Origin of the sequence: Citrobacter sp. Marseille-Q3906, assembly GCF_916618775.1 — a bacterium.
In the GTDB taxonomy this organism is placed as follows: Bacteria; Pseudomonadota; Gammaproteobacteria; order Enterobacterales; family Enterobacteriaceae; genus Citrobacter; species Citrobacter murliniae.
This window is the reverse complement of sequence record NZ_CAKAKA010000001.1, coordinates 57,672-115,342: the sequence shown is the minus strand read 5'-3', so window position 1 is coordinate 115,342 and position 57,671 is coordinate 57,672. Positions and strand designations below refer to the sequence as shown.

The 57,671-nt window shown below is 50.5% G+C and carries 48 protein-coding genes, 2 tRNA genes and 3 rRNA genes (2 of these 53 cut by a window edge); 17 read left to right on the top strand and 36 right to left on the bottom strand.

The window, feature by feature from the left end; translation table 11 throughout:
* The 4 genes from LG384_RS00555 to ompL all read left to right on the top strand — a co-directional run.
* Positions 1–1,407: the 3' portion of an alpha-glucosidase gene (locus LG384_RS00555; RefSeq protein ID WP_225760324.1), read on the top strand. It extends 630 nt beyond the left edge of the window; the window shows 1,407 of its 2,037 coding nt (coding positions 631–2,037); the start codon falls outside the window, past its left edge; its stop codon occupies positions 1,405–1,407.
* A 45-nt stretch (positions 1,408–1,452) separates the two neighbouring features.
* On the top strand, positions 1,453–2,835 hold the full coding sequence (locus tag LG384_RS00550; protein ID WP_225760323.1) for an MFS transporter: 1,383 nt from the start codon (positions 1,453–1,455) through the stop codon (positions 2,833–2,835).
* Positions 2,836–2,881: 46 nt separating this feature from the next.
* The gene (locus tag LG384_RS00545; protein ID WP_225760322.1) at positions 2,882–4,303 is read left to right on the top strand and encodes an MFS transporter; all 1,422 of its coding nucleotides are present in this window, start codon (positions 2,882–2,884) and stop codon (positions 4,301–4,303) included.
* Between the two features lie 66 nt (positions 4,304–4,369).
* Entirely contained in the window at positions 4,370–5,062 is a 693-nt protein-coding gene (gene ompL, locus LG384_RS00540) for a porin OmpL (RefSeq protein WP_225760321.1), read from the top strand.
* A gap of 71 nt (positions 5,063–5,133) precedes the next feature.
* Here ompL and LG384_RS00535 read toward each other — a convergent pair whose 3' ends face one another.
* The 4 genes from LG384_RS00535 to typA form a co-directional block, all read right to left on the bottom strand.
* Complete coding sequence (locus LG384_RS00535) at positions 5,134–6,399, bottom strand: MFS transporter (protein WP_225760320.1); 1,266 nt, start codon at positions 6,397–6,399, stop codon at positions 5,134–5,136.
* Positions 6,400–6,499: 100 nt separating this feature from the next.
* Positions 6,500–7,480, bottom strand: coding sequence for a sugar phosphate isomerase/epimerase (locus tag LG384_RS00530; protein ID WP_225760319.1), 981 nt, complete (start codon positions 7,478–7,480; stop codon positions 6,500–6,502).
* Positions 7,481–7,488: 8 nt separating this feature from the next.
* Complete coding sequence (locus tag LG384_RS00525; RefSeq protein ID WP_048223332.1) at positions 7,489–8,199, bottom strand: GntR family transcriptional regulator; 711 nt, start codon at positions 8,197–8,199, stop codon at positions 7,489–7,491.
* Positions 8,200–8,440: 241 nt separating this feature from the next.
* On the bottom strand, positions 8,441–10,264 hold the full coding sequence (gene typA, locus LG384_RS00520; RefSeq protein ID WP_045449198.1) for a ribosome-dependent GTPase TypA: 1,824 nt from the start codon (positions 10,262–10,264) through the stop codon (positions 8,441–8,443).
* Between the two features lie 380 nt (positions 10,265–10,644).
* Here typA and glnA point away from each other — a divergent pair, with 380 nt between their 5' ends.
* From glnA to LG384_RS00500, 4 genes are all read left to right on the top strand, one after another.
* Positions 10,645–12,054: a glutamate--ammonia ligase gene (glnA, locus tag LG384_RS00515; protein WP_045449196.1), complete on the top strand. Its 1,410-nt coding sequence runs from the start codon at positions 10,645–10,647 to the stop codon at positions 12,052–12,054.
* 273 nt (positions 12,055–12,327) lie between these two features.
* Entirely contained in the window at positions 12,328–13,377 is a 1,050-nt protein-coding gene (glnL, locus tag LG384_RS00510; protein ID WP_045449194.1) for a nitrogen regulation protein NR(II), read from the top strand.
* An 11-nt stretch (positions 13,378–13,388) separates the two neighbouring features.
* Positions 13,389–14,798: a nitrogen regulation protein NR(I) gene (gene glnG, locus LG384_RS00505; protein ID WP_045449862.1), complete on the top strand. Its 1,410-nt coding sequence runs from the start codon at positions 13,389–13,391 to the stop codon at positions 14,796–14,798.
* A gap of 112 nt (positions 14,799–14,910) precedes the next feature.
* Entirely contained in the window at positions 14,911–15,021 is a 111-nt protein-coding gene (locus tag LG384_RS00500; protein WP_096758886.1) for a YshB family small membrane protein, read from the top strand.
* Between the two features lie 90 nt (positions 15,022–15,111).
* Here the strand turns inward: LG384_RS00500 and hemN are convergent, their stop codons facing one another.
* From hemN to LG384_RS00485, 3 genes are all read right to left on the bottom strand, one after another.
* Positions 15,112–16,485, bottom strand: a complete 1,374-nt coding sequence (gene hemN / locus LG384_RS00495) for an oxygen-independent coproporphyrinogen III oxidase (RefSeq protein WP_200012953.1) — start codon at positions 16,483–16,485, stop codon at positions 15,112–15,114.
* Between the two features lie 188 nt (positions 16,486–16,673).
* Positions 16,674–17,183 (bottom strand): Der GTPase-activating protein YihI, encoded by a 510-nt coding sequence (gene yihI, locus LG384_RS00490; RefSeq protein WP_240703920.1) that lies wholly within the window; start codon positions 17,181–17,183, stop codon positions 16,674–16,676.
* A 112-nt stretch (positions 17,184–17,295) separates the two neighbouring features.
* Positions 17,296–17,538, bottom strand: coding sequence for a hypothetical protein (locus LG384_RS00485; protein WP_225760318.1), 243 nt, complete (start codon positions 17,536–17,538; stop codon positions 17,296–17,298).
* A 209-nt stretch (positions 17,539–17,747) separates the two neighbouring features.
* Between LG384_RS00485 and yihA the strand changes: the two genes are divergently transcribed.
* Complete coding sequence (yihA, locus tag LG384_RS00480; protein WP_045449859.1) at positions 17,748–18,380, top strand: ribosome biogenesis GTP-binding protein YihA/YsxC; 633 nt, start codon at positions 17,748–17,750, stop codon at positions 18,378–18,380.
* A 465-nt stretch (positions 18,381–18,845) separates the two neighbouring features.
* On the opposite strand, the gene polA is transcribed toward yihA, so the two are convergent.
* Positions 18,846–21,632: a DNA polymerase I gene (polA, locus tag LG384_RS00475; RefSeq protein WP_225760317.1), complete on the bottom strand. Its 2,787-nt coding sequence runs from the start codon at positions 21,630–21,632 to the stop codon at positions 18,846–18,848.
* Positions 21,633–21,874: 242 nt separating this feature from the next.
* A complete protein-coding gene (locus tag LG384_RS00470) occupies positions 21,875–22,183 on the bottom strand; it encodes a hypothetical protein (protein ID WP_223307034.1) in 309 nt (102 codons plus the stop codon).
* On the opposite strand from LG384_RS00470, the gene LG384_RS00465 reads away from it, so the two are divergent.
* The gene (locus LG384_RS00465; protein ID WP_223307033.1) at positions 22,068–22,931 is read left to right on the top strand and encodes an acyltransferase; all 864 of its coding nucleotides are present in this window, start codon (positions 22,068–22,070) and stop codon (positions 22,929–22,931) included. The two genes, LG384_RS00470 and LG384_RS00465, sit on opposite strands and share 116 nt — an antisense overlap.
* A 13-nt stretch (positions 22,932–22,944) precedes the next feature.
* Here the strand turns inward: LG384_RS00465 and dsbA are convergent, their stop codons facing one another.
* From dsbA to LG384_RS00450, 3 genes are all read right to left on the bottom strand, one after another.
* On the bottom strand, positions 22,945–23,568 hold the full coding sequence (gene dsbA, locus LG384_RS00460; protein WP_045449183.1) for a thiol:disulfide interchange protein DsbA: 624 nt from the start codon (positions 23,566–23,568) through the stop codon (positions 22,945–22,947).
* Positions 23,569–23,584: 16 nt separating this feature from the next.
* Entirely contained in the window at positions 23,585–24,571 is a 987-nt protein-coding gene (locus tag LG384_RS00455) for a serine/threonine protein kinase (RefSeq protein WP_225760316.1), read from the bottom strand.
* 76 nt (positions 24,572–24,647) lie between these two features.
* The gene (locus LG384_RS00450) at positions 24,648–24,917 is read right to left on the bottom strand and encodes a YihD family protein (RefSeq protein WP_042325406.1); all 270 of its coding nucleotides are present in this window, start codon (positions 24,915–24,917) and stop codon (positions 24,648–24,650) included.
* A gap of 69 nt (positions 24,918–24,986) precedes the next feature.
* Between LG384_RS00450 and mobA the strand changes: the two genes are divergently transcribed.
* The gene (gene mobA, locus LG384_RS00445; RefSeq protein ID WP_225760315.1) at positions 24,987–25,571 is read left to right on the top strand and encodes a molybdenum cofactor guanylyltransferase MobA; all 585 of its coding nucleotides are present in this window, start codon (positions 24,987–24,989) and stop codon (positions 25,569–25,571) included.
* Complete coding sequence (gene mobB / locus LG384_RS00440) at positions 25,568–26,071, top strand: molybdopterin-guanine dinucleotide biosynthesis protein MobB (RefSeq protein WP_045449857.1); 504 nt, start codon at positions 25,568–25,570, stop codon at positions 26,069–26,071. Before mobA ends, mobB begins: the two co-directional genes overlap by 4 nt.
* A 101-nt stretch (positions 26,072–26,172) precedes the next feature.
* Here mobB and rrf read toward each other — a convergent pair.
* The 9 genes from rrf to pepQ form a co-directional block, all read right to left on the bottom strand.
* Positions 26,173–26,288: ribosomal RNA gene (rrf, locus tag LG384_RS00435) — 5S ribosomal RNA — on the bottom strand.
* A 91-nt stretch (positions 26,289–26,379) separates the two neighbouring features.
* Positions 26,380–29,286, bottom strand: a 23S ribosomal RNA gene (locus LG384_RS00430).
* Positions 29,287–29,494: 208 nt separating this feature from the next.
* Positions 29,495–29,570, bottom strand: a tRNA-Ala gene (locus tag LG384_RS00425).
* A gap of 107 nt (positions 29,571–29,677) precedes the next feature.
* A tRNA-Ile gene (locus LG384_RS00420) sits at positions 29,678–29,754 on the bottom strand.
* A 70-nt stretch (positions 29,755–29,824) separates the two neighbouring features.
* Positions 29,825–31,366 (bottom strand): 16S ribosomal RNA (locus LG384_RS00415).
* Together the 16S, 23S and 5S rRNA genes with 2 tRNA genes alongside form the textbook arrangement of a ribosomal RNA operon.
* 374 nt (positions 31,367–31,740) lie before the next feature.
* On the bottom strand, positions 31,741–32,286 hold the full coding sequence (gene hemG / locus LG384_RS00410) for a menaquinone-dependent protoporphyrinogen IX dehydrogenase (protein WP_045449176.1): 546 nt from the start codon (positions 32,284–32,286) through the stop codon (positions 31,741–31,743).
* A gap of 11 nt (positions 32,287–32,297) precedes the next feature.
* Positions 32,298–33,749: a Trk system potassium transporter TrkH gene (gene trkH, locus LG384_RS00405; RefSeq protein WP_045449175.1), complete on the bottom strand. Its 1,452-nt coding sequence runs from the start codon at positions 33,747–33,749 to the stop codon at positions 32,298–32,300.
* A 38-nt stretch (positions 33,750–33,787) separates the two neighbouring features.
* Positions 33,788–34,402 carry an IMPACT family protein gene (locus tag LG384_RS00400; RefSeq protein WP_045449173.1) on the bottom strand — a complete coding sequence of 205 codons (615 nt, stop codon included), beginning with the start codon at positions 34,400–34,402 and terminating at the stop codon, positions 33,788–33,790.
* The gene (pepQ, locus tag LG384_RS00395; RefSeq protein ID WP_225760314.1) at positions 34,402–35,733 is read right to left on the bottom strand and encodes a Xaa-Pro dipeptidase; all 1,332 of its coding nucleotides are present in this window, start codon (positions 35,731–35,733) and stop codon (positions 34,402–34,404) included. Before pepQ ends, LG384_RS00400 begins: the two co-directional genes overlap by 1 nt.
* A gap of 189 nt (positions 35,734–35,922) precedes the next feature.
* Here pepQ and fadB point away from each other — a divergent pair, with 189 nt between their 5' ends.
* Both fadB and fadA read left to right on the top strand, forming a co-directional pair.
* Positions 35,923–38,112: a fatty acid oxidation complex subunit alpha FadB gene (gene fadB / locus LG384_RS00390; RefSeq protein ID WP_225760313.1), complete on the top strand. Its 2,190-nt coding sequence runs from the start codon at positions 35,923–35,925 to the stop codon at positions 38,110–38,112.
* 9 nt (positions 38,113–38,121) lie between these two features.
* A complete protein-coding gene (gene fadA, locus LG384_RS00385) occupies positions 38,122–39,285 on the top strand; it encodes an acetyl-CoA C-acyltransferase FadA (RefSeq protein ID WP_225760312.1) in 1,164 nt (387 codons plus the stop codon).
* 152 nt (positions 39,286–39,437) lie between these two features.
* Here the strand turns inward: fadA and LG384_RS00380 are convergent, their stop codons facing one another.
* The 4 genes from LG384_RS00380 to ubiD all read right to left on the bottom strand — a co-directional run bounded on the left by LG384_RS00380 (position 39,438) and on the right by ubiD (position 43,892).
* A complete protein-coding gene (locus LG384_RS00380; protein WP_225760311.1) occupies positions 39,438–40,418 on the bottom strand; it encodes a LacI family DNA-binding transcriptional regulator in 981 nt (326 codons plus the stop codon).
* Positions 40,419–40,425: 7 nt separating this feature from the next.
* On the bottom strand, positions 40,426–41,364 hold the full coding sequence (locus LG384_RS00375) for an ROK family protein (RefSeq protein ID WP_045449165.1): 939 nt from the start codon (positions 41,362–41,364) through the stop codon (positions 40,426–40,428).
* Positions 41,365–41,656: 292 nt separating this feature from the next.
* Positions 41,657–42,358 carry an NAD(P)H-flavin reductase gene (fre, locus tag LG384_RS00370; RefSeq protein WP_045449163.1) on the bottom strand — a complete coding sequence of 234 codons (702 nt, stop codon included), beginning with the start codon at positions 42,356–42,358 and terminating at the stop codon, positions 41,657–41,659.
* Positions 42,359–42,398: 40 nt separating this feature from the next.
* Positions 42,399–43,892: a 4-hydroxy-3-polyprenylbenzoate decarboxylase gene (gene ubiD / locus LG384_RS00365; protein WP_045449162.1), complete on the bottom strand. Its 1,494-nt coding sequence runs from the start codon at positions 43,890–43,892 to the stop codon at positions 42,399–42,401.
* Between the two features lie 204 nt (positions 43,893–44,096).
* On the opposite strand from ubiD, the gene rfaH reads away from it, so the two are divergent.
* The gene (gene rfaH / locus LG384_RS00360) at positions 44,097–44,585 is read left to right on the top strand and encodes a transcription/translation regulatory transformer protein RfaH (protein WP_045449160.1); all 489 of its coding nucleotides are present in this window, start codon (positions 44,097–44,099) and stop codon (positions 44,583–44,585) included.
* Positions 44,586–44,591: 6 nt separating this feature from the next.
* On the opposite strand, the gene tatD is transcribed toward rfaH, so the two are convergent.
* The 9 genes from tatD to udp form a co-directional block, all read right to left on the bottom strand.
* Positions 44,592–45,374, bottom strand: coding sequence for a 3'-5' ssDNA/RNA exonuclease TatD (gene tatD, locus LG384_RS00355; protein ID WP_225760310.1), 783 nt, complete (start codon positions 45,372–45,374; stop codon positions 44,592–44,594).
* 41 nt (positions 45,375–45,415) lie between these two features.
* Positions 45,416–46,207, bottom strand: a complete 792-nt coding sequence (tatC, locus tag LG384_RS00350; protein ID WP_045449155.1) for a Sec-independent protein translocase subunit TatC — start codon at positions 46,205–46,207, stop codon at positions 45,416–45,418.
* A gap of 2 nt (positions 46,208–46,209) precedes the next feature.
* Positions 46,210–46,758, bottom strand: a complete 549-nt coding sequence (gene tatB / locus LG384_RS00345; protein ID WP_045449154.1) for a Sec-independent protein translocase protein TatB — start codon at positions 46,756–46,758, stop codon at positions 46,210–46,212.
* Positions 46,759–46,761: 3 nt separating this feature from the next.
* A complete protein-coding gene (gene tatA / locus LG384_RS00340) occupies positions 46,762–47,016 on the bottom strand; it encodes a Sec-independent protein translocase subunit TatA (RefSeq protein WP_045449152.1) in 255 nt (84 codons plus the stop codon).
* 78 nt (positions 47,017–47,094) lie between these two features.
* Positions 47,095–48,735: a ubiquinone biosynthesis regulatory protein kinase UbiB gene (gene ubiB / locus LG384_RS00335; protein WP_045449149.1), complete on the bottom strand. Its 1,641-nt coding sequence runs from the start codon at positions 48,733–48,735 to the stop codon at positions 47,095–47,097.
* Complete coding sequence (gene ubiJ, locus LG384_RS00330; protein ID WP_225760309.1) at positions 48,732–49,337, bottom strand: ubiquinone biosynthesis protein UbiJ; 606 nt, start codon at positions 49,335–49,337, stop codon at positions 48,732–48,734. The genes ubiB and ubiJ overlap by 4 nt, the downstream gene beginning before the upstream one ends.
* A gap of 13 nt (positions 49,338–49,350) precedes the next feature.
* Positions 49,351–50,106, bottom strand: coding sequence for a bifunctional demethylmenaquinone methyltransferase/2-methoxy-6-polyprenyl-1,4-benzoquinol methylase UbiE (ubiE, locus tag LG384_RS00325; RefSeq protein ID WP_045449144.1), 756 nt, complete (start codon positions 50,104–50,106; stop codon positions 49,351–49,353).
* Between the two features lie 94 nt (positions 50,107–50,200).
* Positions 50,201–51,631: a DNA recombination protein RmuC gene (rmuC, locus tag LG384_RS00320; protein ID WP_225760308.1), complete on the bottom strand. Its 1,431-nt coding sequence runs from the start codon at positions 51,629–51,631 to the stop codon at positions 50,201–50,203.
* A 140-nt stretch (positions 51,632–51,771) separates the two neighbouring features.
* Positions 51,772–52,533 carry a uridine phosphorylase gene (gene udp, locus LG384_RS00315; protein WP_006686084.1) on the bottom strand — a complete coding sequence of 254 codons (762 nt, stop codon included), beginning with the start codon at positions 52,531–52,533 and terminating at the stop codon, positions 51,772–51,774.
* Positions 52,534–52,799: 266 nt separating this feature from the next.
* On the opposite strand from udp, the gene LG384_RS00310 reads away from it, so the two are divergent.
* A complete protein-coding gene (locus LG384_RS00310; RefSeq protein ID WP_045449142.1) occupies positions 52,800–53,609 on the top strand; it encodes a dienelactone hydrolase family protein in 810 nt (269 codons plus the stop codon).
* Between the two features lie 84 nt (positions 53,610–53,693).
* Here LG384_RS00310 and metE read toward each other — a convergent pair whose 3' ends face one another.
* Positions 53,694–55,955: a 5-methyltetrahydropteroyltriglutamate--homocysteine S-methyltransferase gene (metE, locus tag LG384_RS00305; RefSeq protein WP_045449140.1), complete on the bottom strand. Its 2,262-nt coding sequence runs from the start codon at positions 55,953–55,955 to the stop codon at positions 53,694–53,696.
* 235 nt (positions 55,956–56,190) lie between these two features.
* Here metE and metR point away from each other — a divergent pair, with 235 nt between their 5' ends.
* The gene (gene metR, locus LG384_RS00300) at positions 56,191–57,144 is read left to right on the top strand and encodes an HTH-type transcriptional regulator MetR (RefSeq protein WP_200042395.1); all 954 of its coding nucleotides are present in this window, start codon (positions 56,191–56,193) and stop codon (positions 57,142–57,144) included.
* Here metR and LG384_RS00295 read toward each other — a convergent pair.
* Positions 57,032–57,671, bottom strand: the 3' portion of a protein-coding gene (locus LG384_RS00295) for a carboxylate/amino acid/amine transporter (RefSeq protein ID WP_225760307.1). Its footprint extends 260 nt past the window's final position; 640 of the gene's 900 nt are visible here — the last part of the coding sequence; the start codon falls outside the window, past its right edge; it ends in the stop codon at positions 57,032–57,034. The two genes, metR and LG384_RS00295, sit on opposite strands and share 113 nt — an antisense overlap.

Below are 57,671 nucleotides of genomic sequence, written 5' to 3'. Positions count from 1 at the left end.
GAATACCACGAACTGGCATTGTGGGAAGACAAAACCACTCTGCGCTTTGAATGCGCTGACACCTACATCTCCTTGTTGGAAAAACTGACCGCATTGTTAGGCCGTCAGCCGGAACTGCCGGACTGGATTTACGACGGCGTCACGCTGGGTATTCAAGGCGGGACCGAAGTTTGCCAGAACAAACTGGACACCATGCGTAACGCAGGCGTGAAGGTAAACGGCATCTGGGCACAGGACTGGTCCGGGATCCGCATGACCTCGTTTGGCAAACGCGTGATGTGGAACTGGAAGTGGAACAGCGACAACTACCCGCAGTTGGATAATCGGATTAAGCAGTGGAAAGACGAAGGCGTGCAGTTCCTCTCTTATATCAACCCTTACGTCGCCAGCGATAAAGAGCTCTGCGCCGAGGCCGCGGCACGTGGATATCTGGCAAAAGATGCTTCTGGTGATGACTACCTGGTTGAGTTTGGCGAGTTTTACGGTGGCGTGGTCGATCTGACCAACCCCGAAGCCTACGACTGGTTCAAAGAAGTGATCAAAAAGAACATGATTGAACTCGGCTGTGGCGGCTGGATGGCGGATTTTGGCGAATATCTGCCAACTGATACGTATCTGCACAATGGCGTCAGCGCTGAGATCATGCATAACGCCTGGCCCGCACTGTGGGCGAAGTGTAACTACGAAGCACTACAGGAAACGGGTAAGCTCGGCGAGATCTTGTTCTTTATGCGTGCGGGTTATACCGGCAGCCAGAAATACTCCACCATGATGTGGGCAGGTGACCAGAACGTTGACTGGAGCCTCGACGATGGTCTGGCCTCGGTCGTACCTGCCGCCCTGTCTCTGGCGATGACCGGCCACGGTCTGCACCATAGCGATATCGGCGGTTATACCACGCTGTTTGATATGAAACGCACGAAAGAGCTGCTGCTGCGCTGGTGTGACTTCAGCGCTTTCACCCCAATGATGCGCACCCACGAAGGCAACCGCCCTGGCGATAACTGGCAATTTGATGGTGACGCAGAGACTATCGCCCACTTTGCCCGCATGACGACGGTTTTCACCACTCTGAAACCGTATCTCAAGCAGGCCGTTGCGCAGAACGCCGCCACCGGTCTGCCTGTGATGCGCCCACTCTTTCTGCATTACGAAGACGATGCAACAACCTACACCCTGAAATACCAGTACTTGTTGGGGCAGGATCTGCTGGTGGCACCGGTTCACGAACAGGGTCGGAACGACTGGACGCTGTATCTACCAGAGGATAGCTGGGTCAACGTCTGGACAGGGGAAACTCACAATGGCGGCGAATTAACCGTTGATGCGCCAATTGGCAAGCCTCCGGTCTTTTATCGCGCGAAGAGTGAGTGGGCGTCACTGTTTGCAACTTTACGCAACATCTAATCAGGCTCGCCCGTGGGGAAACTCGCGGGCAAATGAGGGATAATCATGAGTCAGAATACAGCCAATCCGGCAACCCTACGTTTACCTTTTAAAGAAAAACTCGCCTATGGGATGGGTGATTTAGGTTCGAATATCCTACTGGACATTGGTACGCTCTATTTACTCAAATTTTATACCGATGTTCTTGGTTTACCTGGTACTTACGGCGGGATCATTTTCCTTATAGCCAAGTTTTTTACCGCGTTTACCGACATGGGTACCGGAATCATGCTCGATTCACGGCGAAAAATTGGTCCGAAAGGTAAATTCCGTCCATTCGTGCTCTATGCCGCTTTCCCGGTCACGCTTTTAGCCATTGCTAACTTTGTCGGCACACCGTTTGAAGTAACCGGTAAAACGGTGATGGCGACGGTACTGTTTATGCTGTACGGACTGTTCTTCAGTATGATGAACTGCTCTTACGGCGCGATGGTTCCCGCGATTACTAAAAACCCGGATGAACGCGCTTCGCTTGCCGCCTGGCGTCAGGGTGGAGCCACGCTTGGCTTGCTGCTGTGTACAGTCGGTTTTGTCCCGGTGATGAACCTCATCGAAGGTAACTCGCAGCTGGGCTACATCTTCGCCGCCACGCTGTTCTCCTTGTTCGGGCTGCTATTTATGTGGCTCTGCTATGCAGGGGTTAAAGAACGCTATGTGGAAGTTAAACCAGCAGACAGTGCGCAAAAACCGGGATTATTGCAATCTTTTCGCGCCATCGCCGGTAATCGCCCGCTGTTTATTCTGTGCATTGCCAACCTCTGCACGCTTGGCGCGTTCAACGTCAAACTGGCGATCCAGGTCTATTACACTCAGTACGTATTAAACGACCCGATCCTGCTCTCCTGGATGGGCTTTTTCAGCATGGGCTGTATCTTCATTGGCGTGTTTTTGATGCCAGGGATGGTCAGGCGCTTTGGTAAGAAAAAGGTCTACATTGGTGGCCTGCTGATTTGGGTAGTGGGTGATCTGCTCAACTATTTCTTTGGCGGCGGCTCGGTCAGTTTTGTTGCGTTCTCCTGCCTGGCCTTCTTTGGTTCGGCGTTTGTAAACAGCCTGAACTGGGCACTGGTCTCCGATACGGTGGAATACGGTGAATGGCGTACCGGCGTGCGTTCTGAAGGAACGGTATACACTGGTTTCACCTTTTTCCGTAAAGTCTCGCAGGCGCTGGCCGGCTTCTTCCCCGGTTGGATGCTGACACAGATCGGCTACGTACCCAACGTAGTGCAATCGGCGGGTACCGTTGAGGGTTTGCGTCAGCTGATCTTTATTTATCCGTGTGCTCTGGCAGTCATCACCATCGTGGCAATGGGCTGCTTCTACAACCTTAACGAGAAGATGTATGTCCGCATCGTTGAAGAGATTGAAGCACGTAAACAACCCGTTTGATAATAATAATGAATAGCGCCCTACGGGGCGTTATTAAGGAGCGATTATGTCTGACCATGATCCGCTAACGCTAAAACTGAGCCTGCGTGAAAAATTCGCCTACGGAGTGGGTGACTTCGGCTCAAATTTGATGCTGTGTATCGGTACGCTGTATCTGCTTAAATTTTATACCGATGAACTTGGGATGCCTGCATATTACGGTGGAATCATCTTTCTGGTGGCAAAGTTCTTCACCGCTTTCACCGATATGCTGACCGGCGTGTTGCTGGACTCGCGCCGCAGTATTGGCGCAAAAGGAAAATTCAGGCCCTTTATTTTATATGCGTCGTTTCCTGTCGCATTGGTTGCTAGCGCGCAGTTTTTAGCAACCGATTTTACGCTGACGGTGAAAACAGGGCTGGCAACGGTACTATTTATGCTGTTTGGCCTGTTCTATAGTCTGATGAACTGCTCTTACGGAGCAATGGTTCCCGCTATCACTAAAAATCCACATGAGCGCGCGCAGCTTGCTGCCTGGCGTCAGGGCGGCGCAACTGTCGGCTTGCTACTGTGTACCGTTGGTTTCATGCCTATTCAGGCGCTTTTTACCAGCTCTCCTTCGCTGGGGTATCTGATTGCCGCGCTGATCTTCTCTGTCTGCGGTTTGTTCAGTATGTGGTGGTGCTTTAGCGGCGTGAAAGAGCGCTATATCGAGATCGTGCCAGACCAGCATAAGCCCAGCATTCTCAAATCGTTTCGCGCGATTTTCCGTAACCCTCCCCTGTTGGTATTGTGCATCGCCAATTTATGTACTCTGGCAGCATTCAATATCAAACTGGCGATTCAGGTCTATTACACCCAGTACGTGCTCAACGATATCCATCTGCTGTCATGGATGGGTTTTTTCAGTATGGGCTGTATTCTGGTCGGTGTGCTGTTGGTTCCCACAACAGTGAAGCGCTTCGGCAAAAAGCAGGTTTACCTCGGAGGGCTAGCGCTATGGGCTATCGGCGATATCCTGAACTTTATCTGGGGCAGTACATCGTTTTTATTTGTCACTTTCTCGTGCATGGCATTCTTTGGTACCGCCTTTGTTAACAGCCTGAACTGGGCACTGGTCCCGGATACGGTTGATTATGGTGAATGGAAAACGGGGATTCGTGCCGAGGGATCGGTCTATACGGGTTACACCTTTTCGCGAAAAGTTTCCGCTGCGCTTGCCGGATTCCTGCCAGGCATTATGCTGACGCAAATCGGCTATGTCCCCAACATAGTCCAGAGTGACACCACCTTGCTCGGTTTGCGTCAGCTTATTTTTCTCTGGCCCTGCGGACTTGCCATTATTGCCGCTCTCACTATGGGCTTCTTTTATAAGCTCAACGAAACACGCTTCGCTTTCATTATTGAGGAAATTAACCAGCGGAAGAAAAATATCATTCAGCCAAAGTCTGTTAGCAACGAAAAAAACGCCTCTATTGTAAACGTATAAAAATAATAGCCGCTTATTCCATCTCAATGGATGGCGGCCTCCCTACGCTTAAAAAATGGATTTACTATGAAAAAATTACACACAATAGTTCTGTTAACCTCTGTTTTCTCCACATCTGTTTTTGCAGGAGCCTATGTAGAGAACCGGGAAGCATATAATCTGGCATCCGATCAACAAGAAATTATGTTACGCGTCGGCTATAATTCAGATATGGGTGCTGGCATCATGCTGACCAACACTTATACCCTACAGCGTGATGATGAATTAAAACACGGCTATAATGAAATAGAGGGGTGGTATCCATTATTCAAACCAACGGATAAACTCACAATCCAACCTGGAGGACTGATAAATGATAAAAGTATTGGCTCTGGTGGGGCGGTATATCTGGATGTGAACTATAAGTTCACGCCATGGTTTAACCTTACTGTACGTAATAGGTATAACCATAATAACTACAGCTCAACCGATCTAAATGGTGATTTGGATAATAATGATAGCTATGAAATAGGTAACTACTGGAACTTCAGTATCACTGATAAATTCTCTTATACATTTGAGCCACACTACTTTTATAACGTAAATGATTTTAACAGTAGCAATGGAACGAAGCATCACTGGGAAATTACTAATACATTCAAGTATAGAATCAACGAACATTGGCTGCCCTATCTTGAATTACGCTGGTTAGATCGTAATGTGGAACCCTATCATCGGGAACAGAACCAGATTCGTATTGGGGCAAAGTATTTCTTCTGAGTACCTTCAATTGTGATAAAAAAGCCGCTGATAATCAGCGGCTTTTTCGTATTCTTCGATATCGAAGCCTGTTACGCCTCTGCAGTTTCCAGCATTTTCTTGCGCTGGCTAATCCGTTTAACCAGCATCACGGAGACAATCGCACCGCAGAAGGCAAAGCACGCCATAATGCCAAACACGATTTTGTAGCCGATAAGACCCGGGTTTAAATCCAAAATATATCCGTACAGACTGAAGCAGAACATCGCCGGGGCGTAACCGATAAAGCTGCCCAGCGCCATTGCAGCGCCCGTCTGGTTCTCGGCAATTTTAGCTTCACCAATCGGGGCAAAGAAAACAGCGCGCTGCGTAAAGACGATCGCACCGAAGCCCAGTGTACACACCATGCCTAAATAAACCGGCATACTTTCATGCGGCAGAATCATCAGCAACACCAGAGCTACCGTGCTAATCATGAACGTATAGCATAAGTATTTACTGGGTGATTTCAGGATCTTATCCGAGATCATCCCGCCAATCGGGCCACCGACCATTTTCAGACAGTACTGGTTAATAATCCCATAAGCCCCCACCAGCGCGACCGGCAGCATATAGATGTTTTTCAGGAACGGGATGAAGAATGTTAATCCACAATAGACGGCATACACAAAGAAGACGTTGAAGGCGATTAGCCAAATGGTTTTATCCTTCAATACCGATGCCATGCTGGGATTTTTCGGCGCATCTTCTGCATCCTGCACTTTTGCCACAGGCGCATCTTCTTTATCATTCAGCACAAAGAAGATAATGATCCCCACGATAATCACGATGGCAGAGTAGAACCAGATACCGGCTTTGAATCCCAGCAACCCGCTACCGAACCAGGTAAAGACGGCCAGCGCGGAAAATGCGACAACCGTATCAACAATACCGCGGCCCGTTTCGAAGAAACCAAACAATCGACCCTGTTGTTCACTATTCCCCAGACGGCTAACAGATTTTAATAGCACTGGCCAGTTCATCATGTCACAGGTGACGCCAAACAGCGCCCAGACAAAGAGGATCCCCCAATAGCCAGGCATAGAGGTCAAATAGACCCCCAACAATCCCGTGGCAATAAGAGAAAAAGACATGGTGTATTTACGTGGCAATTTATCTGCAAAATAAATAGATAAGAAAAAGCCCACGGTAGTCACAAATGAGTTCACTGACATTGCATTACCAATTTGACCATTGGTCAAATGGAAGTATTCTTGCATCGGAATATAGAACGCATCTTTCAGTGAAGGTAATTTGTAGATTGTACCGCCGCACAGCGTTAACAGGCTAAAAAGTGCCCATTTCTTTTTTGTGAGCATAGCATCCCCTAAATGATTATTTAAATCATTTGTTTTGAAAATAACAATATGACCATTCCCCTGGAATGGTTTAAGCAACCTAAAAAGAAACGAAGATTTTTTAATTAGTTAGAATATCATGTGCCTCATTTTTAATTTGTTGTAGCACGCTACGCACAAATTTTAATTGTTGAATAGCATCGTTTTTTTCTTTAATTAGACGTTCTTCCAGAAGATCAGCTGCAGGCAACGGTGTTTCACTCATTTGGCGCCATGGGATCCATGGATTATCACCTTCATTTTCAAAACGAAACGCTGGAGCATAATAATCAACTTCCTCTTCCAGTCCGTAAGCCATTACCTGTGGCTTATCATCACCTAAACAGATCAGTTTGGTCAGTAGCGCCTTAAATGGCATATCTCCCTGGCCCGATGTACAGGCTTTGTGGCCCAGCCCCGCTTTTTCATTAATGATTAACGCATCTTTAATATGCACCTGAGTAATGTGCGGTGACATCGTTTCTAGCGCTGTTAACGGATGTTCATTCGCATTGATCATATTTGCGAAATCAAAGAGTAAAGAGAGTGACTCCATATCGCTGTTCTGAATTAATGACACTAATTCATGGCTCTTCAAGTCTTCATGCTGTTCTAACGTAAATGTCAGTCCGCTATCCTGATATCTTTCACGCAAATATTTGATATCTTGAGTTATTGTTGCAAGAACATCCTGAAGATTTCCTTCGTAGCGTGGATAAAATCTTACGGAAGAGGCACCTGCTTTTAAGGCAATAGAGACGGCCTGGTCAATGGCCTTTTTATCAGAGGAGCTGGTTTCAATATGAATATCCAGCTGCAACTTACGCGCTTTATCACCAAATGCTGACAGCTCATTGTCATTCATATTTTCCAGAGAATAACGCTCACCATCAAGAACGTGAATTTTCACGCCGCGCAGATTATTTTCATTAGCAATATCTAATAAATCATTCGGTAATATTCGCTCAAGACGCATATTTAAATGATAAGCATACGCGTGTAGATATAGGGGAAGGTTATCTACACGAGCCAGGATTTTATGTGCATTATCTTTAGTGACCATAAACGTACCTACAAGTTAATGAAGAGATCAACTGCTTCAAATCGCCAATACTCAATATCTATTTGCACGATGTTGCCATCGCTGTCGGCCCGATGTTTTTCAATAAGAATGGCAGGCATTCCAGCAGAGCCGCCAATAAATTTACTAATATCACCGGCCATTCTGACAGGTTTAAAAACCAGTTTTTTGATTACCGTTTCTTTTTTATATTCGTTTTCCCACACTGAAGAAAATGACTGACTTTCAAGCTGTTCAATAAAACCCGGAGCAACCTTGGGATTAATATACGTTTCGTGATAGAAAACCTTATGCCCTTCCAGTGCTCCCCAACCCGTTATCCGATACAGTTCATCAGACGGCGTAGCAGCTACCAGCGGAGCGGTAGCTTCAGGATAGTGAGATACCCGGCTTTTCTCGATAAATCCCCAGGAAGGCTCTCTGCCCTGCTCAAGCGCTGCGCGCTGAAAGCTTGCCGATAATTCCGGGCTGTAGTTAAAACGAGCCTGTGTGACAAACCATCCTTTGCGGTCTTTACGAAAGATTTTGGATTCAGACTCGAGGTTTAATAACGCCTGACGTAACGTCATACGCTTGATACCCAACAGCTCTCCCAGTTCTCTTTCTGAAGGGAGTTTTCCGCCCGGTGTGGTGATCCCATCTTTTAACCAACGATCTAACTTCTCTTTCGCATTTTCAACGGTCGACTGATTACTCGTCATTGTTTAATCCATTTGGTTTAAACCAGATGGTTTTATCATACGCTGCCGTCGAAAAAGAAAGCAAACACACGCATCGAGCTTTAGAAATAATTGTGACAAAGCTCTCTTATGGCAGGAATCTGAAGTGGAAGTGGTTAAGACGGCAGGCAGGGATTAAGCGTAACTCTCACCTGATTCCAGGAATAACAGGCAAAAAAAAACCCCACCAGTAGGCGGGGTCTTGTCACGAAAAGAGCGTTAATTACTCTTCTTTCGCGCCACGCATTGCACGGCGACGATCGTTTTCGGTCAGGTGACGTTTACGGATACGGATGGAAGTTGGAGTAACTTCTACCAGCTCGTCGTCATCGATGAATTCCAGAGCCTGCTCCAGAGTCATCTTAACCGGCGGAACCAGAACCGTTGCTTCGTCAGTACCAGACGCACGCATGTTGGTCAGTTTCTTACCGGTCAGGCAGTTTACAGTCAGGTCGTTAGAGCGGCTGTGAATACCGATGATCTGGCCTTCGTAAACTTCAGCACCGTGACCCAGGAACAGCTTACCGCGATCCTGCAGGCTGAACAGTGCGAACGCAACTGCTTTACCCTGACCGTTGGAGATCAGTACGCCGTTCTGACGCTGTCCAACATCACCCGCACGAACATCGTCGTAATGGCTGAAGGTGGAGTACAGCAGGCCAGTACCAGAGGTCATGGTCATGAATTCTGAACGGAAACCGATCAGACCACGGCTTGGGATCACGTAGTCAAGACGTACGCGGCCCTTACCATCTGGATTCATGTTTTTCAGGTCGCCTTTACGCTCACCCAGAGCCTGCATCACAGAACCCTGGTGCTGCTCTTCAACGTCCAGCGTGACGTTTTCGAACGGCTCTTGTTTACGGCCGTCGATTTCGCGGAAGATAACTTTCGGACGGGAAACCGCCATTTCGAAACCTTCACGACGCATGTTCTCGATCAGAACTGACAGGTGCAGCTCACCACGACCGGATACACGGAATGCATCCGCATCTTCGGTTTCTTCAACACGCAGTGCCACGTTGTGCACCAGCTCTTTGTTCAGGCGGTCAAGGATCTGACGAGAGGTAACATATTTACCTTCTTTGCCACAGAACGGAGAGGTGTTTACGCAGAAGAACATGGTTACGGTCGGCTCATCAACAGACAGTGCCGGCAGCGCTTCGACATTTTGCGGGTCGCAAATAGTGTCAGAGATGTTCAGCTCGCCCAGACCGGTGATCGCGATGATATCGCCCGCTTCAGCAATGTCACTCTCAATACGTTCCAGACCCAGATGGGTCAGGACCTTACCGACTTTACCGTTACGAGTTTTGCCTTCGCTATCAATGATAGTGATCTGCTGGTTCGGTTTAACTTTACCGCGTTTGATACGACCGATGCCGATAACACCAACATAGTTGTTGTAATCAAGCTGAGAGATCTGCATCTGCAGCGGGCCATCAAGGTCAACGTTCGGTGCTGGTACACGATCGATGATGGTCTGATACAGCGGAGTCATATCTTCAGCCATATCTTCGTGATCCAGACCCGCGATACCGTTCAGCGCAGAAGCGTAAACGATAGGGAAGTCCAGCTGTTCGTCGGTAGCATCAAGGTTAACGAACAGGTCAAATACCTGATCAACAACCCAGTCAGGACGCGCGCCCGGACGGTCAACTTTGTTGATAACAACGATTGGTTTCAGGCCATGGGCAAAGGCTTTTTTGGTCACGAAGCGCGTCTGCGGCATCGGACCATCCATTGCATCAACGACCAGCAGTACGGAGTCTACCATGGACATTACACGTTCAACTTCACCACCGAAGTCGGCGTGCCCAGGGGTATCAACGATGTTGATACGGTAGTCATTCCATTTGATAGCGGTGTTTTTAGCGAGGATGGTAATCCCACGCTCTTTCTCCAAATCGTTGGAGTCCATCACGCGCTCTTGGGTTTCAGCACGTGCATCGAACGTACCGGATTGTTGGAGCAGCTTGTCTACCAGGGTGGTTTTACCATGGTCTACGTGCGCGATGATGGCGATGTTACGCAAATTTTCGATCACAACTTTGCCTCAGGCATTTTAGAAATAGCGCGTTATTGTACACGGATTAATCGCAGTACAAAACAGGATCACAAACATCCTCCGCAAACAAGTATTGCAGAGTTTCTTTGTGATCACATTCACGGAGCGTTAAAAGGGGTATTTTGATGTCCATTGCACCAATATGGTGCTTAATGTTCACATTAAAGCACTATAATGGTGCAATACAACATTCATGGTGCAGCCCCTTTGCACGATGGTGCGCATGATAACGCCTTTTAGGGGCAATTTAAAAGTTGGCACAGATTTCGCTTTATATTTTTTACGGCGACACGGCCAATTTTTTGCAGAATTGTAGACTTCGTTACCACGACGACAATGACCAATCCGGGAGAGTAAGTATGTCCGCTGAACACGTTTTGACGATGCTGAATGAACACGAAGTGAAGTTTGTTGATTTACGCTTCACCGATACTAAAGGTAAAGAACAGCACGTCACTATTCCTGCTCATCAGGTAAATGCCGAATTCTTTGAAGAAGGCAAAATGTTTGACGGCTCCTCAATCGGTGGCTGGAAAGGCATTAACGAATCAGACATGGTTCTGATGCCAGATGCTTCTACTGCTCTCATTGACCCGTTCTTTGAAGAGTCTACTCTGATCATCCGTTGCGATATCCTGGAACCAGGTACGCTGCAAGGTTATGACCGCGACCCGCGTTCTATTGCTAAACGTGCTGAAGAATACCTGCGCGCTACCGGCATCGCAGACACCGTTCTGTTCGGGCCAGAGCCAGAATTCTTCCTGTTTGATGACATCCGTTTCGGCGCATCCATCTCCGGTTCCCACGTCGCTATCGATGACATCGAAGGTGCCTGGAACTCCTCCACCAAATATGAAGGTGGTAACAAAGGTCACCGTCCTGGCGTGAAAGGCGGTTATTTCCCGGTTCCTCCGGTTGATTCCTCCCAGGACATCCGTTCTACCATGTGTCTGATCATGGAAGAGATGGGCCTGGTTGTTGAAGCGCATCACCACGAAGTGGCGACTGCGGGTCAGAACGAAATTGCTACCCGCTTTAACACCATGACCAAAAAAGCGGACGAAATTCAGATCTACAAATATGTGGTTCACAACGTTGCACACCGTTTCGGTAAAACAGCGACCTTTATGCCAAAACCAATGTTTGGCGATAACGGTTCCGGTATGCACTGCCACATGTCCCTGTCCAAGAACGGCGTAAACCTGTTCTCTGGCGACAAATATGCTGGTCTGTCTGAGCAGGCGCTGTTCTACATCGGTGGTGTTATCAAACACGCGAAAGCAATTAACGCCCTGGCAAACCCGACCACCAACTCCTACAAGCGTCTGGTCCCGGGTTACGAAGCACCGGTAATGCTGGCTTACTCTGCCCGTAACCGTTCTGCATCTATCCGTATTCCGGTAGTCGCCTCTCCGAAAGCACGTCGTATCGAAGTGCGTTTCCCGGACCCAGCGGCTAACCCGTACCTGTGCTTCGCCGCGCTGCTGATGGCTGGCCTTGACGGTATCAAGAACAAAATCCATCCTGGCGAAGCCATGGATAAAAACCTGTATGACCTGCCGCCAGAAGAAGCGAAAGAGATCCCACAGGTTGCTGGCTCTCTGGAAGAAGCACTGAAAGAACTGGATCTTGACCGCGAGTTCCTGACTGCAGGTGGCGTATTCACCAATGAAGCGATTGACGCGTACATTGCACTGCGTCGCGAAGAAGATGACCGCGTACGCATGACGCCGCACCCGGTAGAGTTCGAGCTGTACTACAGCGTTTAACCGTATCTTAATAATCCGACGAATTTCACGTTGCGGCAAAGCGGCAACTGAGCAAATCCCCAGGAGCATAGATAGCTATGTGAGTGGGGTGAGCGAAGGTAGCTAACGCAGCAGCGACGTGGAAGGCGCCAGGAGTTTTTTAGTTGCCGTGGAACTTTTAGCCCATCACACGATGGGCTTTTTTCTCCACCAACAACCTGATCCTTCGCGCTTTTTCTAAGTAAAAAGCTATAATGCACTAAATTGGTGCAACCTTTTTCAGGAGACTGCTGAATGGCAACCGGCACGCTGCCCGATGCTGGGCAGATCCTCAATTCGTTAATCAACAGCATTTTACTTGTCGATGATGAGCTGGCGGTACATTACGCCAACCCCGCGGCACAGCAGCTGCTCGCCCAAAGTTCTCGTAAACTGTTTGGTACACCGCTTCCTGATCTGCTGAGCTATTTCTCTTTGAACATCGGACTGATGCGAGAGAGCCTGGAAGCTGGCCAGGGCTTTACAGACAACGAAGTGACGCTGGTAATAGACAGCCACTCACATATCCTCTCAGTAACCGCTCAGAGGCTTCCTGACGGCCTTATCCTACTGGAGATGGCCCCAATGGATAACCAGCGCCGTCTGAGTCAGGAGCAGCTCCAGCATGCTCAACAAATTGCGGCCCGCGATCTGGTACGCGGACTGGCGCACGAAATTAAAAACCCACTGGGCGGGCTACGTGGCGCTGCGCAACTTCTCAGTAAAGCACTCCCGGACCCGGCGCTGACAGAATATACCAAAGTCATTATTGAGCAGGCCGATCGCCTGCGTAATCTGGTTGACCGTTTGCTGGGTCCACAACAGCCAGGTATGCACGTTACGGAAAGTATTCACAAAGTGGCTGAACGCGTGGTAGCACTGGTCTCAATGGAACTACCGGAAAACGTCACGCTGATTCGTGATTACGACCCAAGTCTTCCAGAGCTGCTGCACGATCCAGATCAGATAGAGCAGGTTCTGTTGAATATCGTGCGCAATGCGCTACAGGCGTTAGGGCCAGAAGGTGGCGAGATTATTCTGCGAACCCGCACCGCTTTCCAGCTCACGCTACACGGTATGCGTTATCGCCTGGCTGCACGTATTGATGTTGAGGATAACGGTCCGGGTATTCCCCCTCACTTGCAGGATACGCTGTTCTACCCAATGGTCAGCGGTCGCGAGGGTGGTACCGGACTTGGATTATCCATCGCCCGTAATTTGATTGATCAACATTCCGGCAAAATTGAATTTACCAGTTGGCCGGGTCATACCGAGTTCTCGGTTTACCTGCCTATCAGGAAATAAAGGTGACGTTTATGCAACGAGGAATAGTCTGGGTAGTTGATGACGATAGTTCCATCCGTTGGGTGCTTGAACGTGCGCTCGCAGGGGCAGGACTTAGCTGCACGACATTTGAAAGTGGTAAAGAAGTGCTGGATGCGCTGGCCAGCAAAACGCCGGACGTGCTGTTATCGGATATCCGAATGCCGGGTATGGACGGCCTGACGCTGTTAAAACAGATCAAACAGCGCCATCCAATGCTTCCGGTCATCATAATGACGGCACATTCCGATCTGGATGCCGCCGTCAGCGCCTATCAGCAAGGGGCTTTCGATTATCTGCCTAAGCCTTTTGATATCGACGAGGCTGTTGCACTGGTCGAGCGCGCTATCAGCCATTATCAGGAACAGCAGCAACCGCGGAATATTCAGATCAACGGCCCGACGACCGATATCATCGGTGAAGCCCCCGCGATGCAGGATGTATTTCGCATTATTGGGCGGCTTTCCCGTTCTTCAATAAGCGTATTAATCAACGGTGAATCCGGGACAGGTAAAGAGCTGGTCGCCCACGCCCTGCACCGTCACAGTCCTCGCGTCAAAGCGCCTTTTATCGCACTTAATATGGCGGCTATCCCGAAGGATTTGATCGAATCTGAGCTGTTTGGCCATGAAAAAGGGGCGTTTACCGGTGCGAATACCATTCGTCAGGGGCGCTTCGAACAGGCCGACGGTGGCACACTTTTCCTCGACGAAATTGGTGATATGCCGCTGGATGTACAAACGCGGTTATTGCGCGTATTAGCCGACGGACAGTTTTACCGCGTTGGCGGCTATGCGCCAGTGAAGGTGGATGTACGTATCATCGCGGCGACACATCAGAATCTCGAACTGCGTGTGCAGGAAGGCAAGTTCCGTGAGGACTTATTCCATCGTCTGAACGTTATTCGCGTCCATTTGCCGCCGCTGCGTGAACGTCGGGAAGATATCCCCCGCCTGGCTCGTCATTTTCTACAGGACGCCGCCCGCGAACTGGGCGTCGAAGCCAAGCAATTACACCCCGAAACCGAAGCAGCGCTCACACGTCTTGCCTGGCCGGGGAACGTGCGCCAGCTTGAGAACACCTGCCGCTGGTTAACCGTAATGGCCGCCGGGCAGGAAGTGCTAATTCAGGACTTACCGGCTGAACTGTTTGAGGCCACAGTTCCAGATGCCCCTTCGCACTTGCAACCGGACAGCTGGGCAACCTTACTGGCACAGTGGGCTGACAGGGCATTACGTTCCGGTCATCAAAACTTACTGTCTGAGGCGCAACCTGAAATGGAACGTACGCTGTTAACCACTGCGCTACGCCATACCCAAGGGCACAAACAGGAAGCGGCACGCTTGTTAGGATGGGGGCGTAACACCTTGACGCGTAAATTAAAAGAGCTCGGAATGGAGTGACAATTTGTCACTGTGTAAAGATTGATAATTGAGCGCAAATTGCTGCTATTTTGTACTTTACTGTTCCGATGAGTTAAGTATGATCGTGCCCGGCAAACGGGGAGAAGTCATCATGCTGGAATCAATCATTAATCTTCTGTCGAGCGGTTCAGTAGAAAGCCATACGCCACAAACTGCGGTTGCCGCAGTGCTGTGTGCGGCGCTGGTTGGACTGTTTAGCTGAATGCGTGCCGGGTGGCGCTACCGCTTATCCAGCTTACAGGTTGTCACGACTTGTAGGCCCGGTAAGCGGTAGCGCCACCGGGCAACATCACTAAATCACCCGCGAGAACTGCTGTATCCGTGCTTTCTGACGCAAATAAGCATCAAAGCACATGCAGATATTACGGATCAGCAGGCGGCCTTTCGGCGTAACCTGAATCCCCTTCTGATTGACGTCCACCAGCCCATCTTCCGCCAGCGGTGCCAGCAGTTTCAGGTCTTCGGCAAAATATTCAATAAAGTTCAGCCCCCATTGCTGCTCCACGGCGGCGTAATCGAGGCGGAAGTTACAGATAAGCGCCTTAATAACGTCACGGCGAATGCAGTCATCACGGGTTAACGCGATCCCACGCCACAAAGCATCACCGCGCTCATCTACCTGCTGATAGTAAAGCTTCAGCTCTTTCTGGTTCTGTGCGTAACAGTCGCCAATCATACTGATGGCAGAAACACCCATCCCCAGCAGGTCAGTATCACCCTGGGTGGTGTAGCCCTGGAAATTACGATGCAGAACGCCTTCACGCTGCGCAACTGCCAGCTCATCATCCGGGCGGGCAAAGTGATCCATCCCAATGAACTGATAGCCAGTTTCGGTCAGTGAGGAGATGGTTTCCTGCAGAATATCCAGCTTCTGTTGCGCGCTGGGCAGATCAACATCTTTGATCTTGCGCTGGGCGGCAAAAAGCGTCGGCAGGTGCGCATAGTTAAAGACGCTCAGGCGGTCGGGATTCAGCTCTGCCACACGCTTCAGAGTGAAAGCAAAGCTCTCCGGCGTCTGTTTTGGCAGCCCGTAAATAAGGTCGATATTCGTCGAGGTAAAGCCAATATCACGCGCATGATTAAGCAGCGCAAAAATGAACTCCTCGTCCTGTTCGCGGTTCACCAGACGCTGAACTTCTTTGTTGAAGTCCTGCACACCCATGCTCAGGCGGTTAAACCCTTCTGCACGTAAATGATCAAGGACATCCAGCTCGATTTCACGTGGATCCACTTCGATCGAGATTTCGGCATCAGCGTTAAAGTGGAAGTTGTCACGTAACAACGTCATCAAACGGCTGATCTGTGCTTTATTCAAATAAGTGGGGGTGCCACCGCCCCAGTGCAGCTGGCTAACATGTCGTCCGGCAAACAACGGTGCACGATGAATAATTTCTTGTTCCAGCACATCCAGATATTGATCGGCTTTATGCTGCTGACGAGTCACAATTTTGTTGCAGCCACAGAAGTAGCACAGTTTGTGGCAAAACGGGATATGGACGTATAAAGAGAGTGGACGTTCAGGGTAACGTGCAACGGCCTGCGAAAACGCCTCTGCACCGTAGTCTTCAGAAAACTCCAGCGCGGTCGGGTACGAGGTATATCGTGGCCCGGAATAGTTATATTTCTGGATCAGGGCCAGATCCCAGTCTATTAGCTGTTCAGACATGCTCACTCCTTCCGATGGCGTTTCTGGCGAGTACGGCGTACCGGCTTAGTCCCATTGTGGGTGATAAGCCGGCTGCGCAGCCACTTTTGGCGCCGCGACAATCGCTGTAGTTTAACGAATAACCACACCAGATAACATATAACCGGAAGGGTTATAAGCAGGACAGGAAGGCCCACGGTACAAAACCGTTAGTTACCACCCTTCAGCAGGCGCATCATATCTTCCTGCTTTTCATCCTCTTCATCTTCCTCTTCGTCGTCATAGGAGAGGCCCAGCTTTTGCATCAGCTCATCAATGCGATCCAGTTTGGCATCAACCCATGCCTGATCTTCATCACTCAGGGTTTCTCCCGCTTCAAGACGTTCCAGCAGCGCATCCAGGCGCTCATCCGTTTCCAGTAAATCCAACTCAGCCTGTGGTGAAAGCATAGGTTTCTCACTCTTCGGTTTGTGCTGTTTGGTGACCTTTTCGGTCACACCCAATGCAATGGGGGTTTTACTGCCAATACGAGGATCTTTGTGCTTACTTTGGTTTCCGCCACCTGATGCGCCGTCACTACCGGTCGCACGGCTACCTGCCGCATGACCACGGTGTTTTTTCTGGCGTTTACGGTCACGGGCTTCCTGGTTAATCTCTTCGCGTGTTTTACGGCGCGCTTTTGCAGGACCTTTACCGCGTGGTGTAGAAGTTGGTTTCATCATGATTCGTCTTTGGCTGTTTTTATTCAGTATATAATTGCGCCGGAATCTAGCAGAAATAAAGAAAAAAGGCGACAGAGTAATCTGTCGCCTTTTTTCCTGACTCTCACCCTTAACAGGCTTTACAATCCATGTTGGCTATCAACACACCCTGTTTTTCCCTTAGCCTGAAACATTCCATGTTGTTTCCATTTCCTTTTACTAACGTCTCCGGACGTTTGTCTTCCTGACAATCCTGTGTCTTCGCCTCCTGGCGCTCCTGACCCTCATCCTGAGTCGTATATCCTGTAAGCTTCCTCGCTATGGACGCTACTTTACCCTTTTGGCTTAACCGTACAAGTAACCTGGGTAGCAATTTCAGCTTTTCAGAATATAACTAATGGTTAATTATCTGATTTATTTGAGTTATATCATTATTTGCTCTGTCATATCGCATAGATTCGATCGGCAATGTCTCACAAAGCGCGCGGTTTTTACTTACACAACACACTTGTCGAAAAGCCAGCCTTTTGCTGGTGTTCAGGTATAATCGCTGCAAAGCCTTGATTGATGGAGACGACCGCTTTGACTAATTTGAATTATCAACAGACGCACTTTGTGATGAGTGCGCCTGATATTCGCCATTTACCTTCCGATACGGGAATCGAAGTGGCTTTTGCTGGCCGTTCCAACGCAGGCAAATCCAGTGCGCTAAATACCCTGACAAATCAAAAGGGTCTGGCGCGTACCTCTAAAACACCTGGCCGTACACAGCTCATCAACCTTTTTGAAGTTGTTGACGGCAAGCGTCTGGTTGACTTGCCGGGATACGGTTATGCAGAAGTTCCGGAAGAGATGAAGCGCAAATGGCAACGCGCGCTGGCTGAATACCTGGAAAAACGTCAGAGCCTGCAAGGTTTGGTTGTCCTGATGGACATTCGCCATCCACTAAAAGATCTCGATCAGCAGATGATTCTGTGGGCAGTAGAGAGCAACGTTCAGGTTCTGGTATTACTGACCAAAGCGGACAAACTGGCCAGCGGTGCACGGAAAGCCCAATTGAATATGGTACGTGAAGCGGTGCTGGCATTTAATGGCGATGTACAGGTCGAAGCATTCTCATCGCTGAAGAAGCTGGGCGTGGACAAACTGCGTCAGAAGCTGGATGTCTGGTTTAGCGAACTGGCACCGATTGAAGAGATGCAGGACGGGGAATAATCCACTGATATGCCGGATAGTGACGTTACACGCCTTATCCGGCCTATAGATCTTTATTATTGCTTTAAATAATTCGAGTTGCGTAAAGGCGGCGATACCAGGAAAAATTCGTCGGAAACGACTTTGAACAGCTGAAGGCGCCTCCGGTGAGGGACTGGAGTGAGCAAGAAAGCCAACGCATATACAGCTTGAAGTATGACGAGCACAATAAAAAACGCCCCAGTCATTACTGACTGGGGCGGCTAAAATATTCAGCCAAATCCGATTACGTGAAGTAAAAGGTCTGAAAGATAGAACATCTTACCTCTGTACCCTACGCGAATAACTTTACTCTTTTTTTAGCAGCTCACAAAGTACTTTTTGTAATTTTTTTTCAATCCCGACATAGGGAATTCTAATGAATATCACAAAAAACTCTATCTTATGTTGCTTAGTTACGAAAAGAGCGCGTTATTCATTGAACCCTTAGTGCGCTTGATCCCAGTTTTCACCACTACCCACTTCTACCAGTAACGGCACATCAATCCGCGTCCCATTTTCCATCAGTTGATGGATCTTTTTCGATACGCTTTCCAGGTCATCTTTATGCACTTCAAATACCAGTTCATCGTGTACCTGCATGATCATGCGTACGCGCGGCTGCTCGGCTTGTAGCCATCCGTCCACATCTATCATGGCTCGCTTGATAATATCTGCAGCAGTACCCTGCATCGGGGCATTAATCGCTGCGCGTTCAGCACCGGCGCGGCGAGCACCATTACTGGATTTAATATCCGGCAGATAGAGGCGACGCCCTTCCAGGGTTTCAACATACCCTTGCTCTTTTGCCTGTGCGCGCGTGCGTTCCATGTATTCCATAACGCCAGGGTAACGTTCGAAGTAGAGATCCATGTATTTCTGCGCTTCTTTACGCGGAATATTCAACTGGCGCGCAAGACCAAAGGCGCTCATCCCGTAGATCAGACCAAAGTTGATAGCTTTCGCACTACGGCGCTGCTCGTTGGTCACAGAATCGAGCGGCAAGCCAAAGACTTCAGCAGCCGTTGCGCGGTGAATGTCCTTCCCTTCAGCAAACGCAGTGAGCAGGCCTTTGTCACGCGAGAGATGCGCCATAATACGCAGTTCAATCTGCGAGTAGTCCGCAGAGACAATAACGTAGTCTTCTGGTGCAATAAACGCCTGGCGAATACGACGACCTTCCTCATTACGAACCGGAATATTTTGCAGGTTAGGGTCGGTAGAAGATAAGCGACCGGTAGCCGTGACTGCCTGATGGTACGAGGTATGTACGCGTCCGGTTTTAGGATTGATCATCAAAGGAAGTTTATCCGTATAGGTAGACTTCAATTTTGCCAACCCACGATATTCCAGAATCACCTTCGGCAATGGGTAATCCAGCGCTAACTCTTCCAGCACTTCTTCCGACGTTGACGGCGCACCACCCGGTGTTTTCTTCAGCGGTTTGATACCCTGCTTTTCAAACAGAATGGTTTGCAGTTGCTTGGTAGAAGAGAGGTTAAATGCCTCTCCAGCTATCTCATGCGCTTTTTTCTCCAGCTCCGTCAAACGCAGTGTTAGCTCTTCTGAATGTTTGTGCAGTACCGCCGGATCAATTTTCACACCATTGCGTTCTACGCGGGACAGTACTGGTACCAGCGGCATATCGATCTTCTCGAACACATTTAGCGGCCCTTGATGCTTTTGCAGTTCTGGCCACATTTTCAAGTGCAGCTGTAACGTAACATCAGCATCTTCCGCGGCATAACGTCCGGCTTCTTCCAGTGCAATCTGGTTAAAGGTCAGTTGGTTTTTACCCTTCCCGGCGATCTCTTCAAAAGTGATCGTTTTATGTTTCAGCCAACGTTCGGACAGGCTGTCCATGTCGTGTCGTCCGGCAACACTGTTGAGAATGTAGGATTCGAGCATGGTATCAAAAACGATGCCGCGCAGCTCAATTCCGTAGTTTGCCAGTATGCCACGATCGTACTTCAGATTTTGCCCAACCTTATGCGCCTTTTCATCTTCCAGCAGCGGCTTCAGCAGCGTCAACGCACGGTCGCGAGAGATCTGATCGGGAGCATCCAGGTAATCATGGGCAACAGGAACATATGCAGCTATGCCTGGCTCAATGGCAAAAGAGAGACCAACCAGGTTCGCAGAGATGTTATCCAGGCTGTCAGTTTCAGTATCAAAGGCAAAGACCGGTGCTTTTTTTAGCTTCGTAATCCACTCTTCCAGCGTCGCTTCGTCCAGAATAGTGACATAGTTATCGAATGAGAGAACTGTTGCCGGCTCCTCAGGCGTTTCATCGATAGCTATTGTTTCCTGTGGTTTTGCTGCTGGCTTTGTTCCTTTCGCCTGCAGCCATTTGCCGGCTTCAACGTCAGCAACCCAGCGTTTGAACTCATATTGCTTAAACAGGCCAAGCAGTTCGTCAGCTGCAGGCTGGCGCACTTCCAACTGCTCACAGGTTAATTCAAGTTCAACATCCGTTTTAATCGTGGCCAACTTATAAGAAAGGTATGCCACTTCTTTATTCTGCTCGAGTTTGCCAGCCATGGTTTTTGCACCACGGAAGGTTAGCCCCGCGATTTTGTCTGATTCAGCATAGAGGGTATCCAGCCCTCCCAGTCCCTGAAGCAATGCCTGAGCTGTTTTTTCACCCACTCCCGGAACACCTGGAATGTTATCGGAGGAGTCGCCCATCAGCGCCAGGAAATCGATGATCAGCTCAGGTGGCACGCCATACTTATTCACTACCTCATCCGGACCGAGGATAGTATTGGTCATAGTATTGATAAGCGTGATATTTGGTGTCACCAGTTGAGCCATGTCTTTATCACCGGTACTGATCAGCACCGGGCGCCCTATTTTCTCTGCTTCTCGCGCCAGCGTACCGATGACATCGTCCGCTTCCACACCGGAAACCGCCAGTAACGGCAGCCCCATCGCTTTGACCATCGCATGTAAAGGTTCTATCTGCGCACGCAGATCGTCCGGCATTGGCGGACGATGTGATTTGTAATGCTCGAATAACTCATCACGGAAGGTTTTACCCTTAGCGTCGAAGACCACTGCAGCATGCGTCGGCTGGTATTGCAGAATCAAGCTACGCAGCATGTTGAGGACACCGTACATAGCGCCCGTAGGCTCTCCCGAGCTGTTGGTCAGCGGCGGAAACGCATGGTATGCGCGATACAGGTAAGATGAGCCATCTACGAGGATAAGTGGGTTTTCTGGGATCTGAACCATAATGTCCGTGCCTGTTTATCAGATTATGGGTAAAGGATGCCACAGACAGGATGAAAACATGAGTTTTTCACCGCATTTGTGGAAAAACTTTTGCAGATCTTCTGGACTGTTCGCAAAGTGAGCTGTGGATAACTTTGTGAGTAAATAATTTTCAGCCCTTTAAATACAGCAAGATAATTTATAAAGCATAATAATTTTATATATTTTTCATCGCGTTATATTGAGCGGCAGAATTTTATAGCTTATTTTAGACTTATATCTGGATGTGGATAGATATTACCTTTTTTTCTATTCAGCGAAGACCCGTCATTTGGTTCGTTTTCTGATAAAATCAGCCCCTTGCGCCTCTTTCGCGCACTATCTATGGCTAACCTTTTGAATAATTTAATTATGACGAGAATACTCGCTGCGATAACGCTGTTGCTGAGTATCGTATTGACCATATTGGTCACGATTTTTTGTTCTGTGCCGATCATCCTTGCCGGGGTTGTAAAACTCCTTTTGCCCTTTCCCATCGTCTGGCGCAAGGTATCCGTCTTCTGTAATTTCATGATGTACTGCTGGTGTGAAGGTCTGGCGTTACTGTTACACCTTAATCCGCGACTGAAGTGGGACGTTGAAGGACTGGAAGGTCTTAGCAAGAAAAACTGGTATCTGCTCATCTGCAATCACTACAGCTGGGCTGATATCGTTGTGCTTTGCGTTTTGTTCCGTAAACACATCCCCATGAATAAATATTTCCTTAAGCAGCAACTCGCCTGGGTCCCCTTTATTGGACTGGCATGCTGGGCGCTGGATATGCCGTTTATGAAACGCTATTCGCGCGGCTATTTGCTCCGTCATCCGGAACGACGCGGTAAAGATGTGGCAACAACGCGTCGCTCTTGTGAGAAGTTTCGCCTCCATCCGACAACCATTGTGAATTTTGTTGAAGGTTCGCGCTTCACGAAAGAGAAACACCTGCAAACCCGCTCGCCATATCAAAATCTATTGCCGCCCAAGGCCGCAGGCATTGCGATGGCGCTAAATGTACTAGGGTCTCAGTTCGATAAATTGCTCAACATTACGCTGTGTTATCCAGAAAACAGTCATCGTCCTTTCTACGATATGCTGAGTGGCAAGCTGACACGCATTGTCGTGAGAGTGAATCTGGAGACAATTAAAGAAGAACTGCACGGTGATTACGTTAACGATAAAGGATTTAAACGTCGGTTCCAGCTGTGGCTGAATACGCTGTGGAGTGAGAAAGACATGCAACTTGATGCGATTAAAGCCTCACATAAAAAAGCCGGTCAGTGACCGGCTTTTTCTTTTACTTCTGACCAACCAGATATTTCACGGTATCAGCATACTGCTGTACAAAGATATCCATGCTGCTGGTATCCATACCCTGCGGATTTACCTGATACTTACCATTAACAAACATCGCCGGGACGCCCTGCAGTTGCAGATCAGCCGCCGCTTTTTCCTGCTGTGCGACGAGTGATTTCACCACGAAGCTATTCCATGCAGCATCATAGTCTTCACCTTTAATACCCGCATCGACAAACACTTTACGAATATCAGCAACAGACTGGACGGTCTGCGTTTTCTGTACCCCTTCAAACAACGGTACAGTAACTTTATCTTCAACGCCCAGTGCCAAAGCAACAGCCCACGCCTGAGTCAGGTCTTTGCCAAGAGGCCCCAAAAACTCAACGTGATATTTGGTCATTTTGGTGCCTTCCGGCAGTTTTTTCTTCACGTTATCAGAGACGTGAAGCACTTCTTCAAACTGGTAGCAATGCGGGCAGTAGAAGGAGAAAAACTCCAACACCTGAGGCTCACCCACAATAGGCTTTTCCAGTGTGATGTACTGCTTGCCATCCTGGAACTGCGCTGCCGATGCGCTAAAAGCTAAGATCATACCAGCCAGCGCCAGCCATATTTTTTTCATGTTCAGGTCTCTCCGATTAATACATTGGCGTTAATTGTAAGGGGGGGTCTTGCAGAATTTTAGCCTGCTCAATAAAGGTCGCGGTCTGACGTTGCCAGTAATCTTCCCCGGTTAACCATGGAAAGTTTTTAGGGAACGCAGGGTCAGCCCAACGTCGAATCAGCCAGGCAAGATAATAAACTAAACGCATGGCGCGTAAAGGTTCAATGAGTCCGATTTCAGCGATGTCAAACTCACTAAACTCTTCATAAGCCTCAATAATGGTTTCAAGCTGCATACGTTGTTCTGCTTTATCGCCATTAAGGAGCATCCATAGATCCTGCATTGCCGGACCATTACGAGCATCATCTAAATCGACGAACATCGGGCCATCACGCCACAGAATGTTCCCGGCATGGCAGTCACCGTGCAATCGTAGCGTTTCAAAACGGGTATGCCAGCGCTCGGTAACCACCGTGATGAGCGCATCCGTTGCCTTAAGGAAAGCTGCCTTTTGCCCTGCAGGAATGATCCGCGCATGCTCGAAAAGTTTACGCGGCTCAGTCAGATACTCTTCAAGACCAATTGTCGGTCGAAAGGCAAAAGAACGTTTACGTCCAGTTTGATGCAGGCGTCCCAGATAGCGGCCCACCGCCTCCATCTGATCGATGTTGTCGGCTTCAAACTGGCGGCCACCCACACTGGGGAATATCGCATAGTGAAATCCCTGATGACCCAATAACGTCTGGCCATCAAACACAATTGGCGCCGCAACGGGTACATCATCGCGCACCAGTTCAAGGGCAAACTGGTGTTCTTCCAGTATTTGATCAACAGACCAGCGTTCAGGACGGTAAAACTTTACGACAAAACGTCGACGGTCTTCATCCTGGAATTGATAGACACGATTTTCATAGCTGTTAAGCGGGGTCAGCCCGGAATCCACCCGGATCCCCAGCTCAAACAGTGCATCCATGATGGTATCCGGGTGTAGCGTCTGGAAAGTAAAAGCGTTGTCGTTCATCCCATCATCCGGAAAATACTACGAATGATTCAGGATATCATTTCGCAGCGCTTTCGGTGGCGGCGATTACAAGGTTTTACTCTTTAATTACGCCACGTGCTCGCAGGAGTGCAGTTTTAAAATCTTCTTCATAATCTTTTTGAATACCTGGAATCACTGCGTCTTTCGCAGAGTCGCGCATTTTCAGGTGGTAGATCAGAATATCATCAGTTAAATCCGCCAGTTCTCCGTCAAAACCTGACTCTTTTGCCAGTTTCTGCAAAAATTGCATCAGGTTAAGATCGGGTTCTTTCTGCCAGGCCGGCTGGAGGAGTTCAATAACTTCATTCAGACGTTTACATTTCATGGTTGTGCTCCTTAGTCTTAATACGAATACGTTAGCAGGGTCAATCCCACATTAAAAGAGGCGATATCAGTGATTCTGGATAGTGCAATAACAGGGGTTGTTCTGGCTGGCGGTAAGGCCAGACGAATGGGTGGAACAGATAAAGGCCTTCTTGAACTTCACGGTAAGCCGTTATGGAGACACGTGGCGGATACCCTCGCCTTGCAGGTTAAGACCGTCGTGGTTAACGCCAATCGCCATCAGGATGTTTATCAACAAAGCGGCTTGAAAGTTATCCCCGATTTATTGGCCGATTTTCCTGGCCCGCTGGCCGGAATGCTGTCAGTTTTTCAGCAGGAAGCTGGTGACTGGTTTCTATTCTGTCCTTGCGATATGCCATATATTCCCTACAGCCTGGCCGCACGTTTAAAAGAGCAACGTAGCTCTGCGCCAGTCGTATGGGTGCACGATGGAGAACGGGATCACCCGACAATTGCGCTGATGAATAGAAAAATAGTGCCGTTGTTACAGGACTACCTTCAGTCTGGTGAACGACGCGTAATGGTCTTTATGCGTCTGGCTGGCGGGCATGCCGTCGATTTCAGCGATCACAGAGACGCATTCGTAAATGTGAATACACCAGAAGAACTCGCGAGATGGCAGACAAAATCATGATCCCATTACTCGGCATTGCGGCATGGAGTGGTACAGGAAAAACCACACTGCTCAAAAAGCTGATACCGGAACTGTGCGCCAGAGGTATTCGCCCTGGATTGATCAAGCATACACACCACGATATGGACGTCGATAAACCCGGCAAAGATAGCTATGAACTGCGTAAAGCTGGAGCAGCTCAAACACTAGTCGCCAGCCAGCAGCGCTGGGCATTGATGACGGAAACGCCAGAAGAGCCCAAGTTGGACTTAACATATCTGGTGAGCAGAATGGATGCTTCAACGTTAGATATGGTGCTTGTCGAGGGTTTTAAGCATGAAGCTGTCGCGAAGATCATGCTTTTTCGTGAAGGTTGTGGTCGCAACAAGGAAGAATTAACGATTGATGAACATGTTGTCGCGGTTGCAAGCGATGTTCCACTCATGGTGGATGTTCCATTGTTAGATATAAACGATATACCACAGATAGCGGCATTTATTTTACGGTGGCTAAAGCAATGAACGTAATCCGGATGAGGCGTTTACGCCGAATCCGGCACTTTTCACAACGCATAGACGCAAAAAAGCCCATCCGGCAGGATGGGCTTCTTCACTGGTTTGATGCCTGGCAGTTCCCTACTCTCGCATGGGGAGACCCCACACTACCATCGGCGCTACGGCGTTTCACTTCTGAGTTCGGCATGGGGTCAGGTGGGACCACCGCGCTACAGCCGCCAGGCAAATTCTGTTTATCAACACGCTTTCGCATGTCAATTTAATCTGTATCAAGCTGAAATTTCGTCTCTTCGCCAAAACAGCTTCGGCGTTGTAAGGTTAAGCCTCACGGTTCATTAGTATCGGTTAGCTCAATGTATCGCTACACTTACACACCCGACCTATCAACGTCGTCGTCTTCAACGTTCCTTCAGGAGACTTAAAGTCTCAGGGAGAACTCATCTCGGGGCAAGTTTCGTGCTTAGATGCTTTCAGCACTTATCTCTTCCGCATTTAGCTACCGGGCAATGCCATTGGCATGACAACCCGAACACCAGTGATGCGTCCACTCCGGTCCTCTCGTACTAGGAGCAGCCCCCCTCAATTCTCCAGCGCCCACGGCAGATAGGGACCGAACTGTCTCACGACGTTCTAAACCCAGCTCGCGTACCACTTTAAATGGCGAACAGCCATACCCTTGGGACCTACTTCAGCCCCAGGATGTGATGAGCCGACATCGAGGTGCCAAACACCGCCGTCGATATGAACTCTTGGGCGGTATCAGCCTGTTATCCCCGGAGTACCTTTTATCCGTTGAGCGATGGCCCTTCCATTCAGAACCACCGGATCACTAAGACCTGCTTTCGCACCTGCTCGAGCCGTCACTCTCGCAGTCAAGCTAGCTTATGCCTTTGCACTAACCTCCTGATGTCCGACCAGGATTAGCTAACCTTCGTGCTCCTCCGTTACTCTTTAGGAGGAGACCGCCCCAGTCAAACTACCCACCAGACACTGTCCGCAACCCGGATCACGGGTCTACGTTAGAACACCAGCCATTAAAGGGTGGTATTTCAAGGTTGGCTCCATGCAGACTGGCGTCCACACTTCAAAGCCTCCCACCTATCCTACACATCAAGGACCAGTGTTCAGTGTCAAGCTATAGTAAAGGTTCACGGGGTCTTTCCGTCTTGCCGCGGGTACACTGCATCTTCACAGCGAGTTCAATTTCACTGAGTCTCGGGTGGAGACAGCCTGGCCATCATTACGCCATTCGTGCAGGTCGGAACTTACCCGACAAGGAATTTCGCTACCTTAGGACCGTTATAGTTACGGCCGCCGTTTACCGGGGCTTCGATCAAGAGCTTCTCCTTACGGATAACCCCATCAATTAACCTTCCGGCACCGGGCAGGCGTCACACCGTATACGTCCACTTTCGTGTTTGCACAGTGCTGTGTTTTTAATAAACAGTTGCAGCCAGCTGGTATCTTCGACTGATTTCAGCTCCATGAGTAAATCACTTCACCTACATATCAGCGTGCCTTCTCCCGAAGTTACGGCACCATTTTGCCTAGTTCCTTCACCCGAGTTCTCTCAAGCGCCTTGGTATTCTCTACCTGACCACCTGTGTCGGTTTGGGGTACGATTTCGTGTTACCTGATGCTTAGAGGCTTTTCCTGGAAGCAGGGCATTTGTTACTTCAGCACCGTAGTGCCTCGTCATCACACCTCAGCGTTAATAAGGTACCGGATTTACCTGGAACCTCCGCCTACATGCTTAAACCGGGACAACCGTCGCCCGGCTAACATAGCCTTCTCCGTCCCCCCTTCGCAGTAACACCAAGTACAGGAATATTAACCTGTTTCCCATCGACTACGCCTTTCGGCCTCGCCTTAGGGGTCGACTCACCCTGCCCCGATTAACGTTGGACAGGAACCCTTGGTCTTCCGGCGTGCGGGTTTTTCACCCGCATTATCGTTACTTATGTCAGCATTCGCACTTCTGATACCTCCAGCATCCCTCACAGGACACCTTCAACGGCTTACAGAACGCTCCCCTACCCAACAACACATAGTGTCGCTGCCGCAGCTTCGGTGCATGGTTTAGCCCCGTTACATCTTCCGCGCAGGCCGACTCGACCAGTGAGCTATTACGCTTTCTTTAAATGATGGCTGCTTCTAAGCCAACATCCTGGCTGTCTGTGCCTTCCCACATCGTTTCCCACTTAACCATGACTTTGGGACCTTAGCTGGCGGTCTGGGTTGTTTCCCTCTTCACGACGGACGTTAGCACCCGCCGTGTGTCTCCCGTGATAACATTCTTCGGTATTCGCAGTTTGCATCGGGTTGGTAAGTCGGGATGACCCCCTAGCCGAAACAGTGCTCTACCCCCGAAGATGAATTCACGAGGCGCTACCTAAATAGCTTTCGGGGAGAACCAGCTATCTCCCGGTTTGATTGGCCTTTCACCCCCAGCCACAAGTCATCCGCTAATTTTTCAACATTAGTCGGTTCGGTCCTCCAGTTAGTGTTACCCAACCTTCAACCTGCCCATGGCTAGATCACCGGGTTTCGGGTCTATACCCTGCAACTTAACGCCCAGTTAAGACTCGGTTTCCCTTCGGCTCCCCTATTCGGTTAACCTTGCTACAGAATATAAGTCGCTGACCCATTATACAAAAGGTACGCAGTCACCCCATAAAGAGGCTCCCACTGCTTGTACGTACACGGTTTCAGGTTCTTTTTCACTCCCCTCGCCGGGGTTCTTTTCGCCTTTCCCTCACGGTACTGGTTCACTATCGGTCAGTCAGGAGTATTTAGCCTTGGAGGATGGTCCCCCCATATTCAGACAGGATACCACGTGTCCCGCCCTACTCTTCGAGTTCACAACACGTGTGATTTTGTGTACGGGACTATCACCCTGTACCGTCGGACTTTCCAGACCGTTCCACTACCACACATGCTGATTCAGACTCTGGGCTGCTCCCCGTTCGCTCGCCGCTACTGGGGGAATCTCGGTTGATTTCTTTTCCTCGGGGTACTTAGATGTTTCAGTTCCCCCGGTTCGCTTCATTACGCTATGTATTCACGTAATGATAGTGTGACGAATCACACTGGGTTTCCCCATTCGGAAATCGCCGGTTATAACGGTTCATATCACCTTACCGACGCTTATCGCAGATTAGCACGTCCTTCATCGCCTCTGACTGCCAGGGCATCCACCGTGTACGCTTAGTCGCTTAACCTCACAACCCGAAGATGTTTCGTAAAACACCATCGTGTTGCGAAAATTTGAGAGACTCGAACACACCGCTTATCTGTTCTTATTACGGAGAACAGACACAGTGTGTCGTTTCAATTTTCAGCTTGATCCAGATTTTTAAAGAGCAAAACTTCGCAGTGAACCTTTTCAGGTACACTCTGAAGTTTTCTTGGTATTTCTGCAGTAAGTAATGGTGGAGCTATGCGGGATCGAACCGCAGACCTCCTGCGTGCAAAGCAGGCGCTCTCCCAGCTGAGCTATAGCCCCATCGAAGTCATCTCATGTACCGATAATTTTTCCTGAGACAAGGCGTGGAATAACGAAGCATACTTAAGTATGTGAGTTATTTCACAACGCAGTATTCAGGTAAAATTTGGTAGGCCTGAGTGGACTTGAACCACCGACCTCACCCTTATCAGGGGTGCGCTCTAACCACCTGAGCTACAAGCCTGCAGAGATTTCTTACTGCTAATTTTCATCAGACAATCTGTGTGGACACTACAAGGAACGGTTCTTTAAGGTAAGGAGGTGATCCAACCGCAGGTTCCCCTACGGTTACCTTGTTACGACTTCACCCCAGTCATGAATCACAAAGTGGTAAGCGCCCTCCCGAAGGTTAAGCTACCTACTTCTTTTGCAACCCACTCCCATGGTGTGACGGGCGGTGTGTACAAGGCCCGGGAACGTATTCACCGTGGCATTCTGATCCACGATTACTAGCGATTCCGACTTCATGGAGTCGAGTTGCAGACTCCAATCCGGACTACGACATACTTTATGAGGTCCGCTTGCTCTCGCGAGGTCGCTTCTCTTTGTATATGCCATTGTAGCACGTGTGTAGCCCTACTCGTAAGGGCCATGATGACTTGACGTCATCCCCACCTTCCTCCAGTTTATCACTGGCAGTCTCCTTTGAGTTCCCGGCCGAACCGCTGGCAACAAAGGATAAGGGTTGCGCTCGTTGCGGGACTTAACCCAACATTTCACAACACGAGCTGACGACAGCCATGCAGCACCTGTCTCAGAGTTCCCGAAGGCACCAAAGCATCTCTGCTAAGTTCTCTGGATGTCAAGAGTAGGTAAGGTTCTTCGCGTTGCATCGAATTAAACCACATGCTCCACCGCTTGTGCGGGCCCCCGTCAATTCATTTGAGTTTTAACCTTGCGGCCGTACTCCCCAGGCGGTCGACTTAACGCGTTAGCTCCGGAAGCCACGCCTCAAGGGCACAACCTCCAAGTCGACATCGTTTACGGCGTGGACTACCAGGGTATCTAATCCTGTTTGCTCCCCACGCTTTCGCACCTGAGCGTCAGTCTTTGTCCAGGGGGCCGCCTTCGCCACCGGTATTCCTCCAGATCTCTACGCATTTCACCGCTACACCTGGAATTCTACCCCCCTCTACAAGACTCTAGCCTGCCAGTTTCGGATGCAGTTCCCAGGTTGAGCCCGGGGATTTCACATCCGACTTGACAGACCGCCTGCGTGCGCTTTACGCCCAGTAATTCCGATTAACGCTTGCACCCTCCGTATTACCGCGGCTGCTGGCACGGAGTTAGCCGGTGCTTCTTCTGCGAGTAACGTCAATCACTAAGGTTATTAACCTTAATGCCTTCCTCCTCGCTGAAAGTACTTTACAACCCGAAGGCCTTCTTCATACACGCGGCATGGCTGCATCAGGCTTGCGCCCATTGTGCAATATTCCCCACTGCTGCCTCCCGTAGGAGTCTGGACCGTGTCTCAGTTCCAGTGTGGCTGGTCATCCTCTCAGACCAGCTAGGGATCGTCGCCTAGGTGAGCCGTTACCCCACCTACTAGCTAATCCCATCTGGGCACATCCGATGGCAAGAGGCCCGAAGGTCCCCCTCTTTGGTCTTGCGACGTTATGCGGTATTAGCTACCGTTTCCAGTAGTTATCCCCCTCCATCGGGCAGTTTCCCAGACATTACTCACCCGTCCGCCACTCGTCACCCAAGGAGCAAGCTCCTCTGTGCTACCGTTCGACTTGCATGTGTTAGGCCTGCCGCCAGCGTTCAATCTGAGCCATGATCAAACTCTTCAATTTAAGTTTGATGCTCGTGAATTAAACTTCGTAATGAATTACGTGTTCACTCAGAGACTTGGTATTCATTTTTCGTCTTGCGACGTTAAGAATCCGTATCATTGAGTGCCCACACAGATTGTCTGATAAATTGTTAAAGAGCAGTTGCGACGCGCTTTGGCGCTCTGTCGCGAGGTCCCGTATAATACGTTTTCCTCATTCAGAGTCAAGCATTTATTTTTGCTTTTCTCTGCGAAGTTCTCAGTGGAACCCCGCTGACCCGGCGGCCTGTAGTCCGTTGTTCCGTGTCAGTGGAGGCGCATTATAGGGAGTTATTTCAGGCTGACAAGGGGAAATTTAAAATAATCTTCCGACTGCGTATTTTTTATTCTTTGCGTTTATTTTAACAACGCTTTGTTGGTTAATTGGGCAATTTCCCGCGCAAAAATCGCGACCTGTTCCCAGTCGGTATATACGACTTCTTTACTTGTATCCGTTTCACCGCCCGACATCTTCATAATCAGTTTGATCATGACACGGTCATACCAACGATAACGAGGATAAAGTAAAGCTCCGGCAATCACCGCACTGCGGTCTGGTCGCCACGGCGAGCTCATCAGAAACTTGCGCGCATAGCTGTTGGTCTGCGGGGTACGCTTTTCCGGCTTACGAGCAACCAGGTTAACGGAGTAGAATGCACTCGGCATCGCATTCAGCCGCGTGGCATGCTTCTTCACGAACTCCTGAAAAGCAGTATGGTAATGACCGTAGCGAATTGATGCACCAATCACCACGCTGTCATAGTTTTTCCAGTCAGGCTCTTCGGTGCGATGCAGATTCACAACATCGGCCCAGACGCCCAGTTCTTTTAGTTCAGAAGCCAGATACTCGGCGATTTCGCGCGTTTGTCCATCCCGGGAAGAAAAAAGAATCAGTGTTTTCACGTGTTACTCCGTTATTCACGCCAGAAGGTAGGGGTAAAGAGTACCAGCAAAGTAAAGACCTCGAGACGACCAAATAGCATATTGGCAATCAGGATCCATTTCGCCACTGGGTTCATACTGGCAAAGTTGTCGGCAACAACGCCCAGCCCTGGTCCCAGGTTATTCAGGGTCGCAACAACAGAGGCAAATGCTGAGAAGTCATCCACACCGGTCGCTATAATTGCCAGCATACTGATAATAAACACCAGCGCATAGGCTGAGAAGAATCCCCATACCGCTTCAAGGATCCGTTCCGGCAACGCACGATTACCCAGTTTAATACTGTAAACCGCATTGGGGTGGACCAGCCTTTTGAGTTCCCGGTTACCCTGCTTAAACAGCAGCAGGATACGAATGACCTTCAAACCACCACCCGTTGAGCCAGCACAGCCACCAATAAATGCAGAACACAGCAACAGTACCGGCAGGAACAGCGGCCAGCGGGCAATACTGTCCGTAGTAAACCCTGCGGTGGTCGCCATTGATACTACCTGGAAAAAGGCCTGATTGATCGTCGTTAGCGCCGAACCATAGGTGTTGTGTACCCACAGCACCAGCGTACAGACAGCCACCAGCGTCAACTGCACACCGATGAACATGCGAAATTCCGGGTCGCGCCAGTAGACCTTTAAACTACGCCCACTTAATAAAGAGAAGTGCAGGCCATAGTTACAGCCGGAGATCAGTAAAAAGATAGCAATAATCGTGTTAATAGTGGGGCTGTCGAAATAGCCAACACTGGCATCGTGTGTAGAGAAGCCGCCAATAGCAATGGTGGCAAAACTGTGCCCAATGGCATCAAACGCCGGCATCCCGGCAAACCATAGCGCCAGCGCACATGCAATCGTCAGCAGTACATAGATAAGCCATAACGTTTTTGCCGTTTCAGCAATACGCGGACGCATTTTATTATCTTTGAGCGGCCCAGGCATTTCTGCCCGATAGAGCTGCATACCACCGACGCCAAGAATAGGCAGGATAGCGACCGCCAGCACGATGATCCCCATACCACCAAACCATTGCAGCATTTGGCGATAAAAGAGAATGGCGTGCGGCAATGAATCCAGCCCCACCAGCGTCGTCGCACCTGTCGTTGTTAACCCCGAAAAGGATTCGAAAAACGCATCAGTAATCGTGAGGTTAGGACTTTCGGAAAAGATAAATGGTAGCGCACCCACGCTGCCCAGCACGGTCCAGAACAAGACGACGATCAGAAACCCTTCGCGGGATTTCAGTTCACCCTTTTCCTTACGGTTCGGCCACCACAGCATGGAACCAATTGCCAGCGCGACAAAGAAAGTTTGCGTAAATGCACGACCCGCACCATCACGGTAGATGAGAGCTACCAGTCCGGGGAGGATCATTGTCCCCGAAAATAAGATGACCAGTAGTCCAACGATTCGGGTTATGGCGCGAAAATGCATCTCTGCCGCTTCCTTAATTCTTCAAAATGAGGTGGGGATTATTCTTCAATCGCTAACAATTGCAATGAACCACGACTAAAATCCGCCAGCTTTGCCGAAAATTCATCCACTTTCGCATAAGGAAGCGCTACCCTGAGCCGAACAAATGCCTGGTAATCACTGGAAATTATTTTACCGTCAAACTGCCCCAACAATATTTCAATGCCAGCCAACTGGCCGTACTCACACTGCAAAGTATATTCGGTTAATGGCGTCTTGCGCTGCGTTGTTAACTGACGTAAAGCCTGATTCACGCCGCCGCCGTAGGCTTTCACCAGCCCACCCGTACCGAGAAGAATACCGCCGTAGTAGCGTACCACCACGGCGGTAATTTCACCGACACCGCTCCCCATCAGTTGAGCAAGCATCGGTTTCCCTGCCGTCCCCGCTGGTTCACCATCATCCGAGAATCCCAGCTGTTGCGAATCATTCGGCGCACCCGCCACCCACGCCACACAATGGTGGCGCGCGTCCGGGTGTTCCGCTCTAACTGACTCAACAAAGGCTTTCGCCGCTTCCACACCATCCGTATGCGCGAGCAGAGTAATAAAGCGGCTTTTTTTGATCTCTTCAACAACGCTAACCGGCGCCGCAGGGATTAACCAACTGTCCATTACGCCAGTTTTAAATCCCGCGTCATGTTTTCGACATTGCTCTCGTGGATAACCACGTTATCTTCAATACGAATACCACCTAACGGCTTCAGCGCTTCAATTTTCTGCCAGTTAAAGTGCTTGCTGAATTGCCCTTCGCGCCATGGCGCCAGCAGCGATTCGATAAAGTAAATACCCGGCTCGATAGTCAGGACCATGCCCGGCTGCAGCACTCGCGTACAGCGCAGGTAGGGATACTTTGATGGTGCAGCAAGGTGTGTACCGCTGTCATCCTGCATAAAGCCAGCAACATCATGAACCTGCAGACCCAGCGGGTGGCCAATGCCGTGCGGCATAAACGGCCCGGTGAGATCGTTCTCTACCATCGCCTCTTCACTCATACCGGTGATGATTTGATGTTTACGCAACAGCTTTGCAATACGTTGATGGAACTGAATGTGATAATCCACATAGCTGACGCCCGCCTTCATGGTTGCAATCAGCGCCAGTTCTTCGTCGTTAACGTCTTTCACCAGCTGCGCATAGTCGTTGTCGCTTTTCGCCGACCAGGTTCGCGTCAGGTCTGCCGCATAACCGTTGTATTCCGCGCCAGCATCCAGCAGGAAACTGCGGATTTCTGACGGCGCCTGGTGATCCAGTTTGGTGTAATGCAGTACGGAGGCATGTTCGTTGAGGGCCACGATATTGCTGTAAGGCACGTCGGTGTCACGATGACCCGTGGCAGTCAAATAGGCCAGGTTAATGTCGAACTCGCTCATACCGGAACGGAAGGCTTCTTCTGCCGCACGATGCCCACTCACCGCCATTTTCTGCGCTTCACGCATACAGGCCAGCTCGTAATCCGTTTTATACGCACGATAATAATGAAGATAGTCGATCACCCCTTTCGGGTTGATATTGCTGGCAGCGATGTCCAGTTGCAACGCACGCTCAGGAACCGGGCCGATATAACCGATATTACCGCGAGCAGCTGGCAGTTGGCCGCCAATACCATCGGCTTTTGGCAGCGCAATAATGTCAATTTCTTCCGTCCAGAAAGAGGTCGGTAGCGGTTCAACGTTGTGCCAGTAGTCGACCGGCAAGTAGAACCACAATTTAGGCTTATTAACGCCATCTACCAGCAACCAACAGTTAGGAACCTGCGTGACAGGTACCCAAGCTTTAAACTGCGGATTAACCTTAAACGGATATGGATGATCGTCGAGAAAAACGTTTAACAGCTCGCCGGAGTGAATAAGTAACGCATCCAGCTTAAAACGAGCCAGCGCATCGCGGGTCCGTTCCTGTAAGGTAACAATATGATTTTTATAGAGTGCGGCCAGTGATTCCATTATTTACCCTTCTGTTTTTTTGACCTCAAGTCACCGCATCTTAGCACATCGTTCTGTAGCTGCGTGATTTCTGCCGAGCGTGATCGAATCGTCATTTCTTTAATCATTCATTTGCATTTTATTAACATAAAACACACACTTCGATTCATCTGGTATGACCAGATCACCTTGCGGATTCAGGAGACTGACATGCTTTACAAAGGCGACACCCTGTACCTCGACTGGCTGGAAGATGGCATCGCCGAACTGGTGTTCGATGCCCCTGGCTCGGTCAACAAACTCGATACGGCAACCGTAGCCAGCCTGGGCCATGCGCTTGATGTGCTGGAAAAGCAGACAGATTTAAAAGGTCTGCTGCTGCGCTCGAATAAAGCGGCCTTTATTGTTGGCGCCGATATCACCGAATTCCTTTCATTGTTTCTTGTTCCTGAAGAGCAGCTAAGCCAGTGGCTGCATTTTGCCAACAGCGTCTTTAACCGGCTGGAAGATTTACCGGTGCCAACCATTGCCGCCGTAAACGGTTATGCGCTGGGCGGCGGTTGCGAGTGCGTGCTGGCGACCGATTACCGTCTGGCAACACCGGACCTGCGTATCGGTCTGCCGGAAACGAAGCTGGGCATTATGCCGGGCTTTGGCGGCTCTGTGCGTATGCCACGTATACTGGGCGCCGACAGCGCTCTGGAAATTATTGCGGCGGGTAAAGATATCAGCGCTGAGCAGGCACTGAAAGTTGGCCTGGTCGATGGCATTGTTAAGCAGGAAAAACTGCTTGATGGCGCGATGGCTGTATTACGTCAGGCAATCAACGGCGACCTCGACTGGAAGGCCAAACGCCAGCCGAAACTGGAACCACTGAAACTCAGCAAAATTGAAGCCGCAATGAGTTTTACCATCGCCAAAGGCATGGTCGCGCAGACTGCAGGTAAACATTACCCTGCCCCCATCACCGCGGTAAAAACGATTGAAGCCGCAGCACGCTTTGGTCGTGAAGAAGCACTGAATCTGGAAAATAAAAGCTTTGTGCCACTGGCGCACACCAGTGAAGCACGCGCGCTGGTCGGTATCTTCCTCAACGATCAGTACGTAAAAGCAAAAGCGAAGAAGCTGACTAAAGACATTGAGGCACCGAAGCAGACCGCAGTATTGGGCGCAGGCATTATGGGCGGCGGTATCGCTTACCAGTCTGCCTGGAAAGGTGTGCCGGTTATCATGAAAGACATCAATGATAAATCATTGACGCTTGGTATGACTGAAGCCGCCAAACTGCTGAACAAACAGCTTGAGCGCGGCAAGATTGATGGTCTGAAAATGGCAGGCGTGATTTCAACCATTCATCCCACCCTCGACTATACCGGCTTTGAGCGCGTAGATGTGGTAGTGGAAGCGGTCGTTGAGAATCCGAAAGTGAAAAAAGCGGTACTGGCAGAGACCGAAGAGAAGGTTCGCCATGATACCGTGCTGGCCTCAAACACCTCCACTATTCCAATTAGTGAACTGGCCAGCGTTCTGAAGCGCCCGGAAAACTTCTGCGGCATGCACTTCTTTAATCCGGTGCACCGTATGCCTCTGGTAGAGATCATTCGCGGTGAAAAAAGCTCGGATGAAACCATCGCCAAAGTTGTCGCCTGGGCAAGCCGTATGGGTAAGACGCCGATTGTGGTCAACGACTGCCCCGGCTTCTTCGTTAACCGTGTGCTGTTCCCGTACTTTGCTGGTTTCAGCCAGCTACTGCGTGATGGAGCGGACTTCCGCAAAGTCGATAAAGTGATGGAGAAACAGTTTGGCTGGCCGATGGGTCCGGCATATCTGCTGGATGTCGTCGGCATTGATACCGCCCATCACGCGCAGGCAGTCATGTCAGCAGGCTTCCCACAACGCATGCAAAAAGATTATCGCGACGCGATTGACGCATTATTTGACGCCAGTCGCTTTGGACAGAAAAACGGCCTCGGCTTCTGGAGCTATAAAGAAGACAACAAAGGTAAACCGAAGAAAGAAGAGGATGCCACTGTTGATAGTCTGCTGGCAGATGTCAGTCAGCCGAAGCGCGATTTTAGCGATGAAGAGATTATCGCCCGTATGATGATCCCGATGGTCAACGAAGTGGTGCGCTGCCTGGAAGAAGGCATTATTGCCAGTCCAGCAGAGGCAGATATGGCGCTGGTTTACGGCCTGGGCTTCCCTCCGTTCCATGGCGGTGCGTTCCGCTGGCTGGATACGCTCGGCAGCGCGAAATATCTCGATATGGCGCAACAGTATCAGCACCTCGGTCCGCTGTATGACGTCCCGGAAGGATTGCGCAATAAAGCACGTCATAACGAACCGTATTATCCCCAGGTTGAGCCTGCCCGCCCGGTTGGCGACCTGAAAACGGCTTAAGGAGTCACAATGGAACAGGTTGTAATTGTTGATGCGATCCGTACCCCGATGGGCCGTTCGAAAGGGGGGGCGTTTCGTAACGTGCGGGCAGAAGATCTCTCCGCACATTTAATGCGTAGCCTGCTGGCGCGTAATCCCGCGCTTGATCCTGCGGCTCTCGATGACATTTACTGGGGCTGCGTACAGCAGACGCTGGAGCAAGGGTTCAACATCGCCCGTAACGCCGCGCTGCTGGCAGAAGTTCCGCACTCCGTCCCGGCAGTAACGGTCAATCGCCTGTGCGGTTCATCCATGCAGGCACTGCACGACGCGGCACGCATGATCATGACCGACGATGCACAAGCGTGTCTGGTTGGCGGCGTGGAGCATATGGGCCACGTCCCCATGAGTCACGGCGTCGATTTCCATCCGGGTATGAGTCGCAACGTTGCTAAAGCGGCGGGGATGATGGGCCTGACGGCAGAAATGCTCTCCCGTATGCACGGTATCAGCCGTGAAATGCAGGATGCCTTCGCCGCACGCTCACACGCCCGGGCCTGGGCAGCGACACAGTCTGGCGCATTCAGAAATGAAATAATCCCGACCAGTGGCCACGATGCTGACGGCGTGTTGAAACAGTTTAACTACGATGAAGTTATCCGCCCGGAAACCACCGTCGAAGCGCTGTCCACCCTGCGCCCGGCGTTCGACCCAGTCAGCGGTACAGTTACTGCCGGAACATCTTCAGCTCTCTCTGATGGCGCAGCTGCCATGCTGGTGATGAGTGAAAGCCGCGCTCGTGAACTGGGTCTGAAACCACGCGCCCGTATTCGTTCAATGGCGGTTGTCGGCTGCGACCCCTCAATCATGGGTTATGGCCCGGTCCCGGCCTCAAAGCTGGCGCTGAAAAAAGCAGGGCTCTCCACCCGCGATATCGGTCTGTTTGAAATGAACGAAGCCTTTGCCGCGCAGATCCTTCCATGCATTAAAGATCTGGGACTGATGGAGCAGATTGACGAGAAGATCAACCTCAACGGCGGCGCGATCGCACTGGGTCATCCACTGGGATGTTCCGGTGCACGTATCAGCACCACCTTGCTGAACCTGATGGAGCGCAAAGACGTGCAGTTTGGTCTGGCGACGATGTGTATCGGGTTGGGTCAGGGGATCGCGACAGTATTTGAGCGAGTTTAATCAGAGAGTGTCATCTATTGCAGGTCGGGTAAGCGAAATGCCCCGGCAACCATGCCGGATGGCGACGCAATATCGTCTTATCCGGCCTGCAACGACAGCGCCACTGTATAACAATTAGTTGCCGTTTTTCCCGCCTGTCAGGGGCGGGTTTTTTATTTCACAGAACTGGTACGGACCACTAACTGCACGGGTAGCAACAAATTCTGTTCCTGCTGTTCTTCCAACAACAAACGCAGTGCTTCACGCCCCAGTTGCTGTTTATCAACGGCAATGGTGGTCAGCGGCGGATGTGACCAGGCTGCGGCATCAATATCATCAAACCCTACCAGTGAAAGATCTTCCGGGATACGTATACCTTGCTGCGCACACACTCGCTGAACCACCAGCGCTGCCGCATCGTTATAAGCAAAAATGGCATCGGGCGGCTCGGGCAACCTGAACAATTCGTTGACCGCTTGGACCAGTGATTGTTCAGTATCCAGAAGCGGTGGCGCAATGGCTTCATACTCTGGCGGCATCAGTAGACGAGCGTCATACAACGCCTGGCGATAGCCCTTCTCACGCTGGCGAATACTGTAATGAGAGAGTGTGCTGGCAAGAAAGGCAATGCGACTGCGCCCTTGTTCGATTAGATGTCGAGTGGCCAGATAGCCACCCTGGGTATTATCCGGATTGACGCATGGCAAACCAGGCACCCACAAATCCACCAGTACCATTGGCAGCTTCATTTGTTGCAGTAGCCCAAGCAGTTCAGGCTCAAAAAATCCGGCACAGATCAGCGCATCAGGCTGATGCAGCATCACCTGTTCACCCACTGCGTCACCAGGACCAATAGAGAGAAAGCTCAGCGCAATATTGTGATCACGACATACTTCTTCTATGCCCAACAACAGCGGTGAATAAAACGGTAATGCCCGACTAATGTTGTGCTGGCGATGCAACAAAAACAGGACGCGCCTGAGTTTATCGCTACGCAGACGGGAGAAATCGTAGCCCTGCTGTTCCGCCACGGAAATAATGCGCAATCGGGTATCCTCACGCAGTCCCGGTTGCCCTTTTAGTGCGCGGGAAACAGCGCCAACCGACACACCGCAGGCTTCGGCAATATCTCTGATTCGTACAGGTTTCGTCATTTCACTCTCATTGATCGTGCGTCATCATACGGGTAGTTGCGGTCGCAGGCTGTTGTGCACCCAGCCAGGCGGCACCACGTACGCCGCTGCTGTCGCCGTGACGAGCCTGGACAATCGGCGTGCGGCACTGTTTTCCAAATACGTACTGTGCCACCCGCGCCTGTAAGCCTGAATAGAGTATGCCAATATTGGATACTCCGCCGCCCAACACGATAACATCTGGATCAAGCGTATTGACCACGCCAGCTAACGCTCGGGCTAATTGATCGCAGTAGCGCTCCCATAGCAGGCAGGCGTCTACGTCACCAGACTCGACCCGTTTCATTATTTGAGGAACACCGGCATGTTGCGTGGTGTGATTCAGGTACTGACGCTCCAGGCCGCTGCCCGAAATAAAACTCTCAATACAGTTTAACTGCCCGCAATAGCACGTTACCGCCGCGCCGTCCCGCTCTTCATTGTAACGCGGTAGCGCATTATGTCCCCACTCTCCCGCACAGGCATTAGGGCCTGAGATCAAACGGTTATCGACACACAATCCACCACCGCATCCCGTACCAAGGATCACTCCAAACACTACTCCATACCCGCGTCCGCTTCCGTCCATGGCCTCCGACAACGTAAAACAGTTGGCGTCGTTGGTTACGGGCACAGGTATTCCCAGCGCCTGCTCAAGATCGCGTGCGAAGGGTTGTTGATTGAGCACCAGAATATTGGAGTTTTTTATTAACCCATCACTGTCGACTGCGCCGGGCACACCCACACCGACTGATAATGGTCGATTAACGGTCTTCATGGCTTTCACGATAGCGTCCGTGACGACCCGGAAAAAATCGCCGTAGCTCTGCTTTGGTGTACTGCATCGTTCGCGGTAAATAATCTCACCCGTGTTATCAATCACCACTGCTTCGATTTTAGTCCCACCAATATCCAGTCCGAGCCTCATGATTCCCCCATTCGCTTGACGCAAAATTATCTCTGCACAGACTGACTTTTTTGTTTACTAAACACAAAGACAGACATCACAAAATAGAATTTTGACGATAGTTTTTATATAAAAACATGGCAAATAGAGCGTCAAGGCAGAACACCTGTGTTTACTAAAAAATAACGATGAGGGTAATTCGTCACGAACGGGGAGATTCACAGAGACCGAACCAGCAATCTCAGCAATTCAGGGAGTGAGTGATCGGGCATTAACGACCTGAATGCGCCGGAAAAGCTCCGGCGCACCCTGCTTAAATAAATGCGAAAGCGTCGCCAAACAGGCGGTCTTCACGCGCGCTGCGTTCATTGCAAAACAGGTCGCGTGCGATTTTTGCCATCTCAAAACGTCCGGCGATATAGATATCATGTTCCGCCAGGGTACCGTAATCCTGCAATACAGCGGTTAATACTGTGCCCGTGCGACCACGCCAACCCGCTTCAGGTTGTTCCACCACTGGCTCAACGCGCAGATTAGGGTGATTAACTGACAGGGCTTCCAGCTCGGAGAGATCATAAAGATGCTTCTCTTCTCGCCCGCCCCAGTAAATCGTGACATCACGGTCTGGATTACGCGCCAGTGCTGTTAGCAGAATTGAGCGCACATAAGAGAACCCTGTACCGCCAGCGATCAGGATCAGCGGACGATTTTCATCATCACGCAGCCAGGCTTCACCGTGTGGAATATCGACCTTAATTTCCCGGTCTTTCAGAATTCGATCCATAACGGCCATGGCATAAAGATTTAGCTCAGAGGCGCCAACGTGCAGCTCAATGAATCCGTGCTCATCCGGTGTAGATGCCATGGAAAACGGACGCTTATCCCGTTCATCCATCACGACCATTAAATACTGACCAGCACGAAAGGAAAACGCCGCGTCTGGCACTAAACGAACGCGATATACGGTGTCAGTGATAGCTTCTACCGAGGTCACTTTACAGCTTAAGGTTGTCATGCGCTCTCTCTGTCGGATCAATAGGCAAAATGATCGCGCCTCAGGCGCTTTTGCCGTCATTAAAGATGGCCAATTCATCCCAAATTGCGTCAATACGCGCAGTCACTTCAGGATCTTTTTTAATCGGGCGTCCCCACTCACGTTGGGTTTCACCCGGCCATTTATTTGTGGCATCCAGTCCCATTTTTGAACCAAGGCCGGAAACCGGCGAGGCAAAATCCAGGTAATCAATTGGCGTATTTTCTACCAGAACCGTATCCCTTGCCGGGTCCATACGGGTGGTAATTGCCCAAATCACATCGTTCCAGTCACGTGCGTTGACATCATCATCGCAGACAATAACAAATTTGGTGTACATAAACTGACGTAAAAACGACCAAACACCCATCATGACGCGTTTAGCATGGCCAGCGTACTGCTTTTTCATCGTCACTACGGCCAGTCGATAAGAGCAGCCTTCCGGCGGCAGGTAAAAATCGACGATTTCCGGGAATTGTTTTTGCAGAATAGGCACGAAAACTTCGTTCAGCGCCACGCCTAGTACCGCAGGCTCATCTGGCGGACGGCCGGTGTAAGTCGAGTGATAAATCGCATCTTCACGCTGAGTAATGTGTGTAACGGTGAAAACAGGGAAGCTATCCACCTCATTGTAGTAGCCTGTATGGTCGCCATACGGGCCTTCCGGCGCCATTTCTCCCGGCTCTATATACCCTTCCAACACAATCTCCGCGCTGGCAGGAACTTCGAGATCGTTGGAAATACATTTAACCACTTCGGTCTTGGTACCACGTAACAAGCCCGCAAAAGCGTATTCCGATAACGTATCAGGTACTGGCGTTACGGCCCCCAGAATCGTTGCCGGATCAGCGCCCAGCGCAACGGAAACCGGGAAACGTTCGCCTGGATGAGCCGCACACCACTCCTGATAATCAAGCGCGCCGCCACGATGAGAAAGCCAGCGCATGATGAGTTTATTTTTGCCAATCAGCTGCTGGCGATAAATACCCAGATTCTGTCGCTCTTTATGGGGGCCCCGCGTTACGGTGAGTCCCCAGGTGATCAGCGGAGCTGCATCTTCCGGCCAGCAGGTCATTATCGGAATACGGTTTAGATCGACATCATCGCCTGAATAGATTTTTTGCTGACAAGGCGCACCGCGTAACCGCTTAGTCGGCATGTTCAGTACCTGCTTGAACTGCGGCAACTTATCAAACAGATCGCGAAATCCTTTTGGCGGCTCAGGCTCTTTCAAAAACGCCAACAACTTACCCACTTCCCGCAACGCAGAGACATCTTCTTGTCCCATTCCCATGGCAACACGCTTCGGCGTGCCAAACAGGTTACACAGCACTGGCATTGAATAGCCTTTGGGATTCTCAAACAGCAACGCAGGCCCACCAGCACGCAGGGTGCGATCGGCTATTTCAGTGATTTCCAGATGGGGATCCACCGGAAGCGTGATGCGTTTGAGCTCGCCTTGCTGCTCAAGTTGCGTCAGGAAGTCGCGTAAATCGTGATATTTCATGGCGTCCATTGTGGCCTCTTCGTAAGCGCTTCATTATACGGCGTTCATCATTGCGATGCTGTATTTTTGTTAAATTAGCGTGAACTCTGGCGGTACATCTAAGCCCCGGGAGTATATACCCAACGGATTTCGAGTTGCTTTAAGTCGGGTATAATTAACTTAGCGCATGGCTTTTGTTATGCTTGCGCTCAGAACAAGCGGATAAGAGTTATTATGCAATCCTGGTATTTACTGTACTGCAAACGCGGGCAACTTCAGCGTGCCCAGGAACACCTGGAAAGGCAGGCGGTGAACTGCCTGACGCCTATGATCACCCTGGAAAAAATGGTGCGCGGCAAACGTACCACAATCAGTGAGCCACTTTTCCCTAATTACATGTTTGTCGAATTCGACCCGGAAGTGATCCACACCACGACGATCAATGCCACGCGTGGCGTCAGCCATTTCGTACGCTTTGGAGCAACACCAGCGACGGTTCCCTCTGCAGTTATTCACCAGCTTTCCATCTACAAACCCGAGGGTATTGTTGATCCGGAAACCCCTTATCCAGGGGACTATGTGATTATCACTGAAGGTGCATTTGAAGGATTGAAAGCGATCTTCACTGAACCTGATGGCGAAGCACGCTCTATGCTTCTGCTTAACCTGTTGAATAAAGAGGTTAAGCAGAGCGTGAAAAACACCGGTTTTCGAAAAATTTAATCTACCTTAGAAGGTAACTTCAAACAGCGTTCTCACGTTGGAGTCGATTGTTGTTGATAGCCATTGAGGATTTTCCCCGCGCCAGTGTGCAATCCGTTCAAGAATGTGCGGCAGGTAGGCCGGCTCATTACGCCGTGTAGACGGTTTAGGTGTTAGATCGCGGGGCAGTAAATAAGGCGCATCAGTTTCGATCAGGAGCCTCTCTACCGGAATAAAAGGTAACAGCTCCCTAAGCTCCATCCCCCGACGCTCATCGCAGACCCATCCGGTAATACCAATATAAAGCCCTCTGTCCACGCAGTCCTGCATCTCCTGACGTGAACCGGTGAAGCAATGCAGTACCGCGCCTGGAATGCTGTCCAGCCAGGGCTCCAGCAATGCCAGAAAACGGTCATGCGCATCCCGGCAATGCATGAAAACTGGCATCTGCAATTCAGCAGCAATACGCAGTTGTGCCTCAAAAGCCCGCTCCTGCTCTTGTGGCGTGGAGAAATTACGATTGAAATCCAGACCGCATTCACCAATGGCGACCACTTCAGACTGGTTTGCCAGAGCGACTATCGCTTCTTCGGTTGAGGATTGCCACTGGCTACTATCATGCGGATGGACGCCGGCTGTGGACCAACAATTCGGGTAATGCTGCGCCAACTTTAGCGCCTGCTGGCTTTCATGCAGGTTCGTTCCGGTCAGAAGCATACCGTGAACACCGGCCGCAAAGGCGCGCGCTACAACCTCATCCCTGTCTTTCGCAAATTGTGAACTGGTTAAATTAACGCCAATATCAAACATGCTTCCTCCCATATGACAACCGCCCTGACGGGCGGTTGAATTTATTCTTCGGTTTTCTCGGTGGCTTCAGCTTCTTTTGCATTCTCAGCCTCGTTATCTTCGTCTCGCGTACGTCGCTTACCGACATAGAAACGGGAGAAGAAAACGCCCACTTCAAACAGGCAGTACATTGGTATTGCCAACAGCGTTTGCGAGAAGACATCTGGCGGGGTCAGTAACATCCCCACGACAAATGCACCGACAACAACGTATGGACGTTTCTTACGCAAGTCATCAGGCGTCGTAATACCCATCCAGCACAGCAGCACAATGGCAACAGGAACCTCAAAAGAGACCCCAAAAGCCATAAATAGCGCCATCACGAAGCTAAGGTAACTGGCAATATCTGTCGATACTTGTACGCCTTGCGGTGCCGTATTAGCAAGGAAACCAAAGGCTAACGGGAAGACGACAAAGTAGGCAAATGCCATACCGATATAGAACAGCAACGAACTGGAAACCAGTAACGGCACAACAAGGCGACGCTCATGCTTATACAAAGCAGGAGCAATAAACGCCCATACCTGATACAGGATCACTGGCGCTGAAAGGATCAGCGACACCATGAAAGTGAGTTTTATCGGGGTAAAAAACGGCGAGGCCACATCCGTGGCGATCATCGTCGCACCCTGCGGCATCTGTTTTATCAGCGGTGCCGCAACCATATGGTAAATGTCGTTGGCAAAATAAACCAACGCCAAAAAGATTACCATTACGGCAATAATGCAGTTCAGGAGTCGCTTACGCAGCTCAATAAGATGCGTGATGAGCGGTTGAGTATCTTCTACAGCCATGTTTACGGTTTATCACTCGACGATGGGGAGGATTCGACAACAGGCGCGGCGGTTTTCTTTTCAGCGTCCATCACTGTTTCGGACGCGGTTTCCGTCGATTCAGATGTCCTGGTACCCGTGGATTGCGGTTTTTGCTCCGGCGAGCTGGCCTGCGTTTCAGCGGAAGCAGGAGTAACCCCTTCATGCTGCGCTTCGCTATCTTTCACCACCGGATTATGGATAGTGTGCGCTTCATCGCTCGCTTTCTCAGGCTCGTTAACGCTGTAAGAACGCTTCATCGACTCTGCAGCTTCACGCAATTCATCCATCGATGCTTTCAGCTCCGGCGTCAGATTTGTCAGGCTCGCTTTCTCAACCTTCTTCAGGCTGTCCTGAAACTCCTGAAGCTTAAGCTCCTGGGTCAGTTCATTCTGAACAGTAGTTGCAAGGGAACGCAACGCACGAACCCAGCCCGCGACCGTTTTTACCGCAACCGGCAATCGTTGTGGCCCCAATACGATGAGGCCTATCACGAACACCAATAACAGTTCGCTAAAACCGATATCAAACACGGATTATACCTGCTCTTTATCGTGGCTTTTGGCGTCTTCTTTTTTCACTTCGCCCTGCTTATCGGTGATGGATTTAGCAGTAAAATCAGCGTCCTGACTGGATTTATCCTGCTTGGGTTCATCATCTCCCATCGCTTTCTTGAAGCCTTTAATAGACGCACCAAGATCGGAACCGATGGAGCCGAGTTTCTTGGTGCCGAATAGCAGCACAACGATGACGGCAATGATCAACAACTGCCAGATACTGATACCACCCATACATGTTCCTCTGTCATAGATGATGAATTAATAAGGCCGTAGTATACGTTACACGACCTGCCTTGAGCGATGAAAAATTCAGCGCATTTTGCGCCAGCCGATCAGCCAGGCAATGACGCCGCCCGCTATTAACCAACCAGGCATAAGCCCCCACTCAGGACGACTTACCAGCAAGAATGTCCCACTTAACAACAACGTCGCGCCAATACCCAATAAATAACGAGATTGTCCCTGACGGACGTGATTCGCATGAAGCTCGCGCGCAATCTTATCAACACTGTGCTGTAAATATTTGCCCTGGCGCAAACTGTCATACACCAGTTCAGGTATTTCTGGCATTTTTTCGACCCAGAACGGTGCTTTTTCTTTAAATGCCCTGACAAGGGCGGGAATTCCGACCTGCTCTTTAATCCAGGATTCAAGAAATGGCTTGGCCGTCTTCCACAAATCCAACTGCGGATAAAGCTGTCTCCCAACGCCTTCAACATACAGCAGTGTTTTCTGCAACAGCACCAGTTGGGGCTGGACTTCCATGTTAAATCGACGTGCCGTATTAAACAGATTCAGCAGCACGTGACCAAATGAAATCTCCGCCAGCGGCTTTTCAAATATCGGCTCGCAGACGGTACGAATAGCAAATTCAAATTCTTCGACGTTGGTATCCGGTGGAACCCAGCCAGAATCTACATGCAGCTCTGCAACCTTACGGTAGTCACGATTAAAGAACGCAATGAAGTTTTCAGCCAGATAGCGTTTATCTTCTTTATTTAATGAGCCAACAATCCCGCAATCTATGCCGATGTACTTTGGATTTTCAGGGTGTTCATAGCTGACAAAAATGTTGCCAGGATGCATATCGGCATGGAAAAAACTGTCACGGAATACCTGAGTAAAGAAGACCTGCACACCGCGCTCGGCCAACAACTTCATGTTGGTGCCGTTCTTCTCAAGCGTTGCAACATCCGAAACGGGGATACCGTAAATACGCTCCATCACCATCATGTTCTGACTGCAATAGTCGGAATACACTTCCGGGATGTACAGCATCGGGCTGTCTTCAAAATTGCGGCGCAATTGAATAGCATTCGCCGATTCACGCAGCAAATTCAACTCATCAATTAATGTCTTCTCATATTCGCGAACCACTTCCGTCGGCCGCAAACGGCGACCGTCAGGCAGCAAGCGAGGAACCCAACGGGCAAGGCGATAGATCAGTTTTAAATCCGCTTTGATAACCGGCAGAATGTCCGGGCGAATAACCTTGATCACGACCTCTTTACCATTCGATTTCAGTCGGGCCGTGTGTACCTGTGCAATGGACGCAGATGCCAGTGGCTGGATCTCAAAATCATCAAACCATGCCTCAACGGGTAACCCACCCATTGCTTCTTCAATTTGCTGTTTTGCTCTTTGTCCATCAAAGGGGGCAACACGATCCTGCAACAGTGCCAGTTGATCGGCGATATGCGGAGGGAAAAGGTCACGACGGGTGGAGAGCATTTGACCAAACTTGATCCACACTGGCCCCAATTCTTGCAACGCCAGTCTCAGTCTCTCACCCAGTGGCTTTTCTTTATGCCGATTAGGCATCCAGAACAAGGTGTAACGCCACAACCGAAGCGGCAGCGTAATACGCATTTTGGGGATGAGTTCATCAAGACCGTAGCTTAAAAAAGTGCGAATGATGAAATAAAGGCGCCGTACTTCACCTGGCGTCATTTGACCTCCAGTTTTTCCAGCCGTTTGGCCAGAGATTCAACCGCACGCTCAACGGCTGACGTTTCTTCCGCGAACCATGCAACCTCAAGCGGACCAGGAGCCATACGCCACTCTTCAGTGATCGCTTCGGCAACGTAACGCTGCTGACGTTGCATGGTGTGACACAGAAACTTCGCCCCACCACGCAGGGCTTTGCTGACCCCTTCCGCGACGATATCGCCGGTATAGGGCGCTAACAGTTCAGCAGGATCAAACTCTGCAAGGTCAGCCAGAGCGACAAAGTTCTGTACCACCTGAATATCGCCCTGAACTTCCAGCTCGCCGCTACGAATAAGGGTTGTGAGTTGCTGCCGGTCGCGTAATTTCGGTAAAACGCTGGCATGTGTGATCACGGTGCAATCGGCTTCGCCTTCCCAGGCCCCCAGCACATCGACCTGGCGCTCACTAAACACCAGGACTAACGGTGTCGAAAATCCTTTGAGATCCACACGCAGCACCTTGCTCTGCAGACGCGTTCGGGCTGATTTCAGCGCAGGCGAACGGTACAGAAAGGTGTTGAGTAGGTTTTCAACTCCTGCGGTCACTAAGGGTTTTAAAGGCATCCCCGATCTCCTGTCAGAACTTATAGCCACGGTGCAGCGCAACCACACCTGCTGTCAGGTTGTAGTAATCCACGCTTTCAAACCCGGCATCTTGCATCATCGCTTTTAAGGTGTCCTGATCGGGATGCATGCGGATGGACTCCGCCAGATAACGGTAGCTTTCTGCATCGTTGGCCACCATTGAACCAATACGTGGCAGAATATGGAAAGAGTAAGCATCATACGCTTTGCTCAGAGGTTCGATAATCGGTTTGGAAAACTCCAGCACCAGCAAGCGTCCACCGGGCTTCAATACCCGATACATGGATCGTAATGCTTTCTCTTTTTCCGTTACGTTACGAAGACCAAACGAAATCGTGATGCAGTCGAAGGTATTGTCAGGGAAAGGCAGTGCCTCAGCATTTGCCTGGACATACTCGACGTTACCAATCACACCGATATTGCGCAGCTTTTCGCGACCCATTTTGAGCATTGAGTCATTGATATCCGCCAGGACGACTTGACCGGTTTCACCAACCATGCGAGAAAATTTCGCCGTCAGATCTCCCGTACCACCCGCCAAATCCAGAACGGTTTGTCCGCGACGCACGCCACTACAGTCAATGGTGAAGCGCTTCCACAAACGATGAATGCCAAATGACATTAAATCATTCATAACGTCATATTTAGACGCCACAGAATGAAAAACGTGGGCCACCATGTCAGCTTTCTGCTCTTTAGCGACGGTCTGAAAGCCAAAGTGCGTCGTTTCTTGTGAATCTTCCACCATCTCAGTGCCTACTCATCAATAAAATGTTCGAGAAGTGTAACAGATTGGGCTAATTTGCCCTACCCTTCTGCCGGGTTCAACTACCCCAAACGGGCTAGTTCGATTGCTGATTTGCCGCCGCATTATCGGGATAAGCCTCATCCAGCTGCGCCTCCGGGACCGAGCGTAAGCGGTATTCTTCATCCTGAGTTGTGGCTTGTTCAGCCAGTTCAGGATTAATCTCGCGCTTAATTTCTACACCTAATCCACGAAACGCTTCTGCCTGCGACAGGACGTTTCCACGCCCTGAGGAGAGTTTTTTCATCGCCTGTCGGTAGCTGTCCTGCGCTTTGTCCAGACTCTGGCCGATCGCCGACATATCATCGATAAACAACCGCATTTTGTCATAAAGCTTGCTGGCCCGATCTGCAATCTGCTGCGCGTTACGGCTCTGGTGTTCATAACGCCACAGATTCGCGATAGTGCGCAATGCCACCAACAACGTAGTAGGGCTAACCAGCATAATGTTATTTTTGAGTGCTTCGGTTATCAGTTCGGGCTGTTTGTCCAGCGCAAGCAAAAAAGCAGGTTCAACGGGAATAAACATCAGTACATAGTCAAGCGTGCGTAACCCTGGGAGCTGTTGGTAATCTTTGCGTCCCAACAGACGAATATGGTTACGCACAGAGGCAATATGCTCCTGCAACGCGCTCTCCCGGGTGTAGTCATCTTCTGCATTAAAATAGCGCTCGTAGGCGACCAGCGTCATTTTAGCGTCGATAACCACGTCTTTTCCCTGTGGCAGTCTGACAATAACATCCGGTTGCATCCGTGAACGCGCGTCATTTTCAATACTGACCTGGGTTTCATATTCATAGCCTTCACGCAGACCGGAAGCCTCCAGCACTCGCGTGAGCACCACTTCTCCCCAGTTCCCCTGGGTCTTGTTATCCCCTTTCAACGCCCGCGTCAGGTTAACGGCTTCCTGCGCCATCTGCGCGTTCAATTGCTGGAGATTACGAATTTCGTGCGCCAGAGTGTGCCTTTCCTGCGCCTCTTTACCAAAGCTATCCTGAACCTGACGGCGAAAACCGTCCAGCTGTTCACGCAATGGCGTAAGCAAACTATTCAGGCTTTGCCGGTTTTGCTCGTCAACGCGGCGGTTGCTGTGCTCAAAAATACGGTTCGCAAGGTTTTCGAACTGCTCGCTCAGACGCTGTTCACTGTTGATCATCTGGCGAATTTTATCTTCAGCGTGCTGCTGCGTCGCTTCCAGACGGGTGGTGACTTCCCGGAGATCGGCTTCCAGAGAGGTGTTGATGCTGTGTAAGCTGCGTAACTCGTTATTGAGTAGCTCACACTCTTCTCGCCAGTGGGCTTCCTGCGAAAGCTGTTGCCGGGCGGCGCTCAGCGCAATATCCAACTCACGCCGTTCTTCGATGAGATCTGCTCGGATCTGATCGGCACGCGCTTTGGTCGCCAGCCAACCCACAAGCAGCCCTGCAGCCAACGCCACCACAGCACTCATCATAATTGAAATATCCACAACGCCCCCTTACAGCAACGACTTACCTGCACAAAATAGAATTGTGCTGTATAAACGTCCAGTTTAAAAGGAATTTCCTGCGAGGCACTACGCAAAATAAAAAGGCCGAACACGTCGGCCTTTTTACAAAGAAGGGTGTATTACAGCAGGCGACGCGCTGCTTCTACCACGATTTTCACCGCGTGGCTTTCCGTTTGCTTCATGGTTTCTGCATTCGGGATCTCTTGCTGAGTACGGTTGACGATAACACCAGCAACCATACCTGCACGCAGACCCTGACTTGCGCACATAGTCAGCAGCGTAGCGGATTCCATTTCATAGTTCATAACGCCCATGGACTGCCACTCTTCCATAGAACCTTTGAAACGGCTCACCACACGACCAGAGAAGGTGTCGTAACGCTCCTGGCCTGGGTAGAAGGTATCAGAAGAGGCAGTAACGCCCACGTGAGTAGTTGCACCGATAGATTTCGCTGCTTCAACCAGCGCGGTGGTGCATTCGAAGTCCGCAACAGCCGGGAATTCCATTGGCGCAAAGTGCAGGCTTGCACCGTCCAGGCGAACGGATGCCGTGGTTACCAGCACATCACCAACATTGATATGCGGCTGAATAGCACCAGTAGTGCCGATACGCAGGAAGGTACGAATGCCCAGTTGAGCCAGTTCTTCTACAGCGATAGAAGTAGATGGGCCGCCGATACCGGTGGAGCAGACGATCACTGCTTTACCATCCAGTTCTGCACGCCAGGTAGTGAATTCGCGATGAGATGCCAGCTTGACCGGCTTATCCATCAGCGCGGCGATCTTTTCCACACGCTCCGGGTCGCCAGGGACGATAGCGAGCTGGGCCCCTTGTAAATCGTTCTTAGTGAGGCCGAGATGAAAAACATCAGACTTAGACATAAAAAACTCCTCTGTGAATCGGTTTTGTCAGAAGAAGCAAAAAGACACTTTACCGAAGGCATAAACATATTTTCGTGACAGTCATCACCATGATGTAAATCAATTGCATTAATTTACCGTGAAAAAGTGACACACATCACATTAACCACTCATCATCGGGAAGCCTTGCACAAAAGATAGACCGTTTAAGGCAATGTGATTCGTTGCATGTGTCTATAGTTAACAATGCGCTTTTTTGCTGATTATTTAAGGGTACGGAGAATACCATGACAACAATACGACAATCTGGCTTTGCACCTGCTGCATCCCCACCCGCATCAACAACAGTTCACACACCGGATAACGCGATTATCGCAGGTGTAACGTCAATACCTTCTCAAGGCGATGATATGCCGGCGTATCACGCGCGGCCAAAACAGGCTGATGGCCCGCTGCCCGTAGTCATCGTCGTGCAGGAAATATTTGGCATTCATGAACATATCCGTGATGTTTGCCGCCGACTTGCGCTGGAAGGGTATCTGGCTATCGCCCCGGAACTCTATTTTCGCGAGGGCGATCCAAATGATTTTGCAGATATCCCTACGCTACTGAGTGGCCTGGTAGCTAAAGTGCCTGACTCCCAGGTGCTGGCCGATCTGGACCACGTTGCCAGTTGGGCCTCCCGCAACGGCGGTGATGCACATCAACTGATGATCACCGGTTTTTGCTGGGGCGGTCGTATCGCCTGGCTGTATGCCGCTCACAATCCACAGCTCAAAGCGGCTGTGGCGTGGTACGGAAAACTGATTGGCGACAAAACCCTGAACTCACCTAAACACCCTGTCGATATCGCTACCGACCTGAATGCACCGGTATTGGGGCTTTACGGCGGTCAGGACTACAGCATTCCACAAGAGACTATCGAAACGATGCGTCAGGCATTACGCGCCGCGAATGCCAAAGCGGAAATCGTGGTCTATCCCGATGCCGGACACGCGTTTAACGCCGATTACCGTCCGAGCTATCACGAAGAGTCTGCAAAAGACGGCTGGCAAAGAATGCTGGAGTGGTTCGCACTTTATGGCGGGAAGAAATAACGTATTTTGCCGGGTAGTGGCTACGCCTTACCCGGCTTACAAAACATCTCATCAGAACAGAGGCTTGCGCCTCCGTTTTTAATCTTACGCCTGACGCAGGTTCTGCGCGGCTTTGACCATGTTTGCCAGTGCGGCACGGGTTTCCGGCCAGCCGCGGGTTTTCAGACCGCAGTCCGGGTTCACCCATAGACGCTCTGCGGGGATACGTTGCTCAGCTTTCTTCAGCAGGGCTTCAATCCACTCGACACTTGGAACGTTCGGTGAGTGGATGTCGTACACGCCCGGTCCGATTTCATTCGGATAGTCAAATTCTTCGAATGACTCCAGCAGCTCCATGTCAGAACGTGAGGTTTCAATAGTGATCACGTCTGCGTCCAGCGCCGCAATCGAATCCATGATGTCGTTAAACTCGCAATAACACATATGAGTGTGGATTTGGGTTTCGTCCTTCGCCACCGCAGCATTAATGCGGAAAGCTTCCACGCCCCACTCCAGGTATGCTGCCCAGTCGCTGCGACGCAGTGGCAGACCTTCGCGCAATGCCGGTTCGTCAATCTGGATGATGCCAATGCCAGCGGCTTCCAGATCCGCGACTTCATCACGCAGCGCCAGCGCAATCTGTTTAGCGATAGTTTCACGAGTCACATCTTCACGTGGGAATGACCAGCAGAGAATAGTCACAGGGCCAGTCAGCATGCCTTTAACCGGTTTATCAGTCAGTGACTGTGCGTACTTCGCCCACTCAACGGTAATCGCTTCCGGACGGCTGACATCACCAATTACCACTGGCGGCTTCACGCAGCGAGAGCCGTAACTCTGTACCCAACCGTTCTGGGTGAAGACAAAGCCATCCAGATGCTCACCGAAATACTCCACCATGTCGTTACGCTCGGCTTCACCGTGTACCAGCACGTCGAGGCCTAAACGCTCCTGTTCTACAATGGCCTGTTTAATGTGCTCCGCAATGCCGGTGCGGTAGTTGTTGGCGTCAAGATTGCCTTTCTTGAAGTCCAGACGCAGACCGCGAATTTCCGTGGTTTGCGGGAAGGAACCAATGGTCGTGGTCGGCCATGCCGGCAGGTTAAAGCGCGCACGCTGTGCTTCGGCACGTACCGGATAAGCATTGGTACGCTGGCTGTCCTGTGCTGTGATCGCAGCCAGACGTTTTTCAACGGCTGCATTATGTACACGGGTTGAATGGCGACGAGCCTGAATCGGCGCGCTCCACTCCTCCAGCGCGGCAGTATCACCGCTGTTCAGCGCATCACGCAGCAGCGCCAGCTCACCGCATTTTTGCAGAGCGAAAGAAAACCAGCTCTTCACTTCAGCATCAAGGCGAGTCTCGACACTCAGATCAATTGGGCTGTGCAGCAGGGAACACGAAGAGGCTACCCACAGCGCACGTTTGCCGACAATGTCTTTAATCTGCGCATATTTCTCGGTTAAATCGGCACGCCAGACGTTGCGGCCATTCACCAGACCTGCAGAGAACAACCAGTCATCCGGCAAACGTTTGTGCAGTTCTGCCACGTCATCTTTACCATGGACCAGGTCAACATGCAGACCCTGTACCGGCAGTGCGGTGATGGTGTCGAGATTCGGGGTTACTCCTTCGAAATAGGTGGTCAACAGCAGCTTCACTTGTCCTGTGAGCGCGTCATACGCTGATTTGTAAGCATCCAGCCACTCCTGCGGCAGTTCCAGCACCAGTGCCGGTTCATCAATCTGCACCCACTCAATGCCACGTTGCGCCAGCCCAGTCAGCACCTGCTGGTAAACTGGCAGAATGTCTTTCAGCAGGCTCAGACGGTCAAACTGCTCGCCCTTCACTTTGCCCAGCCACAGGTAAGTCACAGGACCCAGCAGCACCGGTTTCACTTTGTGACCCAGCGCCTGCGCTTCGTCAACTTCGTCCAGCAGTTGGGTCCAGGTCAGTTTGAACTCCTGACCTTTAGTGAACTCCGGCACCATGTAGTGATAGTTGGTATTAAACCATTTGGTCATTTCTGCCGCCGCCGCCGGTTGACCGGTCGGTGCACGGCCACGGCCAATGCGGAATAAGGTGTCGATGTCGACAGAGCCGTCTTTGTTCTGATGGCGGGCCGGGACGTTACCCAACAGCAAACTGGTGGTCAGGACGTGATCGTACCAGGCAAAGTCCCCCACCGGCAGCAGGTCAATACCCGCTTGCTTTTGTTGATCCCAGTGGCGGGCACGCAGCTCACGGCCTACTACCAGCAACTCTTCACGAGAGGAATTTCCCGCCCAGTAGCTTTCTTGTGCTTTTTTCAGCTCGCGGCGCAGGCCAACACGAGGGAAACCGAGGGTGTGATTAAGTATTGTCATTTTTCTTCCTCTAATTATATGTAAATCCTATAGATTTTGAATTTAGGGAAGGAGGCAAGTTTATTCATCCCTGAGAGCTTACTGAAGTAAGTGACCGGGGTGGAAAAACGCAGCCAACACACCATAAATTTAAAAGACGAAGGATTTTAGCCGTCCAGATGTTTACACATCCATAATGTAAAGGTACTGTGTATTCCTCAAGCGCAATTTGTTCATGCCGAGGTGAAGGACTTTCATGATCGAGATTAAACATCTGAAAACGCTGCAAGCGTTGCGGAATAGTGGTTCGCTGGCAGCCGCAGCAGCGACGCTGCATCAGACCCAATCCGCCCTGTCTCACCAGTTCAGCGATCTGGAGCAGCGTCTTGGCTTTCGACTATTTGTCCGCAAAAGTCAGCCTTTGCGCTTTACGCCGCAGGGCGAAATTTTGCTGCAACTGGCAAACCAGGTGCTGCCACAAATTGGTCGTGCGCTGCAGGCATGTAATGAGCCGCAGCAAACCCGGCTGCGTATCGCCATTGAGTGTCATAGCTGTATTCAGTGGTTGACCCCCGCGCTGGAGAATTTCCGCGCAAATTGGCCGCAAGTAGAGATGGATTTTAAATCCGGCGTGACGTTCGATCCGCAGCCGGCATTACAGCAGGATGAGCTGGATCTGGTAATGACGTCCGACATTCTGCCGCGTAGTGGCCTGCACTACTCACCGATGTTCGATTTTGAAGTGCGTCTGATCCTGGCACCCGATCACCCGCTGGCCAGCAAAACGCAGATCACGCCGGAAGATTTAGCCAGTGAGACTCTTCTCATTTATCCGGTACAGCGCAGTCGACTGGATGTCTGGCGTCATTTCCTGCAGCCTGCTGGCATTAGCCCGTCGTTGAAGAGCGTGGATAACACCCTGCTGTTGATTCAGATGGTTGCCGCCAGAATGGGTATCGCCGCCTTGCCGCACTGGGTAGTGGAGAGTTTTGAACGCCAGGGTCTGGTGGTGACCAAAACCCTGGGCGATGGATTGTGGAGTCGACTGTACGCCGCTGTACGCGACGGTGAGCAGCGCCAGCCAGTCACTGAAGCGTTTATTCGTTCAGCGCGGAATCACGCCTGCGATCACTTACCGTTTGTGCGGAGTGCGGAGCGACCCAATGCCGATGTACCCACAGTGAGGCCACTATCACAGCCGCACCAGTGATAAAGCTCGGCCAGTGAGGCTGTTGATGCCAGATTGCCAGGTTAACCAACAGTCCCGCAGGCACATGCATATTATTCATAATGCCCAGCGTACCCGCGTCCACCTGCGTCGCGCCATAGTTCCACATAAAGTAACCAATGCCAGATGCCGCCACCCCAAGAAACACCAGGATCCCCCACTGCAACGTGGTTTCAGGCATTTTTTGGGCATTCCCCAACATGAACCAGGCAACAATCGCCACCAGCAACGCCCCCATATAAAACCAGGCAAAGGCGTTGTGTTGTGGCATTGGACGAGTTTCCATCAGACGCTTGTAACCCACCATACCGATGGCAAAGCTAATGTTGGAAAGCTGCACCAGAAGCAGGCCGGTCCAGAAATGACTGGTCACCTGATCGTAACGAATAATCCCTGCACCAATCACCGCCAGTAACGCGCTGAACGCGTAACTCCAGCGTAAGCGGCGTCGGCTCATCAGGTCATAAATTAGCGTAATGTAGAGCGGCGTCAGGACAGTAAACAACAGT

Coding starts and splice junctions, on each gene's coding strand:
- LG384_RS00550 (WP_225760323.1), top strand. CDS start 1,453: ATGAGTCAGAATACAGCCAATCCGGCAACCCTACGTTTACCTTTTAAA.
- LG384_RS00545 (WP_225760322.1), top strand. CDS start 2,882: ATGTCTGACCATGATCCGCTAACGCTAAAACTGAGCCTGCGTGAAAAA.
- ompL (WP_225760321.1), top strand. CDS start 4,370: ATGAAAAAATTACACACAATAGTTCTGTTAACCTCTGTTTTCTCCACA.
- LG384_RS00535 (WP_225760320.1), bottom strand. CDS start 6,399: ATGCTCACAAAAAAGAAATGGGCACTTTTTAGCCTGTTAACGCTGTGC.
- LG384_RS00530 (WP_225760319.1), bottom strand. CDS start 7,480: ATGGTCACTAAAGATAATGCACATAAAATCCTGGCTCGTGTAGATAAC.
- LG384_RS00525 (WP_048223332.1), bottom strand. CDS start 8,199: ATGACGAGTAATCAGTCGACCGTTGAAAATGCGAAAGAGAAGTTAGAT.
- glnA (WP_045449196.1), top strand. CDS start 10,645: ATGTCCGCTGAACACGTTTTGACGATGCTGAATGAACACGAAGTGAAG.
- glnL (WP_045449194.1), top strand. CDS start 12,328: ATGGCAACCGGCACGCTGCCCGATGCTGGGCAGATCCTCAATTCGTTA.
- glnG (WP_045449862.1), top strand. CDS start 13,389: ATGCAACGAGGAATAGTCTGGGTAGTTGATGACGATAGTTCCATCCGT.
- LG384_RS00500 (WP_096758886.1), top strand. CDS start 14,911: ATGCTGGAATCAATCATTAATCTTCTGTCGAGCGGTTCAGTAGAAAGC.
- hemN (WP_200012953.1), bottom strand. CDS start 16,485: ATGTCTGAACAGCTAATAGACTGGGATCTGGCCCTGATCCAGAAATAT.
- yihI (WP_240703920.1), bottom strand. CDS start 17,183: ATGAAACCAACTTCTACACCACGCGGTAAAGGTCCTGCAAAAGCGCGC.
- polA (WP_225760317.1), bottom strand. CDS start 21,632: ATGGTTCAGATCCCAGAAAACCCACTTATCCTCGTAGATGGCTCATCT.
- LG384_RS00470 (WP_223307034.1), bottom strand. CDS start 22,183: ATGAAATTACAGAAGACGGATACCTTGCGCCAGACGATGGGAAAGGGC.
- dsbA (WP_045449183.1), bottom strand. CDS start 23,568: ATGAAAAAAATATGGCTGGCGCTGGCTGGTATGATCTTAGCTTTTAGC.
- LG384_RS00455 (WP_225760316.1), bottom strand. CDS start 24,571: ATGAACGACAACGCTTTTACTTTCCAGACGCTACACCCGGATACCATC.
- LG384_RS00450 (WP_042325406.1), bottom strand. CDS start 24,917: ATGAAATGTAAACGTCTGAATGAAGTTATTGAACTCCTCCAGCCGGCC.
- mobB (WP_045449857.1), top strand. CDS start 25,568: ATGATCCCATTACTCGGCATTGCGGCATGGAGTGGTACAGGAAAAACC.
- trkH (WP_045449175.1), bottom strand. CDS start 33,749: ATGCATTTTCGCGCCATAACCCGAATCGTTGGACTACTGGTCATCTTA.
- LG384_RS00400 (WP_045449173.1), bottom strand. CDS start 34,402: ATGGACAGTTGGTTAATCCCTGCGGCGCCGGTTAGCGTTGTTGAAGAG.
- pepQ (WP_225760314.1), bottom strand. CDS start 35,733: ATGGAATCACTGGCCGCACTCTATAAAAATCATATTGTTACCTTACAG.
- fadB (WP_225760313.1), top strand. CDS start 35,923: ATGCTTTACAAAGGCGACACCCTGTACCTCGACTGGCTGGAAGATGGC.
- fadA (WP_225760312.1), top strand. CDS start 38,122: ATGGAACAGGTTGTAATTGTTGATGCGATCCGTACCCCGATGGGCCGT.
- LG384_RS00380 (WP_225760311.1), bottom strand. CDS start 40,418: ATGACGAAACCTGTACGAATCAGAGATATTGCCGAAGCCTGCGGTGTG.
- LG384_RS00375 (WP_045449165.1), bottom strand. CDS start 41,364: ATGAGGCTCGGACTGGATATTGGTGGGACTAAAATCGAAGCAGTGGTG.
- fre (WP_045449163.1), bottom strand. CDS start 42,358: ATGACAACCTTAAGCTGTAAAGTGACCTCGGTAGAAGCTATCACTGAC.
- ubiD (WP_045449162.1), bottom strand. CDS start 43,892: ATGGACGCCATGAAATATCACGATTTACGCGACTTCCTGACGCAACTT.
- rfaH (WP_045449160.1), top strand. CDS start 44,097: ATGCAATCCTGGTATTTACTGTACTGCAAACGCGGGCAACTTCAGCGT.
- tatD (WP_225760310.1), bottom strand. CDS start 45,374: ATGTTTGATATTGGCGTTAATTTAACCAGTTCACAATTTGCGAAAGAC.
- tatC (WP_045449155.1), bottom strand. CDS start 46,207: ATGGCTGTAGAAGATACTCAACCGCTCATCACGCATCTTATTGAGCTG.
- tatA (WP_045449152.1), bottom strand. CDS start 47,016: ATGGGTGGTATCAGTATCTGGCAGTTGTTGATCATTGCCGTCATCGTT.
- ubiB (WP_045449149.1), bottom strand. CDS start 48,735: ATGACGCCAGGTGAAGTACGGCGCCTTTATTTCATCATTCGCACTTTT.
- ubiJ (WP_225760309.1), bottom strand. CDS start 49,337: ATGCCTTTAAAACCCTTAGTGACCGCAGGAGTTGAAAACCTACTCAAC.
- ubiE (WP_045449144.1), bottom strand. CDS start 50,106: ATGGTGGAAGATTCACAAGAAACGACGCACTTTGGCTTTCAGACCGTC.
- udp (WP_006686084.1), bottom strand. CDS start 52,533: ATGTCTAAGTCTGATGTTTTTCATCTCGGCCTCACTAAGAACGATTTA.
- LG384_RS00310 (WP_045449142.1), top strand. CDS start 52,800: ATGACAACAATACGACAATCTGGCTTTGCACCTGCTGCATCCCCACCC.
- metE (WP_045449140.1), bottom strand. CDS start 55,955: ATGACAATACTTAATCACACCCTCGGTTTCCCTCGTGTTGGCCTGCGC.
- metR (WP_200042395.1), top strand. CDS start 56,191: ATGATCGAGATTAAACATCTGAAAACGCTGCAAGCGTTGCGGAATAGT.